Raw genomic sequence first — 55,668 nt, 5'->3', positions numbered from 1 at the left:
TGATGACTGAAGACGAATTTCAAGATTTGGCCAAAACTGAAAACTGGATTGCCCTCGGAGCGTGGCTGAATCGCGTTGTCCAAGACAGCCAAGCCTGCGGGTACGCGTTTCCGGACGATGCACTCCAAAGCGTTGCCGCTATTAGAGGCACAAAGCCTGCAAGCCTTCGCAATCCGATGTCCGCGGCGAAATGGTTAGAACAGAACCGACCCGATCTTTTTGAATCAAAGCCCGACTGGCTGGCCATGATGCAAGTTATTTTGCTTTCAAGGATAGATCGGTATGACCCTAGGAAATCCAAAGAGATAGCTGATGCCGTTCTTTCAGGGGAGTTATCTCAGGCGGAAACTAAGTCGATTCTTGATGAAGTTCGATTGGCGGAGAAGCCTGCGGTCGTGATTGCTAGAGGTGGTTTTGGCGGCCAGCGAAGAGCCCGAGACTTCGAAGTAAACGCAAAAATGCTTTTCAAACAGAACACTAGTGACATCTTCAATGTGGAAAATTTGACTGTTCGAGAAGGCAGAACGTTCGAGCCTCTTGCCACAGACTTAATCGTATACAAAGGCTCGGAGCCTTTTGCGGCGATTGAGATCAAAGGCCCGAGGAATAGAATTGATCCTGGCTACTTGATTGACCAACTGGCAAGAGCAGCACTTCTTTTGAGAAAGGTTCCTCAAGTACTATACGTTGTTCCTGAGCAATCTGAGTACAAACTGGGTGAACTTGTAGCGATACGAGACAAACTCGAAATCGAAGGAATTAAATTTGGGACATTGCCGGAGAAAAGTCGGCTCGCACCAAAAGATCTAAAAGTTCTGGGATGATGCACTCTCTAATGTTGGGTGTTATGCCGTGCGCGAAGGTCTGCAATGCGCAGAAAGCTGACTTTGCAAAGTATTGCGTACAGGTCGCAACAGAAGTCTAAGTTCTCAGTATTCTGGGCCTAAGCTTCGCTGGCTCGGAAGTAGAGCAAGGGTTAAGATCAAAAAACTGATTGGAATATGGCGCGCTGGAGAGCTTTGAGCACCTACAAGACTTCTTGGCCATTTGCCCGCATCCGCCATGCGGTCATTCTCCGAAGAAGATGTTGGGGGTATCAAAAAAGGGGGAAGATTTGCGGTTTTAGTTTTCGGAACGACTTTCGATCAGTTCCCAACACCAACTGATCAGGAATGATAGCCCTCCGACTACGAAGACTACCATTGCTGCCGCTTCTATTCGGAAGACCGCAAACTCAAGCGTTGGGGCCGTCACCAACAGTGTGGCAATAGTAAAGAACATCGCGGTCCATAACGTGTTACCACCTATTCTGTGCACGCCTATGACAGCGGAAGCAAACCCAAGGATCAATAGGCCTTGATGAGACAAGCCGCTGAACTCCAAACATAGGGCTGCCAAAGACCCAAGCGCCACGCCAACACCAAACCGCAATGCAGCATCAGGCACTTTTTGAAGTGGAGCCAAGACGCGGAATACGAACAACAACGAAAGCCAATAGGATTTTTGGTTTCCGATTACGTGAGCGAGAAACGACGTTAGACTCATGCCGACAATTAAGAATAGCCAAACAGAAATTGCTTCCTTGAAAGTCATGGGAGATCGTATTGCTGAACCCGCCAAGTTAAGCCAAGCGCTGAGCAAACTACCGACTGTTGCCGCGGCCAGAAAAACCAAAACATGAACGGCAATACGCTCGTCGGGTGGGATCAGTAAGTACAAGAGCAATCCGTTCAATGCAGGAACTGTCGCAAAACCACCGTTCTTGTACCCTTCAAAACCAGCCCAACTAATCAAGACAAAACCACACAGAAAGGCGATCCACTGAAGCGGGAAGAGTGTGCATAACAGTATGCTCACCAGCACCATCGCAAACGTTCTGGCGTTAGAAACAAGACTAGAAAAGACAGACCCTAAAAAACCAGCTGAATAACCCCCGACTGCCGCGATACCACCAAACGCAACGACCTGACCGCCGAGCAGTATGACGAGTACGGCTGTTGTACATATTGCCAACGCCGTACTCCAAGAGAGCAATCTTCCATCGAACTTAGTCGGCACCCTTGCTCCTCCAACTAGAGGCTCTTCGTCGTGAGTTCACTGTAGTCCATACGAAGCAGACCCTTTGAATATTCTGAGAATTTTCACTGGTCCCAAGTTTTTAACAGGTCAGTGTAATGCCATAACAGCTCGCATAGTATTGCGATGGGAGGCAGTCGGTCTGCACTATTTTTTGGCAACAGAAGCCCATTGGGTAATCCATTGATTGAATTCTCAGCCTTGTGCTATTGGGCGACGGGCGCCCAACCAGCTCTCTCTAAACCTTCAATAAATACCGCGCTTATCCGACGGCGAAGATTGAAATGATCTGATCAGGCTGCTCTGAAATTGAACCCAGACTTCTGAAAGGTCTACGCGGTCACCACGTCTTGTATCGGTTGGAGTGGCAAGATTGAGTATTTCGGTTGCCTCAACGCCGACAGATCACACAGATACCCCGCAGAGCTCAGTCGCAAAAGTCTTGCGGTATGCGCCACAGCTCACATCGCCAGCAATTCCTGATGAATTGCGACCATTGCCCAAGTGTCGCGCGTGCAATACGCCACAAGATCAGCATATACCTTAGGGCTGCAAGCGCAGTGGGAGAATTGAATTTGATGTGTCCTTGAAGTGAATTAGACTAAGAGCCAACTGTTCAGATAGCTCATTAAGAGGACATCATGGCAGCTCCTTTAGTCCAAAACTGGGAACTGACTGCCGCCATCCAGGACATAGCAGATTGGCTGGTTCAACAGGGCTTAGAGAATGCGCCTGTGGAGCTCTGGCTTGAAGCATTCTGCAACCGTCTTGTTTCGGCAGGAATTCCGCTTCAAAGAGCAAACATCACTGTTCGCGCTCATCATCCCGAGATTGGGACTGTCGCTTTTCGCTGGCACAGGGATGGCGGTCATGAGCGAGAGAACTTTGTCCGAAGAACGGATGCGCCTGAGGAATACGTTCTAAGCCCAATTTATTATCTTTTGGCAAACAACGTTGAAGAGATCAGACAAGATCTGACAGTCGAAGAACCCGCGCTCAACTTTCCGATCTTCGACGAACTTCGCGAGCGCGGTGCAACTGACTACTTCGCTGTTAAACGGTTTTTCCTTATTCAGGACAATACTACGCCAGTCGATCCAATGCAGGCCTATGAAGGTGCTATAATCTCATTGACAACCGACGCGAACGGGGGCTTCACGAGCGAGCAACTTGATGGTTTGCGTCAACTGATATCTCCACTTTGCCTGACGCTGAAATGTGGGGCGAACCGATTGATGGCTGAAGACATTACAGCCGCATATCTGGGCAAAGACGCCAGTAGGCGCGTTCTTTCCGGGGGTCTCAATCATAGAATTGCTAAACGACTACTTCGCGGAAGCTGTTGACGTAGTCGAACGCAATGGCGGTAACGTTCTGAAATTCATGGGAGATGGAATGCTTGCCATCTTCGATATCAATCAAGTTCCGGACGCTCGCCGCGTCGCAATTTACGCGGCAGCGGAGTTGCGAGATACTTTTGAGGAACTCAACCAACGACGGCAAGCGGATGGTTTGCCAACGACCGGCTTCACTCTTTCGTTGCACGCAGGCGATGTTCTTTACGGCAACATCGGCGGTAGATCTCGCTTAGATTTCACAGTGGTCGGCCCAGCGGTAAACACAACTTCGCGCATTTTAGGCATGTGCAGTGCGCTTGATCAGAACATTGTTGTTTCCGACAAGGTGGCGGGCGACTTGGTGGGCTCCATTCCAAGTCTTGTTTCCCTGGGGCAATACAGATTGCGCGGTGTTGCTGAAAAACAGGAGCTGTTCACGATAGACTAACTGCCGCTATTTGGAAGCTGCCGCAATGGGGTGTTGACCTGCGTCAAAGCAAAGGTAGCCGGACTGTTACTAGGTTGGTTTGCACATGGAACAGAACTGTTGGATCAAGCACCCGCGCAGAGCGGCATTCTTGGTCATAGTGATTGCATTGTCAGGGTGCATGGGCAGGCACCATCAAGGCAATTGGCATGGCCACGGCTTAGAAGGTTGCTATGGACCTCACCACGACGTTGATCGCGAGGTCCATTGCCGAGCGCTCGAGTGAACTTGAGCCATATTCTTGCTTGTTAGCTACAAGGATGGAGACGCCAACGTGCGATCAGTCTGGTTATGCTCGCGGAACGACGCCATCGGCAACGTAGCTGTTATGATTGCCGCGTTAGGCGTCTGGGGCACGGCAACAGGTTGGCCTGACCTAATAGTTGCTGCGATCATGGCAAGCCTCTTCTTGTCATCTTCGTACCAGATCATTCGTCAGGCTCTTGAGGAACGGCACGAGGAAGCAGCGCATGAGCATAGAACAGCTGGGACAAGCTGACATTCGCTGCGGAGGGCAAACTACACAGGTATGGGCTCCACGCGGTCATTTGCAATATCGCGATGTATGTCCACTTTGCGGACTTTTCTGCCGACGCTTAAAGCCTTGCGCATAACACTCAAGCGCGGCAAAGCAGTCTTTGGTTCAGCGCTATTGGTCTATTTGGTCATTGCCAAGCTTGGTTTGCCCGGACGAGACAGATGAAGATCGCATCTGTTGGCCCGCGGCGTCGAGGGCACCTCCGCTCGCCGGGCCGCGCAGCGGCTGAATCAGCATTCGGTCGAGCCAGAGGTCTCGGCGTGTGCGAAACTGCTTGATGCCGATTTCCATGCTTTTGTGCCCCTTCTTGGGTTGCGCAACGTAAGTGCCTAGAAGTCGGTCCCACCACGGTAGATTAAAGCCAAAGTTCGAGTTGGTCTCGCTTGGATCGACTGAATGGTGGACTCGGTGCATGTCTGGAGTGACGACGATCCATCTGAGAATTCGATCCACCGGACGCGGCAATTCAATGTTTGCGTGATTGAAGAGCGCGGTAGCGTTCAGGGTCACCTCGAAAAGGAGCACGGCGACAGCGGGCGGCCCCAAGGTTGCTACGACCGCTAGCTTGATCCCCATCGAGATGAGGATTTCTACCGGATGGAAACGCAAGCCAGTAGTCGCGTCAAAATCAAGGTCGGCGTGATGCATCCGGTGCAGACGCCAAAGCCCCGGTACGGCGTGGAACATCACATGCTGAAGATAAATTGCGAGATCTAGAAGCAGCATGGAGACCACGATGGCAACCCAAACCGGCGCCTCGATGTTATTGAAGAGCCCCCATCCGCGATCCTCGGCCATGGCTGCGAGACCAACTGCGAGGATTGGAAAGGTCAGCCGCAGGATGGCGGTGTCGAGCACCACGAGCGCAAGGTTGTTTGTCCATCGGATAACGCGCGGAATATCCCGACTTCGCCGGGGTGCGGCCACTTCCCAAAGTGCCATCGCCGCCAGGACGGATAGGAAGGCAATAATGCGGATAGTTGGTTCAGCAGCTAGGATTGTGTCGGACATGGACATCCACTATTCGGGTTTCCGTCGCGATAGAATTGCAAGCTGTTCTAGGCGACGACCGTTCCAATGTAACGCAGACATGCAAGCGATACCATCTGAGGGCGGCTTGGTCCGCTCCTCGATGGTCGGTATCGGTTGCGGCGAAAGAACGGTTTGAATTTCGCCCTTCAGATTGGCTTTCAATGACTGGTCTGACGACATCGGCTGCAACGCAGCGATGTGTGTGCCGCGCCTGCAAGCAGATGCTGCGTCAGCAAACACCCGGAAGGGCAACGGCGGCTGTGTCCGCATAGCAGTCATTTATGCCTTGTACAGCGATTGTCTACTTGAGCCCAAAGAGTCAAATGCTGCATCTTGCTTAAATGTCAGTTCCCAGGCGCAAAACCAAAGACGGGTTTGTCCTAGGTAGAAGCGACGCAAACAATCTGATCGAGGTTGATTTGACAGTAGAATTGCAGAACCTGATGCTAGGACAGCGAAATTAGGAGTGTTTGTATGTCCTTCAAACAACAGTGCCAGGAGGTGTTCGACCACTATGTCGCCTGCTACCGACAAGGGGACGCCAATGGATGCGCTTCCGTGTTTGCAGCGCAAGCAGAGATGTACTCTCCCTTCGGCCCACCTTCCATTGGAAGGCAAGCTATTGAAGACACACATGCAGAGTGGGTCGCGGAAGGTGGAGAAGACAAAAAAATCAATGTCTCTAGTGCAGGTCGAGACGGCGAAGTCGGCTGGTGTCTTGCAGAATTTAGCGAAGGCACGACAGGTGAAGGCGTTTCGCTGAATGTGCTTGAGCGACAACCAGATGGTCGATGGCTAATCACCCTATGCAGCCTTAATGAGACGCATCCCTAGAATTTAAACAGCTTGCTGCCGTCTGTTCCCATGCGTCGAATTGCCGATGTTAAATAGTTTTTATCTAAACCAACCGAGCCGAGCTAAATTGAAAGGAATCTACCATAGCCTCGCAATTGAGTTGTTTTGTTCGGTTTTGGGTTGAATTGTTCCAAGAATAACGCACTTTTGGCTGAGTTATGGTGCGTTCAAGTTGATCAAGCCACTGTACGACAATCGAAAATTGAGCGCGTATAGTGAACCGTGCAATCTTATGGGAAAATCGTGCAAACCTATGCGCAAATGCTGTGCAAAATTATGGGCGAAGACACCCAGATTTTCTGAATAAAATCAATGATAAGAATGCAGCGTTATGCGCGTCCCTACAATTTTTGTGTAGGATCGCCCAAATTCCTGTTTTGACCCAAAGCTCTGACTAAATTGCCCAAAGTTCTATTGGCGATGCAATCAAGAGTTGAAATTTTTAGTTTCTTGAGTGCGAACTCAACTTTTAGGCGATAGCGAATGCGTGGCGGCTGCGGCATCCTCTGATTTGAAATCTCCAATAGGCCCACTGATCGCGGCAACAAATCACCGCGGCCAGTTGGGCGCTGTACCTATCGAACCCTGAGGTGACCCTTTGGCAGTCAACGGTCGGCTTCGGATGACTGCACGACCTGGGTCTGATTTGGCAACTAGGTCCAATGCAATGGCTAAATTCTACCGTGCGCACCTGAAGCAGTTTGTGTCTGATCACAACGACGGATGGGCAGCACGCTTGGGCGTTGTACCCACGGAAACTAGGATTCTCAAAAGATGAAAACCCGGTGGGGGAGCTGTAAACCTGCCACAGGCCGCATCCTACTGAACCTCGAACTTGCCAAGAAGCTGTCTAGCCCCCATGTTGTGGGCCATTTCGGACTAGAGTTTCGGGGACTGGTGGGCTTTGTAAGGGTGGAGAGTTGCTTAAGTTTGACGCTGAAACAACGAAATTACTAGAAACCGCCTATCAGGGAGCCGAATTGACGCGGCGACGACAGGTGTCATTTGATGCGCTGTGCCCTTCTCCCGGTGAAACTATTTTGGACATCGGATGTGGCAACGGGCTGTTGACAGCAGAGTTGGCTCGCGCAGTTGGCTCGGATGGCTGTGTCATCGGGATCGACCCAAGCACTGACATAACAGCGGCCGCTAAAGAACGATGCAGCGACTACGCAAACGTGGAGTTTCGTGCTGGTGCCGCAAATAGCTTGCCCATTGAGGATGAGAGTGCTGACAAAGCGGTCTCGGTACAAGTCTTTGAGTACATCGAAGACGTAGACGGTGCGTTGGCTGACACGCTGCGGTGCGTCAAACCCGGCGGGCGGCTTGTCATCAGTGATCTGCACTTTGGTAGCTTGATTTGGTTCAGCGATGAGCCCGACAGAATGCAAAAGATGCTGACTTCCTGGAACCAGCACTTTGTGAGTGGTTCCCTCCCGGAAAGACTGCCCGCACTGATAAAGGCTCGCGGCGACCATGTGGAAGATGTCTTGTCGTTCACTATGACAGATCACCAGCTAAAGCCTGATGGCCTCGCAATCATGATGATGCACCTCATGAAGCAATACGCTGTCGCAAATGACTATGTTGATCCCGCAGTTGCGCAATCGTGGTTTGACGAACAGTTCAGCCTTGCAAAAGTTGGACGCTTCTTCTTTTCGATGACCCAATTTGTCGTCGTGGCGCGTAGAAAAGGGTGATCGAGCGAAGTAACTCGGCCTAGGTTCTTCCGCAGGCTTCCTGAAAGTCGCGGTTGAAGAGACCCCCATTGGTGTCACAGTCGCCCCAATTGGTGCTGCAAATCTTTTGTCCATACTTAATTGTCGTCGGTGATGCCCCAAGGAAGTGCCAGACGTGCAGGCATTGATCAGACGTTCGAACGACCGCAGTGATAGGTGTGATGACAGAAGGTCTCGTGTTGCTACTTACTCTATGGCGACAACACAGGTGCGTGGCTGTCACTTCCAGCTTGCAGCTGCATTTTGGTGCGATCTAATCGCCTTATTCGGCCGATTGTCACCAAGTGTTGTCAGAACTTTCCTGGATACAGGTTCATCATGTTCTGCACGTCAAGCTCACTCGAAAACGCATCGGGATTACTCCAGATCACGTCATTAATATAGTCGCGTTCCTCGTGAAGATCGTTGGCTGTAGGCCGCAGCTTCCGGGTTTCGGGGAAGGCTCTTTTGGTCCAACCGAACAGTCCACCAAATACGGCCCAGAGGCTGGGTGACATTGTATGGGAAGCCATCTCATGGTCCTTTCCGAGTTAATTGCGCTGTCGCAACAACAGTAACTGTTCTCCCGTTTTTCTGGTATCCGGCACAAAATTGTGCTGTTCTACAAAAATGAAGAACGGGTTCCGAAATTGGTCGGATATTCGTGTGTTCCTCTCTGTCTTCAGAGAAGGGTCGACGCTTGCGGCCTCTAGAAAGCTAAAGGTCTCCCAACCAACGGTTGCCCGACGCATTGATGTTCTCGAAAGAGAAACAGGCTTGACGCTTTTTGAGCGCGGTACGCACGGGTTCAAACCGACCCCAGAAGCCCTTCGCCTCGTTCCCCTCGCCGAAGCAATCGAGACTTCAGTCCTTGAATTTGCCGATTGCGCGAAAGAATTGACGTCGACACAACCCATCCGTATCACCGCTTACTCAGCAAACTTCTCTGCACGCATGATTGAAATCGTAAACGAGTTTTCCGCCGACAATCAGGATGTCGCATTCGAGTTTTTGTCCAGCGTTCGGGCGCTGGACCTGATGGCGGGCGAGGCCGACATTGCTTTGCGCCTTGCAAGAACTGAACCTGATCCTGACCTGATCTGTCGTAAGATCAGCACGGCCCGCTGGTCTTTGTTCGGCAGCAGAAATTACGCGGACAAATTTGGCTTACCGGGGTCAACGAATGATCTGGCCGGGCATCAGTTTGTTACCTTTCAGCGGGACGATGTACCAAATGTATTCCACGAATGGTTGACCAATCACGTGGAGCCGGACCAGATCGTCATGTCTTTCACTGAACTGGAGCTAATGCATGCGGCGATCAGGTCAGGGCAAGGCCTTGGGATCAGCAATGTCAAGCTGGTGGAAACAGACATGTCTTTTATCCGATGTTTCGACGAAATCCCCGAACTTGCGGTGCCGCACCTAATGCTCATTTCGCCGGAAGCCTATCGTCGGCCAGAGGTTAGAGCCTTCGTTAAGTTCTTCGCACCTCGCTATGCGGCAATCTACAAGTAGTTATTTAGGCAAAAAAGGATTGAGAACACGCGAACAAGCTAGTTTGCATGTACGCCACGACCGCAATTGCGAATAGAAGCCTTATGTGGCGAGCCCAAGGATACTTTTGAAGATGACAAAGGGAGGTCGAATTGATCGCCGCGCCCAAGTCGCTGCAAACCGCCTTAACTCCGACATGCCATCACGTGGTGCATGACCAGGTTAAGAACTTCAACATCGTTCTGGTTAAATGTCTGGTATCGGAATTTGACCGTTCCCCGGTCTGGCTTCGAACGTGATGGTGTAATTGCCTCAACCGTGACGCGCACGCTGATCGTGTCACCGGAATACACCGGAGCCAGCCACCGTACCTCGTCCATACCATGTCCACCCAGATTGGTGCCGGTAAGTACACCAGTGTCGCGGAACAACCTGAAAGTAAGCGCTATTGTTTGAAATCCACTGGCGATGAGACCGCCGAAAATCGACTCTGCGGCAGCCACTTTGTTAACGTGGAAGGGCTGCGGGTCATGAACCAGTGCGAAGTCAACAATCGCTCCCTCGGTCAGCGTAACGCCACCGGTTTCGAAAGTTTCGCCAACCGACAAATCGTCGATGTATTTTCCGCTGGCCATGGCAAAAGTATAGTTTGATGCACACTCAACCGTCAACGCGGAGCCACGCTCGGCAGCCACTAATGCCGCATTGTCATTCGACTATGGCAAAGATCGTAATTGAGAACTGAGCCAGTGGTCGTTGACCTATGCCGCGGCGACAAAAAGGTGCGCTTCTTGCGGTACGTGCAATACGCCTTCATTGTCATATCTAGACAAAACGTCTGCAACCTCTTCCACGACCTTGTTGGTGACGTCATCACCTGCATCCCTAAGATCAGTTTCGATTGGCAGCGCCATGATTTGCGCACGAAGGTCAATAAATCTTCGCTCTAGTACCAATGGCTCGTGACGAGCTATCTTAAAGCCTGCATCGACCAACAAGTTCGAAATGAGGTCCCCATCTCGAAACGAAAAAGGCGCTCTGGCCTTGATTGCGGCATCTGTTCCAACATGCTGTTCGAGAGCTTTTGCAAGTGCTCCATTGAAGGGCGACACAGCGCGCCAACATGTCAAAAACAGCTGACCGTCATTGCGCAAGATCCTATGAACTTCTTTCAACGCGGCGGATTTGTCGGGGAAGAACTGAAGCCCCTGTTGTATGAAGGCATAGTCAAACGTAGCGTCTCCGAAAGGTAACTCGGTTACATCTGCTGCATACCACTCGAGCACATGACGACAATCCAGCTGATTGGACTGCGCGACCTCAATCATGGTTTCGTTCAGATCTACGCCAACAACCCGGCCTTCGCCCGTCAGTTTCCTTGCAATCTCTCGCGTCAAAGCCCCGGTGCCGCATGCAATGTCGATAACACAAGTGCCGCTTCGAAGCTGAACCTTCTGCATTGTTGCTTCAGCCAATGGGCCGAACATCGCAGGCACACTATGGTTGTTGTACTTCTGCGCAGCTTCTTTGGTCAGCCGGAAATTGTCCGTCATCAAAAATATCCTCCTAGCAACGCGTCAATAATTGGATCACCCAAAGTGACCCAAAATCGTAGTCTCACGAGGTTTCAACCGGCAGGCTCTCATCGGCGCTCCATTCAGCCCAGGAACCATCATAGAGGCGCGACTTGTCGAACCCCATGTGGCGAAGCGCAAGGAGACCGCAAGAGGCGGCAATACCGCGACCGCAATACGCGATAACCTCGTCGTCGGTTTGAATTCCCTTGTCCTGATAGTGCTGAAGGAGGCGGAGGCGATCCGCCAACCTGAATGAGCCTCGTTCCTTTAGTTTCGCTGCCCGCTCAGCAATGGGTGTGTGTGCCAAATCCGGATCGATGTTCGATATCGCCGGTATGTTAACTGCACCGGGGATATGTCCCGAGCGACCTCCCCATGTGTGAACACCGTCGCCTCGGAAGAGGTCGTTTGGCAGAAAGTCCACAACTCTGACCTCAGGCATTCCTATCGCGTCCAGAACGTCAGTTTTGCTGGCAATCCAATTGCTCTGCACCTTGGGAGCGAAGTCGCCAGGCTCAACGGATGGATCGCCAGTTTCAGTGGGTCGACCTTCGAGTTTCCATTGCTGCAAGCCGCCGTCCAAGACCTGCGCGTTTTTATGGCCATAGTGCGAAAGTGCCCACCAAAGACGCGCTGAAGCCAACGGAAGCCCGGAATCATCGTAGACCAAGACATGACTGTCGTTGGAAACACCCAACTCGCGCATCTTTTTCCCAAAATCCTCTGGCCCGAGCATCATATCGGGAACGTTCTGATTGCTGTCTGCAAGCTCCGTCGACATGCCTACATACACGGCGCCGGGAATGTGCTCGGCTTGGAACTCGCTCCTATCGTCATAGGCCAAGCCTTTGCCGTTTTCCTCCCTAAACTTCCAGCGAACATCAATGATGCGTAGTTTCGGGTCAGTCAGGTTATCTGCCAACCAAGCCGTATCAATGAGCGGGCGAGTTTGGGTTGTCATACCTACGTTCTCCTCTAACCGGACGCGGGCCGGGCCGTATGGAATAATCCCCAAAATTGCTTTCTGAGTCCAATTTTAGGAAATTGGGATTTGATGAAGCAACTATGGTTTGAATGGCATTTCGATGATTTCATGAGACTTCTGAAAGAAACGGATGCTGAAATCAGGGCGCCTCGCAACGTCGATTTCCTTTGACTCGTTTATGGCTAGGCATGCTCATATAGCTCACTGACGGACAGGTTTGGTACAGATAGTGGAAGGTTTGGATGCTTGAAGATCGGTACGGAAGCCCGCTAACGACCACATCACAAGCTGCGCGAGACGCCTACGTTGAAGGCATCGACCGTTTTCTGGGTGCTTTTGATGATGTTGAAGAAGCTTACCGTTCTGCAATGCAGGCAGATGATAGTTTTGCCATGCCCCATGTTGGGCTTGCGCGATACCTTGTTACCGTCGGGCGTGGACAAGATGCAAAGCGTGAAATAGCCGTCGCAAAGGAACTGTCGCATGGCGTCAGCTCGCGCGAAGCCGCCCAGATCGACATTATCAGCGACCTCATTGAGGGGCGTGCACCGCAGGCTTACAGGCGCATCCGGGATCACGTCGCTGACCATCCACGAGATATTTTGCTTGCTCAGACCTGTACCAGCGTATTTGGCTTAATAGGGTTTTCAGGTCAGGCTGGACGCGAGGCGGAGCAGCTTGCGTACACGACCATGTTAAAGCCACACTATGGCGACGACTGGTGGTTTCTCTGTCAGCATGCATTTGCCCAGATGGAGGCCGGACAGATTGGCCCGGCCGCGGAAAACATCGAGTGCGCACTTGAGTTGAAGCCAGACAGCGCACACACTGCACATGTCAGGGCCCATCTCTACTATGAGAACGGTGAGACGGACGCTGGCTACGCTTATCTGCGCGAGTTTTGGCAAGACTATCCCTCCACAGCGTATCTGCACTGCCATCTCAGTTGGCACGTCGCTCTGTGGGCGCTTGAGAGCGGCGATGTGGCGGGTATGTGGAAGCTGTTCGATGATTATGTTTCCCCCGACCGACCTCCTGCGCCACCACTGAACGTTCTGACTGATAGTGTGGCAATTGTTCACCGCGCCTTTTTGGCTGGCGAGCAAATTCCCCAGGAGCGTTGGCAACAACTCAGCGACTATGCTGTTGAGTTCTTTCCTTCACCTGGCTTGGCTTTTGCGGATGTTCACGCTGCTCTTGCGCATGCGATGGCTGGAAACAGAGAGCGTCTGGAATCAACCATTGACGGCGCAAAGGGACCCGCAGGCCCCACCGTTGTTTCTGTCGCAGGCGCATTCCGTGCGTTGGCGGATGGAAATGCGGATGAAGCGATTGAGAAATTCGTAAGTGTCATGTCTGAGCACGAACGCCTTGGTGGTAGCCGGGCGCAACGCGACATTATTGAGTTTTCATTGGCGCATGCGCTGGCAATTTCGGGACAATCGAATGAAGCTCAACGCATTCTCAACATGCATCGACCGCATACCTCTCACGACCATGCAGTTGCCACGCTAGAAGAATAGGGTCCCCCGTATTTTTGACGCCCGCAATGAGCGCAAATTACAGGTTTTCAACGCCACTTTGAACGTAAGCTGTCGCACGACGCTACTAGGTCCCAAAAGTGTTAGTTGGCGGAAAAGAACAATCTGACTGCTGACATCAGCTTTCTCAAATGCCCGTCTTAGGTGTGCAAGCGGTGATTGTGGTCTTGTCGGCGGGCTACTGTGGAGGGATTGGACCGCCCGTCACTCACGCGGCCGACAAGTTGATCAGTTGCCAAGAAGAGTGCTTCGATCAAATGGGGCTCATATAAGTCGGGTCTATGCCTTAGGTCGGCTTTGATGTCGCCAGTATCGAGAAACAGCCCATTGTGGTAAACTCCTCCCTTTAATTAGGGGGTTATTGTGATGGAATACTATGATCTCGGTCGCTACAGCCGAAAGATCACAACCTCGTCGGACGAAGCCCAGCTTTGGTTTGATCGTGGTTTGGCTTGGACTTACGCGTACAACCACGAAGAAGCGATTGTATGCTTTCAGAATGCCGTGGCTGCGGATCCAAATTGCGCAATGGCGCACTGGGGCATCGCGTATTGTATTGGGCCGAACTACAACAAGCCCTGGGAAACATTCGAAGAAGACGAGAAGCCTGACTGTATCGCCTTGGCGAAAGCGTCAATCGAGGCTGCTGCCTCGTTAAAGGACCGGCTGACGCCTGTTGAACGCGCGCTAATCGATGCCATTCCAGCGCGTTATCCATCCTCGTCGGATATTGAGGATTTCAGCCCGTGGAATGACGCCTTCGCTGATGCGATGCGAAAGGTTCACACCGAATTCGATCAGGACCTGGACTTGTCTGCGATTCTGGCCGAGTCGCTCATGAACCGGACACCCTGGCAGCTTTGGGATTTGCCGACCGGAAAGCCCGCCGAAGGGGCCGATACGCTCGAGGCAATATCCGTGCTCGAAAATGCGTTCGATACACTTTCCGGAGCATGGGAGCACGCAGGACTATTGCACATGTACATTCACCTTATGGAAATGTCGCCCCACCCCGAACGGGCACTGCGTCAGGGCGATGTGCTCAGCACGCTGGTGCCCGAGGCCGGGCATTTGTTGCACATGCCGACCCATATCGACGTGTTGTGCGGAGACTATATGAACGTAGTACTGCGCAATCACAAAGCCATATTGGCAGATCGCAAGTTTCTGAAGCGCGAAGGCCCTGACAATTTCTATTCCGTCTATCGGTGCCACAACTATCACTTTAAAATATACGGTGCGATGTTCTTGGGGCAACCATCGGCAGCAATCGAAGCTGCCGATGAGCTGATCGACACCTTGCCGTCAGACACTCTTCAGCCGATGGCGGACTGGTTTGAAGGCTTCATTCCAATGAAGCAACATGTGCTGATCAGGTTTGGTCGCTGGCAGGATATTCTCGATCAGGATCTGCCAGAGGATGAAGAGCTTTACAGCGTGACTATTGCCATGATGCGGTATGCAAGGACGGTTGCCTTGGCCAACCTACACAGAGTCGCCGAAGCCGAGAGTGAAAAAGCCAAGTTCTATGATGCTCTGGCCAGAGTTCCTGAGACCCGAATGCTGTTCAACAACACATGCCGGGACATTCTGAAGGTCGCTGAACAAATGATGCTGGGTGAGTTGGCCTATCACACAGGAGAGCACGAAACGGCCTTTGACCACCTGCGAAAGTCAGTCGAGATCGACGACAACTTACCATACGACGAGCCCTGGGGCTGGATGCAACCCACCCGTCATGCGCTGGGTGCTCTTCTTCTTGAACAAGGCCAGATGGAGGAAGCCGAATCTGTTTACCGTGCAGACCTTGGCCTGGATGCAACGCTTAGCCGGGCCTGTCAGCATCCGGGCAACGTCTGGAGCCTGCATGGTTTGCACGAATGTCTCACCCGGCGCGGTGAAACGGTCGAAGCCGCCCATATTAAGCTACAACTGGACAAGGCCGCTGCCCGCGCCGAGGTGCCGATAAAGGCGTCGTGTTATTGCAGGCAGAAGGCTTTGGCGGCCGAGTAATCTCGGACCAACAGCAATGGCTGGGGCATTTGCGAGGCCCGCTTCTGCCGTTGATCGGGACTTGTTTAACTTCGTTGATGGCAACCGTCTGGGCGACCAGAAGACTGCCAAGCATCGCTTGGATGCCGTTTTGCGGTAAATCAGCCGCATGGTAGCATAGCGTAAGATTTGCAGTCGGGGGGCAACATGGTCTTAACATTCGCACAAATGGAAGCTCAGGAAATATCCAAAGCAAATCCGATTTCAGCAACTGACGCGCTGGCAGTACTGATCGAAGACCCCAACGCACTTGTGGTGGACGTGAGGGATAGCGCTGAAATGGCGGCCACAGGTATCAGCCCCAGAGCCATTCCGGCTCCAGGTCGAGCCGTCGCTTGGATGGCAGTCCTTGAAAGTGAATACAGATCTCAAGAGTTACAGGATCGTGGAAGGCGAATTTTCACCACTTGTGGCGGAACTCCAAGCTACCGAGGCGCGGCAGCGGCAAATGTATTGACAGCGATTGGTTTTCAAAACGTGCAGTTCATCGATGGAGGGATGGCGGCTCTGGTCGCAGCTGGCTCCTCCACAAAGCAGCCTTAAAAAACGGCTAAACCAACGGTCTTGAGCAAACAGAACAGGGGAGTAAATAGATACTTCTCAACTTCCAGAGTTGTGTCTCGATACGACTTGCGACTGAGATATAAGCCAGTTGACGAACACCTTAGCCTCGGGACGCTGAAATTCTGCTTGAGTCTGGATGTAATAGACGCCGAAGAGTGGCTCAGAGAACAACTCAATCATCCGACCAGATGACAGATCGTCCTCGAAAAAAGCTCGGGCAGAATACGTGATACCGTCACCCCGGCGAACCGCAGTCATGATCAGGTTCCCAGGCATGTGATTTATGGTCAATGGCTCGGGAGGTACGACCCCATGATAGGTGAGCCAGTCGGCCGCCTCGTTGGTGCCTAGTTCCTGCAACCAGGGCAGCTTCGTTAATGAGGCCGGGTCACGCAGATCTTGGTCTTCCACCAGTGAAGGTGCTCCGATCACGACCATGTCGGATACAAGGACAGTATCCTCTTCTTTTCTTGGCATGCGTCTATCGTGATACCGAATGGCGACATCGATACCACCTGGCTTTATCTGAACCAGTTCAGAAGTTGGGTTCAGCATCAAAGTGATCTCTGGATGTTGTTGTTGAAACTCTGCCATTCTCGGCAATAGCCACTCCACCGCGAATGCTGGTGACATGGTCACTTGAACGGGACGGTGTGCTGCATGTTCCGCCAGTCGTTCGACACCCCTTCCGATAATTTCAAAGCCGATACCCAGTTCACGTGAAAGAATGATGCCTGGCTCTGTCAATTCAATGCTGCGCCCACGTCTGGCAACGAGAGCTACACCCAAATGTCTTTCCAACGATTTCACCTGCTGGCTGACAGCCGCTTGGGTCACGTTCAAGCGTTCAGCCGCCACCGTGTAACTCCCTGCTTCCGCAACTGCTGAGAAAGCGCGCAAAGCGTTCATCGGGGGAAGGTGCAACCAATCCATACTGTAGATTTTCTATTGTTTAGTCAGACTATTTGAGTCGCATGATATCGGCATTCTTGACATTATTCACAGTGTAATCTGCGCTTCTATTATAAAATATTGGAGCGGATACTTTAGTGCCCATGTCAACCTAGCCGCATGCCAGGAGATTTTGATACGATGGAAAAACTTCAAGGTGGATGTTACTGTGGTGCTGTTCGATACCAGATCGCGACACCACCTGTCTGGTCGGGACATTGCCATTGTCGTTCATGCCAAATGGCCCTTGGTGGCGCCTTTGCAACTTGGGCTAAGGTAGCCGCCGAAGACTTCGCCGTTATCAAAGGCGAAATCCAACACATGGAGAAAACTCCGGGTATTCGTCGCGGGTTTTGTCGGGACTGTGGAACGACGTTGACCTATGCCGCCCTAAATGAAGTTGAGGGCCAAGACTGGAGCGCTGACGCTTGGTTTTCTGCTGTAACGTTGGACGACCCATCGATTGCGAAACCCAAGGCCCACGTCTTCGTGTCACATCAGCAGCCATGGATAAAACTCGACGACGGTCTGCCGACGTTTCTTGAGTTCTAACCAACTTTCCGAGCGCACGGAGGAGAAAGCGATGAACACTGCATACTCATATGCCTGCAAGGATTGCGAGGGCATGGAGGCCTGCCCAGGCAAAGTGGTTGCAGCGACTAAGGACGAAGTATGGAAACTCATGGAACTGCACGCGGTAGTCGCCCATGGAGAAGATCCTAGTTCGTGGGACGCCGATACTCGAGAATATCTGGAAACACTGATAAAGCCCGCGTGATCAAATAAATTAGGCTTCAAATTCCTGCGGATACGCGCCACAGCTCACATCGCCAGCAATTCCTGATGAATTGCGACCATTGCCCAGGTGTCGCGCGTGCAATACGCCACAAGATCAGCATATACCTTAGGGCTGCAGCCGGACGCACCTGCGGACTGCCGTTGAAGACAAGTATTCGGAGCGCCTTTAATGCCGAAAATAGGCAGTTATTTTGGGTGATTAACGACCGGATACGAGAAGATCAGAGGCTGTTGAGCCGATGCTTTTCGAGTATCCCGCAAAGCATAGCCTGTGCTTGCAGCCTGTGTTCTCGATGACGTTCACGGGCGGCATCTGGACGACCTTCACTGATCGCTTGAAAAACAACCCGGTGATCTTCATTAGATTTAACGGGCAGGGGCCTGATGAACAACGTCGTTGCGCGCGCGCGACGTACCTGGTCGCTCATCATGGCGACAATCGCTTCGACTCGTTTGTTGCCGCCTAACCGAACGAGCTCCTGGTGAAACAACTCGTCGGCCTCGGCCCAGGCTTCAAGGTCTTCGGCTTCGATGGCTTGGTCCATCTTTGCAATTGATCCGGCAAGTACCGCCAGTTCATCTTCGCAGTAGCCCGCTTCGGCAGCGCGCTGTGCTGCGAGACTCTCGAGTTCCGTTAGGATGTCGTAGATTTCGCGCATATCATCTGATGAAACAGGCAGTATCCGAACGCCCTTTCGGGGCCGCATTTCAAGCAACCCTTTACTTTCCAACATCAGCGCAGCTTCCCGTATCGGGGTGCGGGACATGCCAAGGGTTTCGGCGAGTTCCGATTCCAGATGATCAGTTCCGGCCGCAAGTTCGCCGGACAGGATCATCTGTCGCAAATCCCTGACAGCGCGTTGCGTATTAGAAAGAGTTTTTGCGTCCTGATCCTTCACGGGGTCTCCAGGTTGATTTTTCGTCCTTCCGCAGCTGAGAGATAGATATTCTCTTCAATGCGGATCACATCCAAATATTCTCGGGCCGTGTTTTCCAGTGGCGTGCCCCGTAGAAGGCCCGAAATGACGTGACTTTGCAAGGCGTGGACGCAGTCTCCTCCAAATCCATCATGATCGCTTGGAGGTAGAATCTGCTGTCGCTCCTGTTTTCCAAAACCGCGGAGTTCTACTGAACCATCGCCATTAAGAACCAGTGATCCTTCCGTTCCTTCGATGAGCGCTTCGCCCATGGTCTGACGCAGGTTTTTGGCGCTGTGGTCAAGGCATCTGTTGCCATCGAACAGAGCATTCAAACCGTTGGGGTGGTCAAACAGGATGAAACCTGCATCCTCGCCCGCGATAACGGGGTTAATTTGGCGCAAGTCCGCATAAACGGCGCTTGGCGCATCGAATAGAAACCGGAACGTGTCTACCCAGTGAACCGCTGTTTCATGAACCAGGAAACGCGGCATTTCCTGAAAGTACGGCTGCCGGTCTAGGTAGGCTCGTGGTCCCTGTCCGTCGCCGGGCCGAAGCCGGAAAGTAGCTTGGAGAGGTGTACCAATTCGACCCTCGGTCATCGCCACCTTGATCGCACGATACCAGGGCTGAAAGCGAAAATTCTCATGCACGACAATAGTTGCACCTACCGCCTCAGCCTCTGAAACAATCTTCTCAGCTTCATCCAGAGATAAGCAAAATGGCTTTTGGCAGATCAGCCACTTGATACCAAACCGCAATGCCGAGCGGATTGCCTCGGCCTGCGCCACAGGCGGAAGGATGATGTCCACGAGATCTGGTTTTTCCGCCTCCAACATTCTTGACAGATCATCGTAAGCGGCCAGCCCTGTTTCTTTCGCCTTGTTGATATCACGGTTGCAGGATGCAATCGGAACCGCACCGGGCATTCGGGACCAGCTTTCGTAGTGGAACCTGCTGAAATACCCCGCACCCACACACGCGACACTGATGGCTTGTTGAGTATTCATGCCCGCATTGCTTCCAATACCGATGCGGCGGCACCCTTCGTTCCGGCCGTTCCACCTAGGTCACGGGTCAGGTTCTGTCCGTTCGCTGTCACCTTTTCCACGGCTTCACGCAATCGTTCGCCGTCGCTGGACAGGTCTGGATGATCATGGGTGAACCCCAACCATTCAAGCATCATTGCTGCGGACAGGATCATCGCAAAAGGGTTTGCAATACCCTGTCCCGCAATGTCCGGGGCGGAACCATGGCAGGGTTGGAATACAGCGTGATTCAACCCGATATCCGCTGATGGCGCCAGTCCTAGACCACCCATGAGACCCGCACCAAGGTCTGAGAGGATGTCTCCGAACATGTTCTCAGTGACCAAAACGTCAAATTCCCAAGGCTTTTGAACCATCCATAGAGCGGTGGCATCAACATAGGCATGGTCAGCTTTCAAATCGGGATGGCGTGCGGCCTCCATGTCAAAGATAGATCTGAAGAATGCAAAGGCCCTGAAAACATTGGCTTTGTCGACACATGTAACCCGTCCTTGGCCGCGACCGGATGCCTTGCGGTTCTTGGCGAGTTCAAACGCGAAACGGAACAGTTTTTCGGACACCTCACGAGTGATCAGCAGAGTTTCACGTGCTTCGTGTTCCGTTACTTCGCCAGCGCCTTGGGTGAAGAACAGTCCTTCTGTGCTTTCGCGTATCAAGACAAAGTCGATCTCTTTTCCGGGGGGCAGCGTCAAGGGGGTCATTTGTCCGCTGCTTACCTTTACTGGTCGTACACCAGCGAAAAGTCCCAGTTGCTTTCGCAGATCAATCTGAGGTGAAATCTCGGTTCCGTCAGGATATCGAACATCCGGCAAGCCCATTGCAGACAGCAGAATTGCGTCAGCATTACGTGCAGTTTCGAGTGATCCAGCCGGAAACGATTCTCCAGTTTTGGTGTAGTGGCCTGCGCCTGCTGGTGCGTCTGTAAACGCCAGCTCGTAGCTGGGATTGTTGCCCGAAAGCTGGCGCAGGATTTCAAGCGTAGGGGCCATAATTTCCGGGCCGATCCCGTCCCCGTGGAACACTGCAACATCGTACATCTTTTTCATCTTTGCCCATTTCCTTCCCGTTTCGCATTCATAGCGCGATAGCAGCTTCCACTACAGTACGTTGACAATGCATTCTTTAATGTATACGCAAATAAATGCAATAATAAACGCGAAGTAGTTTTGGGAGGACTTGGAAATGAAACTAAAGCTAGGGCGGTTGGCGGCCGCAGCCGTGGTGGCGACCGGGATTACAGGGGCAGCTATTGCGCAGGATTATCCCTATCGTGATATCACCACAGCTGTGGTCTGGGGGGCCGGTGGTGGCACGGACACGATCAACCGAATGATCATGGCCGAGATGGAAAAACATCTTCCGGTCTCGATCAATGTGATCAATCAAACAGGTGGTGTCGCAGGCTCCAACGGTATGGTTTACGTGATGAACCAACCAGACGATGGCTATACATTGGTCGGTTTGTCAGAGTCGAACGTCACCGCTGCTGTGCAGGGTGGTTGGGATAAGAAATTTGATTTTTGGTATCCGTTCATTGTTGGTGGATCACCTGATCTGATCTCGGTCCCGGCGGACAGCCCTTACAATACTCTGGAAGAACTAGTCGACGCTGCGAAAGCAGCTCCTGGCACTATTCCTGCGGCGGCTTCCGGCGCAGGTTCGATCCACCACTTGAATCTTCTGGCAATCGAAAAAGGGGCCGGTGCAGAATTCAAGTTTGTTCCATACAAAGGCTCAGCGCCCGGTCAGGAAGCTGCGATAGCGGGCGAAGTCGCGTTGGTTGTGACGTCACTGGCTGAACAGGCTCCGTTGATTGAAGGCGGTCAACTTAAACCGCTCGCGATGTTGACGCCCGAAGATGCGCAGATTGCAGGGGCAACAGTGCCTTCTGCCTTCGGCATCTATGACGGTCTCGATCAGTATTTGCCGCTCAAACAGGCCATCGGGTTTGCAGTTCACAGCTCAGCCGGGGACGATGTAAAGGCCGCGCTTGGTGATGCCTTCGAGCAAGCTATTGCCTCCGACACCGTCGCCGAATGGGCCTCTGCAAACAATTATGATGTCGGTGGTCAACACGGTGAAGAAGCTCAAGAACTGTTTGCGAACCTCGAGGCTACTTTTGCCTATACCTTGCAAGACCTTGGCGCTGCCACAGTGGATCCGGCCTCGCTGGGTATCGAGCAGCCCTAATCCGATCAATTTTGAAGGGGCGCGCATGATCGCGCCCTTTCCCTCAGGAGGCAGGCAATGGACAAACCTGACGAAACACTGGTCATGCGGTCGCGCGACTTTTGGGCAGCAATTGTTCTTGTAACAGTGTCCGTCTTTTTTCTTTGGAAGACATCGGACATTCCACTTTGGGGCGAAAACCGCGCAGGTGTAAGTGGATCGGATTGGTACAACTCGGCTGCAATTGTACCGCTGTTCATCTTCGGTGGATTGCTTGGCTTGTCCTTCGTTTTGCTTGCTATTTCAATCCGCTCAGGTGGTGCCCAAAACGCGCTTAGTGCTTTGGGCATCGGATGGGATAAGTCGGAAGCCTATCGAGCTTCAACAATAGGCCTGATCCTTCTTGCATATGTCGTCGGACTGGTTCCCAGAGTGGACTTCATTCTGTGTTCTGGGTTGCTGATTACAGCTTTGACTTACGGCTACTACGGGGGTCATGCGCGGCGTGCTTTGGTGGCCTGTAGCGCGGTTGTCTCTGCCGGGCTATTTGCGTTTGCTGTTTTCCCCGCGCAGGCGGACTGGAACGCACTCAGTGATGATTGGTTTACACTGGCTCTATGGGTCTCGCTTACACTTTTGGTGTTGAGCAAGGCGACTTCCGAACACGTTTTGCGGTTCGTTCCGTTGGTGGCAATACTTGCCCCGCTCATCCTCGTTTGTGCGATGGCCTTTGTTTTCCGACAGAACGTGCCCGCGCGCGGCGGGCTGATCTTCAAGCAAATCGAGTACCACTACTACGTGACGCTTCGTCCGCTATGGAAAGATTGACCGGATGGACTTTATCCTTTCGCAACTGGCTGGATTTGGGACCACATTCGTGGGCCTGGCAGTAGACCCGCTGACCTATCTGTATTTGATTGCATCCGTGTTCCTGGGTATAACGTTTGGCGCATTGCCCGGCCTGACCGCAACGCTGGCAGTGACGATCCTGACGGGTTTCTTCGGCAACAAGATCCCATTGGACTATTCGCTGATCGCTTTGCTCGGGGCCTATGTCGGCGCGATTTACGGTGGCTCTTATCCGTCAATCCTGCTGAACATTCCGGGCACGGCGGCCAGTGCGGCGACGGCCATGGATGGATACCCTCTGGCTAAAGCGGGTCGAGGGGGCGAAGCACTAGGGCTGACCACAACGGCCAGTTTCATTGGTACAGTTATCGGGACCATCACGCTTTTGATCTTTGTCTGGGCGTTGCTTTTGGTTTCAAAAAACATCGCAAGCCCGGAGAAAGCACTGCTGGCCCTGTTCGGCATTCTGCTTTCTGGCACTTTGATGAGCGAAGACCTGGTGATCAAGGGATGGATCGCCGGTCTGATCGGCCTTGCGATGTCCATGGTGGGGCTTGACCCTCTGTTGTCTGAACCGCGCTATACCTTCGGCTGGTCTTACTTGATGAGCGGGTTTCAGGTCGTGCCGGTTTTGATGGGGGCATTTGCCATTCCCCAAATCATCGACGGTTTAAGGCACGTTGAGGCCGGGAAAGCTCTGGCCCTGAAAGGTCGCATCCTTCCGAATCTACGCTCCATCCGACGCTACCTGCCCACCATTGGCCGGTCAGGGGTGATCGGGACAGGGGTAGGAGCACTTCCCGGCGTCGGCGAAGATGTCGCCGGTTGGGTCAGCTACGGTGTCGGTAAGACCTTATCTGCTGAGGGCGATAAGTTTGGAAAAGGGTCATTGGAAGGTCTGCTGTGTTCTGAAACGGCAAACAACGCCTGCATTGGGGGCGCACTAATCCCGCTTTTGGTGTTGGGCATTCCCGGTTCACCACCCGCCGCGGCTTTGATGGGGGCTTTCAAGATCAACAACGTGATCCCAGGTCCGACGATAGACCCCGAGATCATTCTGCGCGTGGTTGCAATACTTGTGTTGGCCTCCCTGACAATGTTCCTGATGGGCCTGTTCACTGCTCGGGTTTTCATCAGAATACTCGCCATCCCGCAGACTATCTTCTTGCCGGTTGTGATGGTTCTAACAACAATTGGGTCTTTCAGCGTCGGTGGTGGCATCAATGATCTTTACCTGATGCTTGGCGTCGGCGCCGTTGCCTATTTCATGAACCTGATGAAATACCCAATCGCGCCATTGGTTATCGGGGTTATTCTGGGCAGCCTGTTTGACGAAACCTTCCGCCGGTCGCTGTTCTTGTCGGACGGGGATCTTTCGGTCTTCTTTTCACGCCCGGGTGCGGCCATTCTGCTGGTGCTCAACATTGGCCTGATCCTCAGCCAACTGCCCGTTGCGAAGCGCGCTTTCTCACGTCTGAAAGGACTTTCCGTCTGATGTTTGTGGTTACTGTCACCTTCACTCTCAAGCCCGGTACGAGAGACACCTTTTTGCCGCTGATGGTCGAAAACGCTTCGACCTCTTTGTGTGAAGAAGCCGGATGCCAGCAGTTTGACGTTTGCCTCGGCGGCAATCCCGATACAGTTTTTCTCTATGAGGTTTATGATGACAGCGCGGCGTTCTCCGCCCACCTGGAAAGCGCGCATTTTCAGGCCTTCGATACGGCAGTGGCTGATATGATCGCCACCAAGGTAGTTCACCAGTACTCCGAGGTCATCCGATGAACGATTGGGAAATCCACGCCGTGAAATACGCGGATCGAAATGCGCGGACGCGAGCAGATAGTTTCATCATCGATGATAATCACAGCGCGCCTCATGCGATGGATTACTTCGTTTGGGTGCTCAAACGCGGCAACAAAGTCATTCTGGTCGATACTGGCTACGACTCCGATGAGGCCGCCGCCCGTGGTCGTCCCATTGCGATGGATCCTCGCGAGGCTCTGCGGCCCCTAGGCATTTCACCGGAAGCGGTAACCGAGGTTATCGTGACCCATCTTCATTATGATCACGCGGGGGGGCTGCATATGTTCCCGAACGCGAAGTTGCATATGCAATCGGCGGAGATGGCCTTCGCCACAGGCCCCTGCATGTGCCACGACCATCTGCGCGCACCTTTCACGGCTAGCCATATTTGCGAGGTCGTAAAGCGTCTCTATTCAGGGAACGTCGTGTTCTACGATGGAGAAGCCGAGATTATAGATGGGGTCACGGTGCATTGCATTGGTGGGCATTCGCGAGGGTTGCAATGCGTTCGCGTAAGGACGGAAGCCGGGTGGATGGTGCTTGCCTCTGATGCCTCGCATTACTATGAGAATTTCATGGCGCGCAAAGCCTTTCCCATTGTCGTCGACCTACAGGACATGATGGATGGTTTCGAGACACTCGAGAGGTTGGCCTCGCATCCTCGACTTATCGTGCCCGGCCATGATCCACTTGTGCGTGAGGTTTTTCCAGTCGGTGCAGCGCCGCATATCTATAGGCTAGACCCAGGGCCGACGAGGGACATCGAACTATGAAAATTGGTGTCATAGCGGATGATTTTACTGGTGCGAGTGATATTGCGAACACCTTGGCGAAGGGCATGGAGCCAGAAGGTGGGATACGAACCGCGCAGTTTCCGGGTGTTCCTAATATCCCGGTCGACGAAGAGATCGAAGCGGGTGTGATCTCACTCAAAAGCCGCACTGCACCGGTTGAAGAAGCCATTGCAGACAGTCTGAGTGCTTTGCGGTGGCTCGCGGATCAAGGATGCCAGCAGTTCATCTTCAAGTATTGTTCGACCTTCGATTCCACGACGGAAGGAAATATCGGCCCAGTTGCGAAAGCGCTTGCCGACGAGCTGGACGCGCAAAAGGTGGTTTTCTGCCCGGCCTTTCCGACAACCGGGCGCACCGTCTATCACGGTCACCTATTTGTGCAAGGTAAGCTGTTGCACGAGTCGGGGATGGAAAATCACCCTCTTACTCCGATGACGGATGCTAACATCAGGCGATGGTTGCAGTATCAGACCCAAGAAGCGGTCGGGTTGGTGTCAATTGACGCCGTGGAGCAAGGATCAGAGGCGATTGCTGATGCTTTGCAGAAGGCCGGCGAACGATTTGTAATTGGCGATGCGATTTCGGATGAAGATTTGTTGGCCTGGGGAGAAGCTCTAAAGGATGCCAAGCTCATTACTGGGGGATCGGGTATAGCACTGGGACTACCAAGAAACTTCCTGAGAGAGACTTCATCCAAAAGTGCTGGCACTGTGTTCACTGGTATCGCAGGGCCTGCCGCGATCCTTGCGGGTTCTTGTTCAGGTGCGACCCGCAGGCAGATTGAAATTCACGCGAAGTCCCATCCGACTTTCGCAATTGATGTTTCGGGTATTATGTTCGGGGATGTGACCACGCAAACGCTTCTGGATTTCTTTGAAGAGCATTCGGGTCAGGCGCCGCTCGCGTATTCATCGGGGAGCCCGGATGATGTGCGTGCGATCCAAGGTCAGTTTGGTCAGGAAGCCGTAGCGGAAAAGCTGGACAATCTCTTTGAAGATACCGCGCGAGAACTTGTCCAAAAGGGCTACAAGCGGTTGGTTGTAGCTGGAGGTGAGACGTCGGGAGCTGTCGCCCAGGCTGTCTCTGAGGCACTGGGGTCACCGGCTATGTCAATCGGGCCAGAGATTGACCCGGGCGTACCTGTCCTGAGCGTTGGAAAAACTGAACCCATTGCAATGGCTTTGAAATCCGGCAACTTTGGCGCTCCAGATTTCTTCTCGAAGGCACTGAGAATGATGGAGGCAGGCAAATGAGTTCTGAAGAACAGGCACTGCGACGGCAGATGTCCGAGCTGTGCGCCTCGCTGTTTGTGCGTGGCTTTTCCGTTGGCACCGCGGGCAATGTCTCTGCGCGTTTACCGGACGGGATTCTCATGACGCCAACGAATTCGACTTTGGGCAATGTTGACCCCGAGCGAATTGCCAAGATTGATTTGGATGGCAACCACCTGTCCGGTGACAAGCCGACCAAGGAGATCTTTCTGCACCAAGCCTTCTATGAGACGCGACCTGAAGTGGGCGCCGTGGTTCATCTGCACTCGACCTGGGCGACCGCGCTGTCGTGTCTGGAAGACACCGATCCCAATGACTGTATTCCGCCGCTTACACCATACGTGGTCATGCGCGTAGGCACGGTTAAACTGGTTCCATACATTAAGCCGGGTGATCCAAAATCCGGTGATTTGATCCGCGAACTGGGCGGCAAGTATAGTGCTGTTCTGCTGGCCAACCACGGTCCCGTCGTATCAGGAAAGGATCTCTTTTCAGCAGTCTGTGCAGCGGAAGAGTTGGAAGAAACAGCCAAGCTGCTCGTGGCACTGCAGGGTATGTCAACCCGGATGTTGGATGTAGAACAAGTCGCAGAACTCAAAGAGGCTTTCGGAAGGATGTAGTTGGACACAGATAGGGAGAGTGTGCAAACTTTTGGGTAAATCGTGCAAAATTATGCGTAAATACCACGCAAAGTTATGGGCAAGAACATCTGAATTTAATGATTGAAATCAATAGCAGAAGCGCAGCGTTATGCGCGTTCCTACAATTTTTGTTGGTGCGCCCATAGCTTTGCAACTCGCCCAAAACATTGGGCGCATTAACCTACAACTTTTTTGGTTTGAGGTTCGATATCTTCGGGTCTCATTCTTGGCTGGTTTCGCAGCATAATCGTAGTGCCGGGGAAGATTTTCGGATAGCCGCTACTAGCCCGAAGCGGACATCCAAAACTAGTCTTTGCAGTTTCCGAGATGCGGACTTTTCTGCGGTTCGTGGCAATCTGCCGAACTGGTGTTTCGGCCCTTACCGGACATTCACCCTTCTATCGGAATGGTGCAGCGCGGCCCGTCGAAGCGAACAGCCAACTCACGCGGGGAAAGCTCACTTTCCTTCAGGGCCAGATCCCTGATCTTCTCGCGCACTGGCGTGGGAATGCGGTTCCAGACCCGTGACGGCCGGGGGCAGCGGTCTTCAAGCGCCTCAGGACCACCGGAAAGATATTGGTCGTACCAGCGTTAGAATGTAGTCTTCGGGATACCCAGCTTTTCCAAAGTGCGTTTGGTCGGCAGATGGGATTGTTCGACCAGCTGGATGATCTCCAGCTTCTCAGATGCGGGGTATCTCATTCGTCGTCGTCCCCATCCGCGATCATGCTTTTTTTGAGAAGCCGCAGCTCAAGGGCCTGTTCAACAACAACCTCCTTCAGATCGCGCGCCTCACGGCGCAGATCCTTGACCTCGGTTGATGTCGCAGCACGTGCCGTGTCGCCAGCCAAACGTTTCTTTCCGGCTTCCGGGAACTCCTTGGACCAGCTGAAATACAGGCTCTGAGCAATGCCTTCGCGACGACATAGCTCTGCAATGCTGTCCTCGCCCTTCAGGCCATCCAGAACGACCCTGATCTTCTCTTCGGCAGAATACTGTTTTTGCGTCGCGCGGCGGATGTCTTTAACAATCTTCTCGCCGTGGCTCTGCTTGGTTCCGGGTTTCTTTCCCATCTCCACTCCTTGGCGGTTACGATGAGCCAGAAACCCTCTCTTATCAAATCAACCTAAACTGTCCCATTGGCGCTGACGTCAGACACTAAGTTAAGTACGCTAAAGAGTGCTGCGTTGAGTGCCCTGATCTTGCTTTTCTTGCCGGTGGCAGAAAAAGCAGGGGAGTCACGAATTTGCCAGATGTTGTACGACGTATGAGTGACCAAAAGCTAAAACTAAGCTGCCATCAGACAACCAGCTTCGCCTGCGATATCGACTATGCAGTCATCGCCGGTCTGAATGCGAATTGCCGGGCTTTCCCCTCCGAGTTCCAATTTGGGTGAGGTTAACCAGAACGCGCATTGCCACGGCGTCATTTCACGTGGCAGGGCTTTCAACACTTTTTCCATCAAAGGAAGCGGGGTTCCATCCTCAGCAAACTGGAAACATGGATAGGCGTTGGCCCCTTTGTAAGGCAAAGAAAGTACCTTCCCGGTTCTTGTCCAGATATCGGCTATCCGCGTGATTTGCCAGGAGCCATTTTGCCATTGTGCGTGCACTCCGGCATCGTCCAACAACGGATACTCAAGCGCAAAATCATCCATCCGGATGTCATTGACTGCGCTACAATGTCCCTCGAAACTATGCAAATACATCTACTTACTCACCGAACTCACTAACAACTCATGAAACGATACTGACAAGAAGTCGTTCTAGCCAAAGTTAAGAAGCTCACATTGGGCGAATTAAACTTCAGCTAACCTCGCTATTTTAACCTAGCGCGCTGAAATTATTGTTGGTTTGCTTACAACGGCCCGCCGTACTGATGCTCATAAAACCAGTTCTGAATTCGTGGCTTTGTTACTCATTGGGGTAGTAATCCTCACAATTTGAGGGCATTGGCCATGGATCTACCGAACCAATCTCTGGTTTGTGAGTGATCAACATCTACGTATTGGACAAAGCCGCCAGTCACTCTGTCAAGTGTTGGAAACGAGTACCGAGCGTGGCCTCTCTTTTCTACGAACACGATCCTCTTCATCTGACACTCCCGCAAGAAGACTAACAGTCCTGATCCTAAGATTAGCGTGACACAAAGCGCGCCGGGGAGGTTTTGCATTTCCACGGACCTAAATTGCTTTCTCTGGTCACAATACGGACTGACCATTCCAAAAATTCCCTACCGCCACCTTGAATTTCTGGGCCAACCATTCCACATCTTGCTCATGAGCAAAGAAACTCTCGCAGTTGGCGACATCAAATCACCCGCAGGCCCGGGTAGGCCTCGCGCCTTTGACGAAGCTGAGGCTTTGGAAAAAGCCTTGTGCGTTTTTTGGCACAAGGGCTACGAGACCGCATCTGTGGATGATCTGACCAAGGCCATGGGTTTGAGCCGGTCCAGCTTCTATGGAACGTTCGTCAACAAGCAGACTTTGTTTCACAAAGCCCTCAGGCACTATTCAAGGCGTGGTTTGAAAAATCTGCGTGACGTTGCAGATGCGGGCGGAAATGACCCCGTTGGTGCGATTATGGAAGCTTTGGCGAACCCGCAAGGCGGTCGTGACGGCTGCATGCTGATCAATTGCCTTACGGAACTTGCCCCGCATGACAATGAAGTGGCGGCTCTCGGGCGACAGCATTTGGAGAGTATTGACGAGATTATTGCAAGAGCGCTTGAGCCTTCGGATCCGGGACAGGTACTCAACAAGGCACGCGCCTTTGCCTCCCTTGCAATCGGCACACTAGCCTTGCGCAAAGCGGGTGTTCCCGCGGATCAGATATCACAAACCCTGAAACAAGCCCGGTTGGTGATTTCGCCATAAGGCCTCCGCTAAAAATAAGGGTATGAAACGTAACACAAACTCAAACAAGAGACAGTGACCCTAATATTGGACTAATTGGTCCAATAATATCTGAACGAAGTTTACCAAAGAAGGAAGCAGCAATGGCTGATGAAAAACTGTTCTCCGGCATCAAAGCTGGTGCAATCGAGCTGAAAAACCGCGTTGTCATGGCGCCACTGACCCGCAACCGGGCAAGAGCCGAAGATGACAGCGTCCATGAATTGCAGACCAAGTACTACGTGCAACGGGCGGGTGCTGGATTGATCATCACGGAAGCTTCGCAAATCTCGCCCCAAGCCAAAGGCTATGCCTGGACACCTGGCATTTATTCCGAAACGCAGATCGACGGCTGGAGAAAAGTGACTGAGGCCGTCCATGCTGAGGGTGGCAAGATTGTGATCCAGCTTTGGCATGTGGGCCGGATTTCGCATACAAGCTTACAGCTGGATGGCGGTGCCCCTGTTGCGCCATCTGCGATCGGCGCTAAGGCCAAGACCTTTGATGGTGAGCAGTTCGTCGAAACATCTGAGCCGCGGGCTCTGGCCGTCGAAGAAATTGCTGGCATTGTTGCCGACTACCGGAGGGCCGCGGAAAACGCCAAGGAGGCCGGTTTCGACGGTGTCGAGGTCCATGCAGCCAACGGATACCTCATCGATCAGTTCCTGAGGGACGAGTCCAACAAGCGTGAAGACGAATACGGCGGTCCTGTCGAGAACAGAGCACGGTTTCTGAAAGAGGTCATGGACGCAGTTGTTGACGTGTGGGGTGCCGACCGTGTTGGTGTCCGCCTAAGCCCGTTCTCGGACGCCAACAACATCTCCGACAGCGACCCGCAGGCGACATTCACTCATGCGGTCAAATTGCTGAATGGGTATGGGCTGGCCTATCTCCATCTCGTGGAAGGACAGACCGGCGGCCCGCGCGATATTCCGGAAGGTGGCGATCTGAAGATGCTCTATGATCTGTTTGATGGCGCGAAAATGGGCAACAACGCTTATGACCGAGACATGGCGATTGAAGCGGTTGAAACCGGAGCCGTCGATCTGGTGGCCTTTGGCCGGCCGTTTATTTCCAACCCTGATCTTGTCAACCGGTTGGAGAAAGGCGCCGCTCTGAATGAGCTCGATCCAACCACGCTCTACGGCGGCAATGAAAAAGGGTACACCGACTACCCGGTACTGGAAGAGAAAGCTGTTGCCGCAGAGTGATACATCGCTCTTAACTCCGTAGTGACAAGCAATACCAAGCAAAGTGAGCGCGTCGGTTTGGACGCGCTCACTTGGCAATTACGGGAATATCCATTCTTGAAGCGAGGATCTATCACAAGCCCTCGAAAGAACTGCTTCCCTATGATCAGGGTCGAATATTTCCAATAAGAATTTACTCTTGATTGAGAAACGCCCGGTTCTAGTTGAAGAAGATGTGTGGTGACTACGATCAATTGAGCGCGTTTCTCGAACCGCGCAATGTTATGGGCAAATCGTGCAAACTTGTGCGCAAAAGTCTTCAATTTTTGTGAGTAAAATCGATGGCGGCGATGCAGCGTTATGAGAACACCTACAATTTTTATGGGTGCGCGCCAATTTGCAGTGTCAGAACCCCTGCGCCGCGTTTGCACGTGATACGTCACGGAACTGCGCGGTCTTGGCCCGCGACTGATCTCCATGTGTTTTGACCGGTTACTCTGACGTGGACGTCTGAGCGACGTAGTCTGCTATCGCAGCGCGGCTGCCATGTCTCCAGATCTTGGTCAGCCAAAAAGAAAAGTCCTGACCAAAGCGGGTATCACGGCCAATCTCGCCGTAATATTGATCCTGCTCGATCCACAGTTTCGGATCATCTCTGGACGCCAGCGCGATGTGCTGAAGAGTGTCCCAATGGGGGTCGTTTGGCGCAATTTCAGACCCATCCTCGCGCCTGCCTGCACACATCCGGCACCAGAATGCCTCGGCTAGGGCCAGCCCGCTGGGGGCAGGGTCCGAGGCAACTGCGTCACGCAGCGAAGGCAGCAAGAACCCGGGATGCCGTGAGGATCCGTCAAACGCGACGCGGCGCGTGGTGTCATGGATGGCGGTGTTTGCAAATCGCTTTTCGACCAGATCAAGATATTCACTTGGTTTAGCGCCGGGGACAGCAGCGACATGCGGGAGGATTTCTTCTGCCTGAATTTTAGCGAAAAACGCCAGGATATCAGAGTCCTGCATGCATCGTGAAATCGTCGGGACGTTCAGGATTTCTCCGACATTCGCAAGCAGCTGATGACCGCCGTTCAAAATACGCAGTTTCATCGTCTCATAGCTATGAACATCGTGGGTCAGTGTGACACCGACTTGTTCGAGCGGCGGACGCCCTGCGCAAAAATTGTCCTCGATCACCCATTGGCGAAAGTTTTCATGTGAGACAGGGACGCGGTCATCGATTCCAAGTCCGTGGCATTGCGAAACAACCTGCTCTGTCGTAGCGGGTACAATGCAATCCACCATCGAATTGGGAAATGCCCCATATTGGTCGATCCATGTGGCTAGATTCGGGTCAGACATACGCGCCAAACCAACAATGCAGTTTCGCAGGATCACCCCGTTGCCCTGAAGGTTGTCGCAGCTGAGTGTGGTAAAGGGTTTCAAACCCTCCTTCTTGCGCTGTCGAAGAGCTGCAACAATGGCGCCAAATGCGGTTCGCGGCTGGTCTGGATGGGCGGCATCGTATCGAATGTCTTCGTGATCGGCGTTGAACGCGCCGGTATTGGCGTCCAGAAAATAGCCGCCCTCGGTCACTGTAAGCGACACAATCCGGATGGACGGATCGGCCATCTGCCGGATCAGCGTCGCATTCCCCTCTTCGATTGGCAGGTAGTCGATCATGGCTCCGACAATTTCGGCGGATATTCCCTTTGGGTCCAGCTCGATCAGTGTTGTCAGACAGCCCTGCGCCAGCAACCTCTCTCGCATTTCGGCATCATAGCTGCGGACACCGGCCCCGATGATCGCCCAGTCCAGTGCTTGGCCCTGTTGCATCAACTGGTGGATATACCAGGCCTGATGCGCGCGGTGAAAATTGCCCAGCCCGATATGGACGATGCCGGGTTTCAGGTCTGTGGGCAGGTAATTCGGTGTCCTGACAGTCGCAGGCATATCTGCAAGGCTGTCGCGCCGCAGCCGCACCGGGGGATTTGCGTTTGCCAGAGGATCCATCAGCTCATCCAGTTCCCGCCGTCGACATTGTAGGTTTGCGCGACGATATACTGCGCCTCGTCCGAGGCCAGAAACACGGCCATTCCGGTCAGGTCTTCGGCACGGCCCATCCGTCCGTGCGGCACCGCTGCGGCTACTTCGCGTTTCTTCTGCCCGGGCTCTTTGCCCTCATGCTTTGCAAAAAAGGCGTCCACAGCATCCCAGTGTTCGCCATCGACAACCCCCGGAGCAATGGCATTTACGTTGATGCCGTGTTGGATCAGGTTCAGCCCTGCAGATTGGGTAAGCGAAATGATAGCGGCTTTGCTTGCGCAATAGACGGCGACCAGAGGCTCGCCCCGTCGTCCGGCTTGCGATGCCATGTTGATGATCCGGCCTTTGGTCCCGTGTTTGACCATATGGCGCGCGACGGCCTGCATCGTGAACAAGGCGCCTGAGACGTTGATGTCGAAAACTCGGTTGTAGTCGGCACGCTCGATTTCGATGATGGGTGCTGCGGTAAAGATGGCAGCGTTATTGATCAGAATGTCGATGGGACCGAAATGTGAAGCCGTCTTTGCCACCGCGGCATCAATGCTCTGCTGGTTGGTCACATCCATCTCGATAGCCAAAGCGGCCTCACCGATTTCGGCGACCGCTGCTTGCACGCGCGCGCCGTCAATGTCGGCCAGCGCGACACGGGCCCCTTCGGCAACATAGGCTTTGGCAAAGGCCAGTCCGATGCCACGCGCGGCCCCGGTAATCAGGGCGGTTTTACCGACCAGACGTGTCATTCGATCCGCAGGCCCTTTGCGTCAAACCGATGGATCACATCCGCGCGTGGCGTCAGATAGATACGGTCGCCATGGTTGAAGCCAACTTCACCCCCCGCTCGTACGGTGATCGTGTCCGCAAGGCCGGTTTCGTGAATGTGGAAGAACGTGTCCGAGCCCAGATGTTCGGAAACCCCAACCACCCCGGACCAGGTGCCGGAACTGTCGGATACCTCCAGATGCTCGGGGCGGACCCCGATCGTATGGGCGTCATGTTTCGCGGCCTCTTCGCCCGCAATGAAGTTCATTTTGGGTGAGCCGATAAAGCCCGCGACAAACAGGTTTCGCGGAGTCTTATACAGCTCGAGCGGGCTGCCCACTTGTTCGATCACACCGGCCTGCAGCACGACGATCTTGTCGGCCATCGTCATCGCCTCGACCTGATCATGGGTCACATAGATCATCGTGGTTGCAAGACGCTTGTGTAGCTCGCTGATTTCAAGCCGCATTCCAACGCGCAAGGCGGCGTCGAGGTTCGAGAGTGGTTCGTCAAACAGAAACGCCGCAGGCTCACGTACGATGGCGCGGCCAATGGCAACGCGCTGGCGTTGACCGCCGGACAGTTGGCCCGGTCGGCGATCCAGGTAATCGGTCAGGTTTAGAACATCAGCAGCGCCTTCTACGCGGCGGTCAATCTCGGCCTGGTCCAGCTTGGCCATGCGTAGCGGGAACGCGATGTTCTTGCGCACCGTCATATGCGGGTACAGCGCGTAGGACTGGAACACCATCGCCAGACCGCGCTTTGCGGGTGGGACATCGGTGGCGTCCGCCCCGTCAATGTCGATACTGCCCGAAGTGATGTCCTCGAGCCCGGCAATCAGCCGCAACAAGGTGGACTTGCCGCAGCCAGAGGGGCCGACGAAGACAGTGAACTCGCCATCTTGAATGGTCAGGTCCAGCGGCGGAATGACTTCAACGTCGCCAAATTTCTTGGTCACGGATTTGAGTTGAATGCGTCCCATGCGGAGTTTTCCTTATTTCACGGCGCCGAAGGTCAGGCCGCGGACAAGTTGTTTCTGGCTGAACCAGCCAAGGATCAGGATTGGTGCGATTGCCATGGTCGATGCCGCGCTGAGTTTGGCAAAGAACAGGCCCTCGGGGCTGGAGTAGCTGGCGATGAAGGCCGTCAGCGGTGCCGCGTCAACTGCGGTCAGGTTGAGGGTCCAGAACGCCTCGTTCCAGGCGAGGATAAAGTTCAACAGGATGGTCGAGGCGATACCGGGCACCGCCATCGGCGTCAGCACATAGAGGATTTCCTCTTTCAGCGTTGCCCCGTCCATGCGGGCGGCTTCCAGGATCTCGCCGGGGATTTCGCGGAAATAGGTGTAGAGCATCCAGACAATGATCGGCAGGTTGATCAGCATCAGAACCACAACCAGACCTGCGCGACTGTCCAAAAGCCCAAGCCGGATGAACAGCAGGTAGATCGGGTATAGAACACCGACCGCAGGCAGCATCTTGGTGGACAGCATCCACAGCAGGATGTCCTTGGTGCGTTTTGATGGCACAAAGGCCATCGCCCAGGCGGCGGGCACCGCGATGATCACGCCCAATATGGTCGAACCACCCGCGATGATCACCGAATTCCACAGGAACCGCATATAGTCCGAGCGTTCCTGAACGATGGCATAGTTTTCCAGCGTCCAGTCAAAGTTCAGAAACAGCGGCGGGCTGGCGATGGCCTGTGCTTCGGTCTTGAAGCTGGTCAGGATGGTCCAGAGGATCGGGAAAAAGATTAGCAGACCAACGGCCCATGCCAGGGCGGTGTTAAGCGACTTGCGACGGGGTGTAACTGAGCGGCTCATATCGTTACCTCCTCACGCGTCCAGGTTCTTGCCGACGATGCGCATCAGGAAGATCGCAACGATATTGGCAAGGATGATTGCATAGACACCTCCGGCTGATCCAAGGCCGACGTTCTGGCCCTCTAGCACGCGCTGGAAGATCAGGTAGGTGAGTGTACGGGTGCCGAAGGCGCCGCCGGTGGTCACGAAGATTTCGGCGAAGATCGACAACAGGAAAATCGTCTGGATCAGGATCACAATGGTGATCGCGCGGCTTAGATGCGGCAGGATGATATGGTAAAAGCGCTTGAGCGGCGGCGCGCCGTCCATTTCCGCGGCCTCCAACTGTTCACTGTCCAGCGACTGGATCGCAGTCAGCAGGATCAGCGTCGCAAACGGCAGCCATTGCCACGATACGATCATGATGATTGACGTCATCGACGCCTCGGATAGCCAGGAAACTGGCTCAGCCCCGAAAAAGCGCCACAGATGAGCCAGCAACCCGTTGACCGGGTCCATGAACATGTTTTTCCAGACCAATGCGGAAACGGTCGGCATCACAAAGAACGGTGCGATCACTAGGATGCGGACAACGCCTTGGCCCCACATCGGCTGATCCAGCAGCATTGCCAGAAGGATGCCCAGAACAACCGTGATGGCAAGCACGCCGCCGACGATCATCAGCGTGGCCTGAACCGCGGGCCAGAAGGAACTGGAGGAGACGAACCGGACGTAGTTGTCCAAGCCGACCCATCCCAGATCACCGCCGCGCAGGGGCAGGTATTTCTTGAAGGAAAAATACAGCGTCATCGTCAGAGGCACGAGCATCCAGCCAAGAAGCAGGATCACTGCAGGTGCCATCATCAGGCGTGCAACTGATCGGGAATGTTGAGTAGCCATGACGCAAAACCTCTCTGTTCAGGCATAGCTCAGCCTGCGAGAAAAACGCGAGTTGTGGAAGGGTGAAGCGGGGGACAGACCTCTGTCCACCCGCTGGGAAGGAGGCCTTAGTAGCCTGCGGCTTCCATTTCTTCGGCAGTGAAGGCTTGCGCTTTGGCAAGAGCTTCTTCTACCGTTTGCTGCCCGGCATAAACTGCTGAGAACTCCTGGCTCACCTGCGTGGCGATACCTGCGAATTCCGGGATCGCTGCAAACTGAATACCAACGTAAGGCACTGGCTTTACAGTTGGATTGTTCGGATCAGCCGACAGGATCGAGTCCAATGTCATCTTGGCGAACGGAACCGCCTGATAGTCCGGATTTTCGTACAGCGACGTACGTGCACCCGGAGGCACGTTGGCCCAGCCTTCGTTTTCGGCTACGAGTTCGATGTAGTCTTTGGATGTTGCCCACTCGATGAACTGTTTGGCCGAGTCTGCCTGTTCCGTACCAGCCGGAATTGCCAGAGCCCACGCCCACAACCAATTCGAGCGCTTGCCAAGCCCCGTGTCGGGTGCAAGTGCAAAGCTGACGCTATCCGCGACTGTCGAGTCTGTCGGGTTGGTCACGAAAGAAGCCGCAACCGTTGCGTCGATCCACATGCCGCATTTGCCCTGCTGGAACAACGACAGGTTTTCGTTAAATCCGTTAGTGGCGTAACCTGCGGGGCCGGACTCGTTCATCATACCTACGTAGAAGTTCAACGTGTCAGCCCATTCAGGCTGATCGAACTGCGGTTTCCAATCTTCATCAAACCAGCGCGCACCAAAGGAATTGGACATCGCTGTGATGAAAGCACCGCCTTCGCCCCAACCGGCCTTGCCGCGCAGGCAGATACCGTTGATATCAGCGTCGCGATCGGTCATCGCAGCAGCCGCTTCGCGGATGAACTCCCAAGTCGGAGCATCCGGCATTTCCATACCCGCTTTTTCCATCAGGTCAGAGCGATACATGATCATCGAGCTTTCGCCGTAGAACGGAGCCGCGTAGAGCGTTCCATCATGGCTAAGGCCGCCTGACATGGCGGGCAGGATGTCACCTACGTCGTATTCATCCGACAGCCCGTCTAGGGGAACCAACCAGCCGTTCGCGCCCCAGATCGGCGTCTCGTACATACCGATGGTCATGATGTCGAATTGGCCACCTTTGGTGGTGATATCCGTTGTCACGCGCTGGCGCAGCACGTTTTCTTCCAACGTAACCCACTCGACATCGATGCCGGTCGCTTCGGTGAATTTATCGGTATAGCCCTGCATCCGGATCATGTCGCCGTTGTTCACGGTCGCTATTGTTAAGGTATCCGCTTGGGCTGCTGCCGTGGCGACGAAAGTCATTGCTGTCGCCGCACGAAGTGCGTTCTTGAGATACATCCCTGTCCTCCCTGAGCTTGGATGTCGTGCAGAGAGGGTAGTTTTAAAATTGTCGCGCCGTCAATAAAAACTTTACGCGCGTTAAAAATATGAGGTCACGCGGAATCCCTTAAAACCAACCTCGCGGGGAAAAGAGTCTCGGTTCGAGTGTCAAATTTCCCCCCGTTTTCAATGAGTTCAAACAAAGTCTCCACACTGCGCCCGGCTACGTTGTCATAATCATGTGCTGCTGTAGTCAGGGATGGGCATGTGAATTTTGCAAAGGGATGGTCATCATTTGAGGCCAAGCGCAGCGTAGAATCGTCTTTGCGACCGACCCGAATCCCTTGTTCATAGCAAGCAGCAAGAAAGCCGATGGCCAAACGGTCGTTGCTGCACAAGACCGAGTCCGTCCTCAGCTCGCGATCTGACAGAACTTTCAGCGCCCCCCTGTGACCGATTTCCTCGAATGCCCAACCCTTGCCGTCGACTTTGATGATATGAGGATCGAACCCAAGGCGCTCCATCACTTCGATATAGGCCTTCCGTCGCTTGTTGGCGTTTGGGTTGGCGGGGGTGCGCATTTCGAAGAATGAAGGCGGTTCGCCGGTGCGGGTCATGTATTCGACGGTTTGTGAGACGAAACTGAAATTGTCCGACCCGATAAAGGCCGCGCCCAAACCTTCAAGATTACTGTCAAACAGGACTGTCGGCACATTGGCGCAAAACTTTTCGATCGCCGCCCGATCCGACGTGCGCCCCAAAGGTGCCAGCAGGACCCCGGCAGGCTTCATGGATTTAAGGCCGTCAAGAATTTCGATTTCCAGCTTGGGATCACCATGCGAGCTGAACAGCGACGGGCGATACCCCGCAGCAATACAGCTTTGTTCCAGATAGCGCGCGATTTCGGCAAAGAACGGATCGGCAAGATAGGGAACCACGATGCCGATATTCTTGGTCAGTTTCCGGTTTTGGTTCACCGCATAGATGTTGGGGCGATAGTCGAACCGCTCAAGCGCCTCTTCGATACGGAGCCGTGTTGTGGGCCGAACACTGTCTGGGTCCTGGAAATATTTCGATACTGTGGGCCGAGAGATGCCGCTGAGGGCCGCAAACTCTTCCATGTTCCTGATCTTCGTCATGCCAGTCTGTTCGTCCGCCTTGATCTTATCATAGTTTTACATATTCTTTGCGCGCGCAAAAAAAATCAATAGCCTGGCCGGTGATATCGGAATTATGCAAGGCAAGGGGTGTGAATGTATCTTGGGATCGACATCGGAACGTCAGCGGTCAAACTTGTCTGCGCGGATGCGGGGCGAATTCTTGCGACCTCTTCCGTGGGGATTGGGACATCGTCGCCACAGCCCGGCTGGTCCGAGCAGAACCCGGAGATTTGGTGGCAGGCGACGCGCGATGCGTTGGGTCTGCTTGCTGGCGAAATCTCCCTGTCGGATGTGAAAGCAGTCGGATTGTCGGGGCAGATGCACGGGGCCGTGCTGTTGGACCGCGACCAATGCCCCATCCGTCCGGCGATTCTGTGGAATGACAGTCGCGCGGTCCGCGAATGCGACGACATTCGCGCGGCACAGCCGCAGGTTGGTCACATCGCAGGCGTCCTGCCCTTGCCCGGCTTTACGGCGCCCAAGATTGCCTGGCTGAAACGGCATGAACCGCACAATTATGCCCGACTCTCCCATATCCTGCTGCCCAAGGATTATGTCGGCCTGCGTCTGCATGGAGAGCTGGCAACCGATACTTCCGATGCCGCAGGAACAATGTGGCTCGATCAGGCTTCACGCCGCTGGCATACCGGAATGGCGGAAGCCACGGATGTCGCCGTTGACTGGCTGCCGCAGATGTTCGACGGCCACAATGTCGTTGGCACGGTAACAGTTCGGGCTGCAGCTGAGACCGGATTGAACTCCGGCGTGCCTGTCGTGGCCGGGGGAGGGGATGCGGCAACCGGTGCGGTGTCATTGGGCGCAACCGAACCTGGACGTGGGTTTATCTCGTTGGGGACATCCGGTCAGATGTTTGTTGCGGATCGTAAATACAAGCCCAACCCCGAACGCTATGTCCATGCGTTTGCGCATACATTGCCCGACCGCTGGTATCAAATGGCGGCGATGCTGAACGGGGCAAGGCCCATTTCGTGGATTGGTGATCAGCTGGGGCTTTCGGCTGCCGAGGTTGTCGGGCTTGCTGAAACCGTCAGTGGTGATCGTGTGCCCATATTCCTGCCCTATCTGACAGGTGAGCGCAGCCCCCTGGGGGACCCGCATATTCGAGCCTGTTTCTTTGGCCTTGAGGACGCCACAACGCGTGCCGAGATCTGCCGCTCGGTGGTAGAGGCAATCGCCTTTTGTTTTGCTGATGCGGCACAGAGTTTTGGCGACACCATTGACAGTTTGCCAGAGCTTGCAGCGATTGGCGGGGGCAGTCGATCTGATCTGTTGCTGGGTCTGATTTCAGCCGTAACCGAGAAGCCCATAGTGCGTTCGGTGGGGGCGGAATCCGGCCCGGCCTATGGCGCCGCCCGGCTGGCGGCCTGTGCTGACGATGCGCTGACCATAGCTGATCTGGCCGAGCAACCTGCGACGACGGACAGGTTCGAACCTGTAGAAATGCATGCGCTATTTGAACGCCTGGGGCGGTTCCGGCGGCTTTATACTGCCGTTAGCACCGTGGACTGATCGCCCTCTCAGCTAAGGTCTTTGAACATGAAGGTTGTTGGTTCCAGCCGATCATTTTCCGGGCTGCGGCAGTAGTTCGGAATCTCTCCGGCAATTTCAAACCCAAGGCTTTGATAGAGGAGGAGCGACGGGTCCGTGCTGCGCGTGTCCAGCACCAAAAGGGACCGCCCCAGTTCGCGTGCCCGCGCCTCAACCGCCGCCATAAGCGCCCGCCCAATGCCCCGCCGTCGCGCGCGGGGATGAACAAGCAGCTTGGACACGTCGGCGCGATGCGCTTGGTTGGGCATCGCGGCAGGCACCAGCTGTGCGGTGCCGACAATCCGTTCGCCATCACGATAGACGAATATCTCGGCCGCGCCGGTCTGGATGTTTGGCCAGACATGGGACTGCCAATAGCGCTGCGCGTCGTCCGACGGAAATGGCTGAATGAACCCGATACTCGCCCCGTCATGCACGCAGGCGTGCAGTATCTCTGTCAGATCGTTCAGGGCTTGGTTCAGATCATTGGCCGCCAGTCGTAAGATCATATCAGCACCATCAGGTACCGAGCACCTCGGTCGTCTTGGGTTTCGAACCGTGTCGGGCCAGACAGGTGATAGCGCAGGCAATCCCCGCTCGTTAGATGATGCGCGGTTCCATCCACGGTCAGGGTCAGGCCACCGTCCAGCATGATCAGGTGATGCTCCTGCCCGTGTTTTGGCGGCGTGTCATAGGTGATCACAACGCCAGGGGGCAGATGGCCTTCCATGACCTCTCCGCTCAGGCCCGCGGCCGGAGGGGAGACGGACCGGCGGGTAAAGCCGGTTTCGGGGTCGCGCCATTCGGGTTGATTTTCGAAGGGAACGCGCGGGGCGAAACTGTCCTCGACCATCATCAATAGACGCGACATCGGCAGCCCATAGGCGGCACATAACCGGCCCAGAGTTTCCGCGGTGGGGCTGACATCCCCCTTTTCCATACGCGACAGGGTGGCTCGGCTGACACCGCTGTGTTCCGCCAACTGATCCAGCGACCATCTCCGCGTTTGGCGAAGATGATTCAGGTGGTTTGCAAGGCGGTCGGATAGGGTATCAGGCATAGCTCGTATATGGGAAACATTTCCGTATATGAGATTATTGACCAGAAAACATAACTTCACAATAGAAAAAGGGCGCAGAAAACTGCGCCCTTCTGCTCGATAGAATGAAAGATTACTTCCAGCCGGCCTCGTTAAAGATCTTCTGTGCCTCGGGGATGTTCTTGGCAACCTCGGACAGGTTGATCTCGTCGGCTTTGTACTCACCCAGGGCGGCAACGTTATCCGCAAGGGCGACGCCTTCGACCGCCGGGAATTCGTCATTTCCGTTCGAGAAATAGACCTGCGCCTGATCGCTGGCGAGGTATTCCAGGAACTTGATCGCGTTGTCCTTGTTCGGGGCATTTGCGGCCACGCCGGCACCGGACAGGTTCATGTGCGCGCCTTCGGCTTCTTGCGCCGGGAACTGGACGCCGATCATGTCAATCTCAGCGCTCAGGCCTTTGACGTCTTTACGCATTGCACGGGCAAAGTAGTAGGAGTTCGAAACGGCGATCTCGCATTCACCTGAAACAATGCCGCGCAGCTGGTCAGTGTCACCGCCCTGTGGTTCACGCGCCATGTTCGCGACCATGCCTTCGGCCCAGGTCTTGGCGGTTTCCGCACCGTGGTTTGTGATGATCGAGGCCAGCAGGGTCTGGTTATAGGTGTTACTGGACGACCGGATGCAGACCAAACCTTTGTATTCGGGCTTGGCCAGATCCAGATAAGACGCGGGCGGGTTGGTCACATCGGCCTTGTCAAAGAAGATGATCCGCGCGCGCTGCGAAAAGCCATACCACTGGTTGTCTTCGTCCTGCAGGTTGGCGGGAATACGTTCTTCCAGAACCGCGCTTTCGACCGGCTGCAGGATACCCGCGTTCTTGGCACGCGCCAGACGCGAGGTATCAACGGTCAGCAAGATATCTGCGGGTGAGTTCGCGCCCTCGGCTTCCATCCGGGCAATCAGCTCGTCCGCTTTGCCTTCGATGCGGTTGATGGTTATACCGGTGGCCTCTTCGAAATCGGAATAGAGGCGTTCGTCGGTGTCGTAGTGGCGCGAAGAATAAAGGTTCAGTTCGCCCTCGGCAGCGGCAGAGGTCGCGATCAGGGCCGTCAGGGCGGCGGCAACGCAGGTAGAGGATTTCAGCATCATGTGTCCCAACATTGAAAATCGGCGCGGGTAATAACCCGACTGAAATGGTCAATTAAACGATTCTCAGGGGGATGCAAGAAATTCCGACAAAATTAGTTGGTCAAATCACCGCCAACATGTCGCTGGCCCCGACCAAGTGGTACTGCACAGCGGGGCCTGAGGGTCGGCAAAGCCGATCCTGGCTACGCCGTCATGGCTGACCTAGTCGTGTTGATTTAAGAACTGAAAGATCGAGAGATGCTGCTTAGCGCTTTCTCTGTCTTTTTTCAGGTTCAGGTGGAGACGGGTCCGGGACAGGTGCGGGGGCCGGCTCAGGGTCTGGGTCGTCGGTCAACACCGGTTCTTTTTTCAGCATGACCTGTGTGACAGCTTCCATATATTTCTGCAGCAAGACCGGAGGATCGGCCGGGGCCAGTTTGATGGTCAGCCTGCTTGCGCCTTCTTGGCTGTAAGCATAGCGCGAGGAATAGCTGGCATTGACCTGCGCTGCGACAGGGCCCCAACCACCTTTGACCGAAGCGCTGCCCGCTTTTTCGGTTTGCTTAGTCATTGAGATCGCCATTTTGACCTCAATTTCGGCTTCTTGCACCGCGTAGAATGCGGGTAGAAAGCCCATGGAAACCAAACTGAATTCTTTGGGGGGGCCATTGGGATTGGACAAGTCCGGAAGCTGGATCTTCTGATCGGCCATATATTTGGCGACATCTGTAGAATGTCGATCCAACTCGGTCTGCGACTCGGCAACGGAAAGCGCAAGCTTTTGAACCATTTCCGCAAACGGGACGTTTAGCAGTTCCTGCCCGATACTCATTTCCAATCTCCTCTGTTAATTTAGTCTTTCTCAATAATTTGCGTGGCGGTCCGCCTCCTGACGGAAAAAGTGACCTTGGATGCGTTCTGGCTGATCGCCTGTTTTCGGGCATTCGTCGCGATTTGGGCTTTGGTGCCGTCCTGACCCAACCCAACAACCGCTTCGACTTTGACGTTGTCGATGGTGAAATCACTGCTGCCATCAGACCCGGCGAGGATCTGTTCACCCAGGGCTTGCGAGAATTCCTGCGCGTTGACGACCTGTGTGTCAGGATCGTCCGCTCCCATTGCCGCGCGGCCCTCGGCCATCGGGTTCATCACCGGGTTACCCGCGCCCATCAACATGCCGCCGCTGCCTTCTTCCAGATCGTCGATCCGTTCTTGGAGGTCGTTGATCGTCTCGAGCAGCGCGACTTCGCGCGCCTCCATTGCCGTCATGCGGTTTTCAAGTGACTGAAGCAGAGTGGTGAATGCCTCGGGCATCTCGGTGACGCGGACATCTATGGGCGCTCTTTTGGGGGCTTTGACTTTCTTAGTTGCCATCATTGCCATCCAAAGATCTGCTCTCATCTACGGGACCGGGCGCGAAACGCATTCGCATCGTGGACGCGCTTTTGGAATCGAGCGTGTCTGTCTGAGTCAATTTCGGGCCAAAAATAAAGGTGCCAATCCTGCTGCGTTGGCCTTCTTCGGTGGAACTGCTCATCTCCATGACGACCTTCAGTTCCACATCGACATCCTGCATGTGATAAAAGACCGGCGGGATGCCAAGATCGCGCAGTTCCTGGGGGTAGTTCTTCAGCGCTTTCAGCTGATCAATGCTAAGCTGTTCGGCCGCCTGGGCCACACTGCGGCCTATATCGGCTACCATGTCGGTCAGAGTTGTTCCGAATATCTTGTCCAGATCATCGTTGGCCAATCCGACCTCCCGTCATAAAATCACGGAAAGCGTAGCACGAGATCGCCCTATCACAACGTTGAATCTCAGAACCGAACTTTCTGAGCGAATTCCTGCAGTTCCGTCCGCATTACATCTGGTTGAAATGCCGGACAAAAAAAAACCGCACCCGAAGGCGCGGTTCTTTGAATTCAGTATGTACAGTTCTTAGCCCTGACGAGCTTTGAACCGACGCTGCGTCTTGTTGATCACGTAGACGCGGCCTTTGCGACGCACAACCCGGCAATCACGGTGCCGGTTCTTGAGCGAGCGGAGCGAGTTCTTGACCTTCATGGGTCTGTCTCCAATCTGCGGCGCCTTCATCAAGGACGTGGCCAGCGCCTGGGTTTGCGGGTGCCCCGGAAATCCGAAGCAGTGAGTTCATGGTGGGCGGTACAAGGATCGAACTTGTGACCCCTTCGATGTCAACGAAGTGCTCTACCGCTGAGCTAACCGCCCATGAAACCGTCGCGTGGCCAACCCCATAACGAAATGGGGCGCGGAACCCCGCGCCGGTAGCGGGGTCTATAAAAGGAGTCGCAAAAGGGTTCAAGGGGTTTGGTAGAACTATTTTCCGGTCTATGTTTGGTGCGAACAAGGAGTCGCCATGCAAAACGCTGCTTACCTACTGGATATGCCTGCCAAGCGCACGTCCTGTGTGGTTTTTTCCTCTCCGCATAGCGGTCGAAACTATCCAAATGGGTTGATGAAGCGGTCGGTTCTCAGCCAAGATGTGATTCGTTCTTCCGAGGATGCTTTTGTGGATCAGTTATTTTCATCAGCGGCGCACCATGGTGCGCCACTGATTTCGGCGATGATGCCACGCGCCTATGTCGATCTGAACCGCAGCGCAGAAGAGCTGGATCCAGCCCTTATTCAGGGCGCGCGCCGCCAAGGCCATAACCCGCGGGTAGCGTCCGGGCTGGGGGTGATTCCGCGTGTGGTCGCCAATGGCCGAGAAATCTATCGCGGTAAGCTGACCATGGATGAGGCGCGTTTGCGAATCGATACCTGTTGGCGTCCCTATCATGCCCGGATCAAATCGTTGCTGGCAGAATCGCATCAGGAATTCGGGCAGGCGATTCTGATCGACTGTCATTCGATGCCGCACGAAGCCGTGGCCCTTGCGTCCACAGTCAATTCCAGACGTCCCGAGATCGTTCTGGGGGATCGGTTCGGTGCCTCTGCAGCGCCAGAGGTCGTCGAACAGGTAGAGGCCGCTTTCGTCTCGGCGGGTCTGAGCGTGGCCCGAAATACGCCGTTTGCCGGGGCCTATGTGACCCAGACCTATGGACGCCCCAGCCGCCACCAGCATGCTGTACAGATCGAGATCGACAGATCCCTGTATATGGATGAAAGCAGGATCGAGCCGAATGACAATTTCGCTGCCTTCAAAGAGACCCTGGGCGAAATCATCATGGATATTGCGCGGATCGGGCCTGAGCCGCTGCAGCTTGCAGCCGAATAACCTCAGCGAAGGGCACGTCCTTTGACGATGGCATCCGTCCCAAAGCGGCGGCGAATCTCATCCGTTGCGCGTTCGGCCTGCGATCTGCGCGAGGCATCCGGGTCCAGCAGATCCCCTGAAATATCCGCCTGATCCTCGGGGCACAGATCCGACAGGCCACACCCCAACAGCCGATAGGGGCCCTGATCACCAACCTGATCGAACAGCGCCCGTGCTGTGCGATAGATCCGATCGGCAATCTGTGTGGCATCGCGAAGAGAAACGCGTCGCGTAATGAGTTTGTGATTGGCTCTTTTCAGTTTGAGCGTCACAACCCGCCCGGCCAGCCCCTTGGCCTTGGCCCGATCCGAGACTTTTTCCGCCATCCGCCAAAGGTGCCCATCGAGAATGTCGGCATTGGCCGTATCCTCAAAAAAGGTCGTTTCGTTGCTGATGGACTTCATCGGTTCATGTGCCGAAACCCGGCGCTTGTCCTGACCGCGGGCCAGATGCCACAGCCGGTAGCCCATGGAGCCAAACCGCGCGGTCAGATCCTCTTGGTCCCAGCGCAGTAGGTCCGAGAACAAGCGTATGCCTGCGCGGTCCAGCGATTCCTGCGCCGCAGGGCCTATGCCCCAGATCAGGCGCACTGGCTTGTCGTTCAGAAACGCGGATGTCTCTTCCTTGCCGATCACCGAAAATCCGCGCGGCTTGTCCAGATCGGATGCGACCTTGGCCAGAAACTTGTTATGTGACAGCCCGATTGACCCGGTCAGCCCCAACTCGGCCTTCATCCGCTTGACCAATCGTGCAAGCATGACGGCGGGTGGAGCGCCGTGCAGACGTTGCGTGCCGGATAGGTCCATGAACGCTTCGTCCAGGGACAGCGGTTCAACAATCGGCGTCAGCTCGTCCATCATCGACCTGATTTGGCGCGAAGCCTCGGCATAGACCGACATGCGCGGTTTGATCACGACAGCGTCGGGGCATAGTTGCAACGCTTTGAACATCGGCATTGCCGAACGGACGCCGCGAATCCGGGCTACATAACAAGCCGTAGAAACAACACCGCGCTTGCCGCCCCCGATAATGACGGGTTTGTCGGCCAGCTCCGGATTGTCCCGTTTTTCGACAGAGGCGTAGAAGGCATCGCAATCCATATGTGCGATGGACAGGTCAAACAATTCAGGATGCGTTTTGACGCGCGGGCTGCCGCAGACCGGGCAGCGGCGTTCCTTCGTCAGTTCTGTCAGGCAATCTCGGCAGAGGCCGGGCATTTTCTTTTCCCGTCTTCCATGCGGTCCGTAAGGTTCGGTGACTATATCATTCGCATGCCACGGGCAAAACCCGCACAGTGAGGGTAGGAACCAGATCTACCAAAAGAAGGCCCCCCGCAAAGTGGCGGGGGGAGGTGACGGACCTCAGGAAGAGATGGTCCGCGGGGAGTATCACCTACTTAGATTCTCTCAAAATCGAATTTTTCGATAGAACCCAGTTCACACAGTGGAAACTCGTGTTTTGCATGTGTGTTTTGGGGCACAGGGACGATTTGGCGCGGATCGGGTGAAAAGTGACCTAAGGTCAACTGTTTGTGGGTTGTTCTTGCGAAAATTTAGCCTGATTTAGCCGGATTGCCCTAGTGTCGGGATAAGGAATTTAACTCTGCAAGCACCGCCTCTGCGGCGGCTTTAGGGTCTTGCGCCTGATAGATTGGGCGCCCGACGACGATGTGATCGGCACCATCACCGATGGCATTTGCCGGGGTTGCGACCCGTTTCTGATCTCCCAGAGCGGCACCGGCGGGCCGAACACCGGGTGTCACGATCAAGCGGTTTTCGGCTTGGGGCAGGGCACGGATCAGCGCGGCCTCTTGCGGGCTGGCGATGACGCCATCGGCACCCGCCTCCAACGCTTTGGCCGCGCGTTCGACAACCAGGTCCTGGACATCGCCCGACTTCAGCAGGCTGGCATCCAGATCATCCCGGTTCAACGAGGTCAGGATGGTTACGGCCAGGATCTTGAGGTCTTTGCCAGACGCGCCCTCTTTGGCGGCCCGCACCACGTGCGGGTCACCATGAACGGTCAGGAAATCCAAATCGAACTGTGCCAGACCACGCACCGCATTTTCCACCGTATTACCGATGTCGAACAGTTTCATGTCCAGAAAGATGCGCTTGCCCTGATCCTGCTTTAACTCGTTCGCCAGGGCTAGCCCGCCCCCTGTCAGCATTCCCAGGCCGATCTTGTAGAATGAGACACTGTCCCCCAGCCGCTCGGCCAAGGCCAGACCGTCGAGGGCGTTGGGGACATCAAGGGCTACAATCAGGCGGTCATCGGACATTGGGGGCTCCTTTTTGGCAAACGTCTGCGTCCTAACGGTTTCGTGCGCTTCTGTCCATGCGCGCCTTGCGTGATTCAGATCACGGCAGAGGTTTCCGACTGTGCTATTATCGCGTTGTGCAACTGGGACGGAATTCGGAATGAGACAGTTTACGAAACCCACTATCGCAATCTGCGCGGGGCTGATGCTGGCCGGGTGTCAGGACATGGCGCTGGAAAAAGAGGCTGCTGATACAGTCCTGAGGTCTCCGACAAACGACAACCTCCGGCTGATTGGCGGTTATCGTTCGATGGATGATGACTGTCAGGTTACAGGGGAATCCGCCTTTACCGTGGATTTTCTGGATGACGCCGCCGATCTGGTTTCCTGCCCGACGGGCAGCGATGCAGCGCAATCGCTTGTCGATATGTACGGTGCGCGTTCTGTGGCGAAAACTGGGGGGTATACAGTTTATTCTGTGCCGCGTCGGTAGGTTGGATTCTGTTGGCAGACCCCTTGAACCGCGCAAGATATTTCCCAGATTGAATGTGAGGCCCAGACCGACGCGCGCTGCCAGGCGGGCGCGTCAAAACAGGGCGCTTAGAGAAGGAGCAAAATATGGACTTGAACAAGTTCACCGAGCGGGCACGAGGTTTCGTGCAGGCAGCGCAAACGATTGCGATGCGCGAGGGGCACCAGAGGTTGACCCCTGAACATATACTCAAAGCCTTGATGGACGATGATCAGGGGCTGGCCAGCAATCTGATCACCCGCGCAGGCGGAGCGCCCAGCCGTGTCGTTAACGCACTGGATGCGTCCATGGCCAAAATTCCCAAGGTCAGTGGCGATGCGGGCCAGGTTTATCTGGATGGTCAGACCGCCAAAGTTCTGGATGAAGCTGAAAAGATCGCCACCAAGGCAGGCGATAGTTTCGTGCCGGTTGAACGTATTCTGATGGCGCTGTGCATGGTGAAATCCAAAGCCAAGGATGCTTTGGAAGATGGCGCGGTGACGGCGCAGAAACTGAACGAAGCCATCAATGACATCCGCAAGGGCCGCACTGCTGACACCGCATCGGCGGAAGAGGGCTATGATGCGCTCAAGAAATACGCGCGTGACCTGACCGAAGCGGCGGCTGAGGGCAAGATCGACCCGATTATCGGGCGGGATGAGGAAATCCGCCGCTCGATGCAGGTTCTGTCGCGCCGCACCAAGAACAACCCCGTTCTGATCGGCGAGCCCGGCGTGGGTAAAACCGCGATTGCCGAAGGTATGGCCCTGCGCATCATCAATGGGGATGTGCCGGAATCGCTAAAGGATAAAAAGCTGCTCGCGCTCGACATGGGTGCGCTGATCGCAGGTGCGAAATACCGTGGTGAGTTCGAAGAACGCCTCAAGGCGGTTTTGACCGAAGTGACCGAAGCCGCCGGTGAAATCATCTTGTTCATTGATGAGATGCACACGCTAGTGGGTGCGGGCAAATCCGACGGCGCGATGGATGCTGCCAACCTGATCAAGCCTGCGCTTGCCCGGGGTGAGCTGCATTGTATCGGTGCCACCACGCTGGATGAGTATCGCAAATACGTGGAAAAAGACGCAGCCCTTGCGCGCCGGTTCCAGCCGGTTGTGGTGCAGGAACCGACTGTCGAGGACACGATCAGCATCCTGCGCGGTATCAAGGAAAAGTACGAGTTGCACCATGGTGTGCGTATCTCGGACTCGGCTTTGGTGTCGGCAGCGACCCTGTCGCATCGCTACATCACTGATCGCTTCCTGCCCGATAAAGCTATCGACCTTGTCGATGAAGCGTCGGCTCGCTTGCGGATGGAAGTGGATAGCAAGCCCGAAGAACTCGATCAGCTGGATCGCCAGATCCTGCAGATGCAGATCGAGGAGCAGGCGCTGAAGCTCGAAGATGATGCGGCATCGAAGGATCGTCTGGAAACCTTGCAAAAGGATCTGGCCGATCTGCAGGAGCAATCTGCCGAGATGACTGCCCAGTGGCAAGCCGAACGTGACAAGCTGGCTGGTGCGCGCGATCTGAAGGAACAGCTCGACAAGGCACGGGCCGATCTGGAAATCGCCAAGCGCGAAGGCAACCTCGCCAAGGCGGGTGAGCTGTCCTATGGCGTCATCCCCGAGCTTGAGAAGAAGCTGACCGAGGCCGAAAACGCCGAAAGCAGCCAGATGATGGCCGAGGAGACGGTGCGCCCCGAACAGATCGCAAGCGTTGTCGAACGCTGGACGGGAATCCCGACCTCGAAGATGCTGGAAGGCGAGCGCGAAAAGCTGCTGCGGATGGAAGACGATCTGCATTCACGCGTGATCGGTCAGGATGCAGCGGTGACCGCCGTGTCCAACGCTGTGCGCCGTGCTCGTGCAGGTTTGAACGACGAAGGCCGTCCGCTGGGTTCGTTCCTGTTCCTCGGACCAACCGGCGTGGGGAAAACCGAGCTGACCAAGGCGGTGGCGAACTTCCTGTTCGACGACGACAACGCGATGGTGCGCATCGACATGTCCGAGTTCATGGAGAAACACGCGGTTGCCCGTCTGATCGGGGCGCCTCCGGGCTATGTCGGCTATGACGAAGGCGGTGTGCTGACCGAAGCCGTGCGGCGCAGGCCCTATCAGGTTGTGCTGTTCGATGAGGTCGAAAAGGCGCATCCGGATGTGTTCAACGTGCTGTTGCAGGTACTGGATGATGGTGTGCTGACCGATGGTCAGGGCCGTACGGTGGACTTCAAGCAGACGCTGATCATCCTGACCTCGAACCTCGGCTCTCAGGCGCTCAGCCAGTTGCCCGACGGTGCCGACAGTGCACAGGCACGGCGGGATGTGATGGATGCGGTCCGGGCGCATTTCCGGCCCGAATTCCTGAACCGTCTGGACGAAACGATCATCTTCGACCGCCTGAAACGGGGTGATATGGATGGCATTGTCGATATCCAAATGGCACGCCTGCAAAAACGCCTGGCCGCGCGGAAGATCGAGCTGGTTCTGGACGACGGGGCTAAGGAATGGCTGGCCAACGAGGGCTATGACCCGGTCTTCGGTGCTCGCCCACTGAAACGCGTGATCCAACGCGCCTTGCAGAACCCGCTGGCCGAGGCGCTGCTGGCGGGTGAGATCAAGGATGGCGAGTCTATTCCGGTCACCGCCGGGGCCGAGGGCCTGATCATAGGCGATCGGCTGGGCACGTCTGAGCGACCACGACCGGATGATGCCGTGGTGCATTGAACCTAAACTGATTGTTGAATGGACCCGCTTGACTGGTGGGTCCATTCTTGAATTTACCCGCGTTTTTTTGCGACTAACCCCCGGCTTGTCCGAGAGGGTGGGCCAGATGGGAAAGAATAGACCGTTTCGCAATCAAAACCTGCTTCATCTAGCAGCTCTAAGATCTCCGCGCGCTGAAACGTTCTATGTCGCCATTGCAACCAGATGATGGCGTTACACCAATGTGGCTTTGATACCACCAAAAACAGGCGACCCCCCGGGCGCAGCAGTCTGTGAATGTCTTGCAAGGCTTGGGACGGATCTGCGCAATGTTCAATCACATGGGCCGCAAGAGCTACGCTCACGGGGTCTAGATTGACATTACCTAGCACCCCTTGGGCTAGTTCTGGTTCGACCCCCCGCGCCCGCAGAGCCTTTTGGCCTTGCCTGATCATCCCCGCGCTGGGTTCAAGTAAGGTTATCCTGGCCGGTTTTCCGTGGACCGCTACCCAGGCCTCGGCGAAGGACGCAGTGCCAGCCCCAATATCGACCACATGTGTCACGTCGTCAGCGACAGGCAATCTCGAGGTCAGGAATTCTAGGTAGCCATCATAGTACCCAAGCGCGCGCATCTTGTCCCGCCACCGGGGCGCGGCTGTATCGTAACGATGCGTGATTTCGGCAATGGGTTTGGGCATTGGTCCGTGCTTTGAAGGTATGCTGTATCACTAGTGCATCGTGGCTTTAGACCAACGCGAATATCCGTGCCGGACCTCCGGTGCCGCCAGCATGTTTCGGTGCGCCGATGACCAGCGTGGCCCCCGCGGTCGGAACCCGATCCAGGCCCGCAAGGCATTCGATGCCAAACCGGCCCGAGGGCAGCCAGGCATAGTGGGTGGCGAAATCAGCGGACATGCCGTGATCCAGCGACAGGGTATCCACCGCAATCGACCGCGCGCCGGTGTCTTCCATTAACATCTGCGCCGCTTCGACGTGAAACCCTGGATAGTGCTGCGCCTCACCGTCGAAATTGCGGAACCCGTCCGTGGCGGTCTTGCCGGACCAACCGGAATGCATCGCTACGCAAGCGCCGTCGGGGATGTCTCCGTTGGCCGCAATCCACGCCTTCAGATCGTCCGGGGTAACGCGGGTGTCGGCGTCTTCGGCCGCGCGGGCGGCGATATTGACGACACAAAGCGGCGCGACCAGATCGGTCACCGGGATCTCATCAACCGACATGCCATCTGCGGAGAAATGCAGGGGCGCATCTATATGCGTGCCGGTATGTTCGTTGATCGACAGATTGAACAGGTTAAAGCCGTGATCCGCGAAGTTGAACGCCTGTTCGGCCGAAATGCCGGGTTCGCCTCCCCAGGTCGGAAAGTCGGGGCTGAGCGTATGGGTCATGTCCTCGACCCCGCCATGACCTGCGGCCAGCGCTGCTGGTGCAATCGCTCCGGTGGTCGCAGCCGCAACGCTCGTGGCGGCAGCAGCTTTGAAGAAACTCCGCCGCGACAGCATTCTGTCTTTGACGGCATTCATAACGCAGATGTCACACATTCTTCTTCTCCCACTGGTGGATTTCAATCGTTGGATGGGTCGTCCATCTTTTCCCTTGTTGGTAATACCTGCGGCCCAGCCTGCATTTTTGAGGCCTGCGTTGTAAAGGTGGTGACCACAGGTGGTGCCGCGACAACAGCCTCACCCCCTTGATACGTTACAAACTGGTCGCTCAATCGTGAGGCCTGTTTCCTTGGCTCTATGCTATCAGCAGACTACCTCACCTCAGAGGATGTATGAAGACGGAGACTTAGATGGCGCATCGCTGGACCAACACATTGACACATGCCGACGTCACCCCCCGGGCGGCGTTTCTGAACCGGCGCCAGATGATGGTCGGGATGGCGGGTGTCGGATTGGCAGGGCTGGCGCAGGGGGCAACCGCGCAAGAGGCGCTGGAGCCGAATACCTGGGAAGAGATCACCGGTTATAACAATTATTACGAGTTTGGTACGCGGAAAGAAGATCCTGCAAAATACGCCTATACTCTTGTTACTGAGCCGTGGAGCATCAAAATTGACGGTCTGGTGGACAAGCCCGGCGATTACAATTTCAAGGACATCCTGTCCGAAATGACCGTCGAAGAACGGATATACCGGTTTCGCTGTGTCGAGGCATGGTCGATGGTGATCCCTTGGAACGGGTTTGAACTGGCCGACCTGCTGAACATGGCCGGTGTTCAGGAAGGCGCCAAATACGTGGCCTTTGAAACCGCTTATCGTCCAGATGAAATGCCGGGTGTTCAGTATCCGGTTCTGGACTGGCCGTACCGTGAAGGTCTGCGGCTGGACGAAGCAATGCACCCGCTGACCCTGATGGCCACTGGTATTTATGGCCGGCCGATCCCGAACCAGAACGGCGCACCATTGCGTCTGGTGGTTCCGTGGAAATACGGGTTCAAATCCATCAAGTCGATCGTTCGCATTACGGTGTCAGATGTTGAGCCACCGACAAGCTGGAACATGGCCGGTCCGCGCGAATATGGTTTCTATAGTAACGTGAACCCCAATGTGGATCACCCGCGCTGGTCGCAGGCCTCGGAGCGTCAAATCGGCGGTGGGCTGTTTGCCAAGCGCATCCCGACGCTCATGTTCAATGGCTACGAGGACGAGGTCGCCGGGCTTTACGAAGGCATGGATCTGTCCAAGCATTATTGAGAGTATGAGCGCGCTGAACCAGATATTCCGTCGGATCCCTGATTGGGCCGTCTATTTGCTGGGGGTCCTGCCGGCACCCTGGCTGTTCTATCAAGGGCTGACCGGAGGTTTGGGTGCCGACCCGATTGAGGCTCTTGAGCATAAGTACGGCAAACTGGCATTGCAGTTTTTGATTGTTGTTCTGGCTATATCGCCCCTGCGCAGGTTTGTCGGCGTGAACCTGATCAAGTTCAGGCGGGCGCTGGGCGTTTTGACATTTATATATATCAGTCTGCATCTTTTGGTTTGGCTGGTATTGGATGTGCAGGCCCCCGGGCAGATCTGGGCGGACATCCTGAAGCGCCCCTATATAACTGTGGGTATGGCGGCATTTGTTCTGACGCTGCCACTGGCCGTGACGTCGAACAACTTTTCAGTACGGCAGCTTGGCCCGGGCTGGCGCGCGCTTCAGCGTTTGGTCTATCCGGCAGCAGTTCTGGGGGGCGTGCATTATGTAATGCAGGCCAAAGGATTTCAGATCGAACCCTTGATCTATTTGTCCGTGATTTTGGCTTTGCTTGCTTTGCGCCTACCGATCTCGACCCTGATGAGCCGATTCCGAGGTGCGATTCCGCCCGACTCGGCCTGAGTCTGCCAGCAAGCCTGTGCGAAACACAATTTTCCGTACGCATCTTGGCGGTTGGCCGCCGTATTTGGGCGCGGTTATAATTGTAAGTATTTGTTTTATTTCAGTAAATAATTGTTTTGAAGATTTTCGAGAGTTTCGGGAATTTTCTGCTTGCGGTGTATGTTTGTAATGCTTAGAACCCCCTTCACCGGCGCTGCTGAGGCGCTTGTGACACACTG

56 protein-coding genes, 1 tRNA gene and 2 pseudogenes (1 of these 59 only partly in view) are annotated in these 55,668 nt (G+C 54.7%); 28 read left to right on the top strand and 31 right to left on the bottom strand.

The features are described 5' to 3' along the window. A protein-coding gene (locus tag AC2FH2_RS10755) for a hypothetical protein (protein WP_170408651.1) crosses the window boundary here: on the top strand, positions 1–824 show its 3' portion. Its footprint begins 1 nt before the window's first position; 824 of the gene's 825 nt are visible here — the last part of the coding sequence; its start codon straddles the left edge of the window (only 2 of its three bases are visible, at positions 1–2); the stop codon is at positions 822–824. Between the two features lie 298 nt (positions 825–1,122). Here AC2FH2_RS10755 and AC2FH2_RS10750 read toward each other — a convergent pair whose 3' ends face one another. Next, positions 1,123–2,058: a hypothetical protein gene (locus AC2FH2_RS10750; RefSeq protein WP_496823525.1), complete on the bottom strand. Its 936-nt coding sequence runs from the start codon at positions 2,056–2,058 to the stop codon at positions 1,123–1,125. 659 nt (positions 2,059–2,717) lie between these two features. On the opposite strand from AC2FH2_RS10750, the gene AC2FH2_RS10745 reads away from it, so the two are divergent. The 3 genes and pseudogenes from AC2FH2_RS10745 to AC2FH2_RS10735 all read left to right on the top strand — a co-directional run. Beyond that, entirely contained in the window at positions 2,718–3,422 is a 705-nt protein-coding gene (locus tag AC2FH2_RS10745) for a hypothetical protein (protein ID WP_496823523.1), read from the top strand. After that, positions 3,391–3,861 carry an adenylate/guanylate cyclase domain-containing protein gene (locus tag AC2FH2_RS10740; protein ID WP_496823521.1) on the top strand — a complete coding sequence of 157 codons (471 nt, stop codon included), beginning with the start codon at positions 3,391–3,393 and terminating at the stop codon, positions 3,859–3,861. Before AC2FH2_RS10745 ends, AC2FH2_RS10740 begins: the two co-directional genes overlap by 32 nt. Before the next feature lie 280 nt (positions 3,862–4,141). Continuing rightward, positions 4,142–4,399, top strand: a pseudogene (locus tag AC2FH2_RS10735) (cation efflux transmembrane domain-containing protein); the annotation flags it as partial. 150 nt (positions 4,400–4,549) lie between these two features. Here AC2FH2_RS10735 and AC2FH2_RS10730 read toward each other — a convergent pair. Continuing rightward, positions 4,550–5,449, bottom strand: a complete 900-nt coding sequence (locus AC2FH2_RS10730; protein ID WP_496689894.1) for a sterol desaturase family protein — start codon at positions 5,447–5,449, stop codon at positions 4,550–4,552. Positions 5,450–5,944: 495 nt separating this feature from the next. Here AC2FH2_RS10730 and AC2FH2_RS10725 point away from each other — a divergent pair, with 495 nt between their 5' ends. From AC2FH2_RS10725 to AC2FH2_RS10715, 3 genes are all read left to right on the top strand, one after another. After that, positions 5,945–6,304 (top strand): YybH family protein, encoded by a 360-nt coding sequence (locus AC2FH2_RS10725; protein ID WP_496823519.1) that lies wholly within the window; start codon positions 5,945–5,947, stop codon positions 6,302–6,304. 795 nt (positions 6,305–7,099) lie between these two features. Then, positions 7,100–7,282 (top strand): hypothetical protein, encoded by a 183-nt coding sequence (locus tag AC2FH2_RS10720; protein ID WP_496694109.1) that lies wholly within the window; start codon positions 7,100–7,102, stop codon positions 7,280–7,282. Further along, the gene (locus tag AC2FH2_RS10715; RefSeq protein WP_496823516.1) at positions 7,246–8,025 is read left to right on the top strand and encodes a methyltransferase domain-containing protein; all 780 of its coding nucleotides are present in this window, start codon (positions 7,246–7,248) and stop codon (positions 8,023–8,025) included. Before AC2FH2_RS10720 ends, AC2FH2_RS10715 begins: the two co-directional genes overlap by 37 nt. Positions 8,026–8,354: 329 nt before the next feature. Here the strand turns inward: AC2FH2_RS10715 and AC2FH2_RS10710 are convergent, their stop codons facing one another. Then, positions 8,355–8,576 (bottom strand): hypothetical protein, encoded by a 222-nt coding sequence (locus tag AC2FH2_RS10710; RefSeq protein WP_496823514.1) that lies wholly within the window; start codon positions 8,574–8,576, stop codon positions 8,355–8,357. Between the two features lie 22 nt (positions 8,577–8,598). Here AC2FH2_RS10710 and AC2FH2_RS10705 point away from each other — a divergent pair, with 22 nt between their 5' ends. Next, positions 8,599–9,561, top strand: a complete 963-nt coding sequence (locus AC2FH2_RS10705; protein ID WP_142639591.1) for a LysR family transcriptional regulator — start codon at positions 8,599–8,601, stop codon at positions 9,559–9,561. A 164-nt stretch (positions 9,562–9,725) separates the two neighbouring features. On the opposite strand, the gene AC2FH2_RS10700 is transcribed toward AC2FH2_RS10705, so the two are convergent. From AC2FH2_RS10700 to AC2FH2_RS10690, 3 genes are all read right to left on the bottom strand, one after another. After that, positions 9,726–10,235: a MaoC family dehydratase gene (locus AC2FH2_RS10700; protein WP_221929497.1), complete on the bottom strand. Its 510-nt coding sequence runs from the start codon at positions 10,233–10,235 to the stop codon at positions 9,726–9,728. A 66-nt stretch (positions 10,236–10,301) separates the two neighbouring features. Then, positions 10,302–11,093: a class I SAM-dependent methyltransferase gene (locus tag AC2FH2_RS10695; protein WP_142639589.1), complete on the bottom strand. Its 792-nt coding sequence runs from the start codon at positions 11,091–11,093 to the stop codon at positions 10,302–10,304. Positions 11,094–11,157: 64 nt separating this feature from the next. Next, on the bottom strand, positions 11,158–12,078 hold the full coding sequence (locus AC2FH2_RS10690; RefSeq protein ID WP_142639587.1) for a sulfurtransferase: 921 nt from the start codon (positions 12,076–12,078) through the stop codon (positions 11,158–11,160). A gap of 266 nt (positions 12,079–12,344) precedes the next feature. On the opposite strand from AC2FH2_RS10690, the gene AC2FH2_RS10685 reads away from it, so the two are divergent. The 3 genes from AC2FH2_RS10685 (at position 12,345) to AC2FH2_RS10675 (ending at position 16,238) form a co-directional block, all read left to right on the top strand. Further along, positions 12,345–13,625, top strand: coding sequence for a tetratricopeptide repeat protein (locus tag AC2FH2_RS10685; RefSeq protein WP_142639585.1), 1,281 nt, complete (start codon positions 12,345–12,347; stop codon positions 13,623–13,625). Positions 13,626–14,009: 384 nt separating this feature from the next. Then, on the top strand, positions 14,010–15,656 hold the full coding sequence (locus AC2FH2_RS10680; protein ID WP_496823512.1) for a hypothetical protein: 1,647 nt from the start codon (positions 14,010–14,012) through the stop codon (positions 15,654–15,656). 186 nt (positions 15,657–15,842) lie between these two features. After that, positions 15,843–16,238, top strand: coding sequence for a rhodanese-like domain-containing protein (locus tag AC2FH2_RS10675; protein WP_496823510.1), 396 nt, complete (start codon positions 15,843–15,845; stop codon positions 16,236–16,238). A 57-nt stretch (positions 16,239–16,295) separates the two neighbouring features. On the opposite strand, the gene AC2FH2_RS10670 is transcribed toward AC2FH2_RS10675, so the two are convergent. Then, positions 16,296–17,168 (bottom strand): LysR family transcriptional regulator, encoded by an 873-nt coding sequence (locus AC2FH2_RS10670; RefSeq protein WP_496823508.1) that lies wholly within the window; start codon positions 17,166–17,168, stop codon positions 16,296–16,298. Between the two features lie 183 nt (positions 17,169–17,351). Here AC2FH2_RS10670 and AC2FH2_RS10665 point away from each other — a divergent pair, with 183 nt between their 5' ends. Together AC2FH2_RS10665 and AC2FH2_RS10660 are read left to right on the top strand one after the other, a co-directional pair. Beyond that, positions 17,352–17,762: a GFA family protein gene (locus tag AC2FH2_RS10665; RefSeq protein WP_281286294.1), complete on the top strand. Its 411-nt coding sequence runs from the start codon at positions 17,352–17,354 to the stop codon at positions 17,760–17,762. 31 nt (positions 17,763–17,793) lie between these two features. Continuing rightward, positions 17,794–17,988, top strand: a complete 195-nt coding sequence (locus AC2FH2_RS10660) for a DUF1059 domain-containing protein (RefSeq protein ID WP_282170805.1) — start codon at positions 17,794–17,796, stop codon at positions 17,986–17,988. Between the two features lie 241 nt (positions 17,989–18,229). Here AC2FH2_RS10660 and AC2FH2_RS10655 read toward each other — a convergent pair whose 3' ends face one another. Genes AC2FH2_RS10655 through AC2FH2_RS10645 form a run of 3 tightly spaced genes read right to left on the bottom strand, consistent with a single transcriptional unit; the run spans position 18,230 to position 21,020 of the window. Beyond that, the gene (locus AC2FH2_RS10655; RefSeq protein WP_142639574.1) at positions 18,230–18,907 is read right to left on the bottom strand and encodes a GntR family transcriptional regulator; all 678 of its coding nucleotides are present in this window, start codon (positions 18,905–18,907) and stop codon (positions 18,230–18,232) included. Then, positions 18,904–19,935, bottom strand: a complete 1,032-nt coding sequence (locus AC2FH2_RS10650) for a Gfo/Idh/MocA family protein (protein WP_142639572.1) — start codon at positions 19,933–19,935, stop codon at positions 18,904–18,906. The genes AC2FH2_RS10655 and AC2FH2_RS10650 overlap by 4 nt, the downstream gene beginning before the upstream one ends. Further along, complete coding sequence (locus AC2FH2_RS10645; RefSeq protein ID WP_496679667.1) at positions 19,932–21,020, bottom strand: isocitrate/isopropylmalate dehydrogenase family protein; 1,089 nt, start codon at positions 21,018–21,020, stop codon at positions 19,932–19,934. The genes AC2FH2_RS10650 and AC2FH2_RS10645 overlap by 4 nt, the downstream gene beginning before the upstream one ends. Positions 21,021–21,156: 136 nt before the next feature. On the opposite strand from AC2FH2_RS10645, the gene AC2FH2_RS10640 reads away from it, so the two are divergent. The 7 genes from AC2FH2_RS10640 to otnC are packed head-to-tail and all read left to right on the top strand — an operon-like array spanning position 21,157 to position 27,480. After that, positions 21,157–22,164, top strand: coding sequence for a Bug family tripartite tricarboxylate transporter substrate binding protein (locus tag AC2FH2_RS10640; RefSeq protein WP_271951906.1), 1,008 nt, complete (start codon positions 21,157–21,159; stop codon positions 22,162–22,164). A 57-nt stretch (positions 22,165–22,221) separates the two neighbouring features. Beyond that, positions 22,222–22,971 (top strand): hypothetical protein, encoded by a 750-nt coding sequence (locus AC2FH2_RS10635; protein ID WP_496823506.1) that lies wholly within the window; start codon positions 22,222–22,224, stop codon positions 22,969–22,971. A gap of 4 nt (positions 22,972–22,975) precedes the next feature. Next, positions 22,976–24,487 (top strand): tripartite tricarboxylate transporter permease, encoded by a 1,512-nt coding sequence (locus tag AC2FH2_RS10630; protein WP_496714172.1) that lies wholly within the window; start codon positions 22,976–22,978, stop codon positions 24,485–24,487. Further along, positions 24,487–24,774 carry a putative quinol monooxygenase gene (locus AC2FH2_RS10625; RefSeq protein ID WP_142639562.1) on the top strand — a complete coding sequence of 96 codons (288 nt, stop codon included), beginning with the start codon at positions 24,487–24,489 and terminating at the stop codon, positions 24,772–24,774. The genes AC2FH2_RS10630 and AC2FH2_RS10625 overlap by 1 nt, the downstream gene beginning before the upstream one ends. Then, positions 24,771–25,568 (top strand): N-acyl homoserine lactonase family protein, encoded by a 798-nt coding sequence (locus tag AC2FH2_RS10620; protein ID WP_142639560.1) that lies wholly within the window; start codon positions 24,771–24,773, stop codon positions 25,566–25,568. Before AC2FH2_RS10625 ends, AC2FH2_RS10620 begins: the two co-directional genes overlap by 4 nt. After that, entirely contained in the window at positions 25,565–26,842 is a 1,278-nt protein-coding gene (gene otnK / locus AC2FH2_RS10615; protein ID WP_496823504.1) for a 3-oxo-tetronate kinase, read from the top strand. The genes AC2FH2_RS10620 and otnK overlap by 4 nt, the downstream gene beginning before the upstream one ends. Beyond that, complete coding sequence (gene otnC / locus AC2FH2_RS10610; RefSeq protein WP_271951897.1) at positions 26,839–27,480, top strand: 3-oxo-tetronate 4-phosphate decarboxylase; 642 nt, start codon at positions 26,839–26,841, stop codon at positions 27,478–27,480. Before otnK ends, otnC begins: the two co-directional genes overlap by 4 nt. A gap of 435 nt (positions 27,481–27,915) precedes the next feature. Here the strand turns inward: otnC and AC2FH2_RS10605 are convergent. Beyond that, a pseudogene (locus AC2FH2_RS10605) lies at positions 27,916–28,574 on the bottom strand (transposase); the annotation flags it as partial. A 215-nt stretch (positions 28,575–28,789) separates the two neighbouring features. Further along, the gene (locus AC2FH2_RS10600) at positions 28,790–29,158 is read right to left on the bottom strand and encodes a hypothetical protein (protein ID WP_496689820.1); all 369 of its coding nucleotides are present in this window, start codon (positions 29,156–29,158) and stop codon (positions 28,790–28,792) included. A gap of 621 nt (positions 29,159–29,779) precedes the next feature. Between AC2FH2_RS10600 and AC2FH2_RS10595 the strand changes: the two genes are divergently transcribed. Together AC2FH2_RS10595 and AC2FH2_RS10590 are read left to right on the top strand one after the other, a co-directional pair. Next, positions 29,780–30,376: a TetR/AcrR family transcriptional regulator gene (locus tag AC2FH2_RS10595; RefSeq protein WP_496689819.1), complete on the top strand. Its 597-nt coding sequence runs from the start codon at positions 29,780–29,782 to the stop codon at positions 30,374–30,376. A 122-nt stretch (positions 30,377–30,498) separates the two neighbouring features. Then, a complete protein-coding gene (locus tag AC2FH2_RS10590; RefSeq protein ID WP_496823501.1) occupies positions 30,499–31,605 on the top strand; it encodes an alkene reductase in 1,107 nt (368 codons plus the stop codon). Between the two features lie 471 nt (positions 31,606–32,076). Here the strand turns inward: AC2FH2_RS10590 and AC2FH2_RS10585 are convergent, their stop codons facing one another. The 7 genes from AC2FH2_RS10585 to AC2FH2_RS10555 form a co-directional block, all read right to left on the bottom strand. Then, on the bottom strand, positions 32,077–33,588 hold the full coding sequence (locus AC2FH2_RS10585; protein ID WP_496714175.1) for a mannitol dehydrogenase family protein: 1,512 nt from the start codon (positions 33,586–33,588) through the stop codon (positions 32,077–32,079). Next, positions 33,588–34,361, bottom strand: coding sequence for an L-iditol 2-dehydrogenase (locus AC2FH2_RS10580; protein WP_496823499.1), 774 nt, complete (start codon positions 34,359–34,361; stop codon positions 33,588–33,590). Before AC2FH2_RS10580 ends, AC2FH2_RS10585 begins: the two co-directional genes overlap by 1 nt. Further along, positions 34,358–35,362 carry an ABC transporter ATP-binding protein gene (locus tag AC2FH2_RS10575; RefSeq protein ID WP_281973690.1) on the bottom strand — a complete coding sequence of 335 codons (1,005 nt, stop codon included), beginning with the start codon at positions 35,360–35,362 and terminating at the stop codon, positions 34,358–34,360. The genes AC2FH2_RS10580 and AC2FH2_RS10575 overlap by 4 nt, the downstream gene beginning before the upstream one ends. 12 nt (positions 35,363–35,374) lie before the next feature. After that, positions 35,375–36,205, bottom strand: a complete 831-nt coding sequence (locus AC2FH2_RS10570; protein WP_142639541.1) for a carbohydrate ABC transporter permease — start codon at positions 36,203–36,205, stop codon at positions 35,375–35,377. Positions 36,206–36,217: 12 nt separating this feature from the next. Further along, a complete protein-coding gene (locus AC2FH2_RS10565) occupies positions 36,218–37,084 on the bottom strand; it encodes a carbohydrate ABC transporter permease (RefSeq protein ID WP_142639539.1) in 867 nt (288 codons plus the stop codon). A gap of 107 nt (positions 37,085–37,191) precedes the next feature. Beyond that, on the bottom strand, positions 37,192–38,493 hold the full coding sequence (locus tag AC2FH2_RS10560) for an ABC transporter substrate-binding protein (protein WP_496823497.1): 1,302 nt from the start codon (positions 38,491–38,493) through the stop codon (positions 37,192–37,194). 95 nt (positions 38,494–38,588) lie between these two features. Then, a complete protein-coding gene (locus AC2FH2_RS10555) occupies positions 38,589–39,614 on the bottom strand; it encodes a LacI family DNA-binding transcriptional regulator (RefSeq protein ID WP_496823494.1) in 1,026 nt (341 codons plus the stop codon). A gap of 114 nt (positions 39,615–39,728) precedes the next feature. Here AC2FH2_RS10555 and xylB point away from each other — a divergent pair, with 114 nt between their 5' ends. Continuing rightward, positions 39,729–41,165 (top strand): xylulokinase, encoded by a 1,437-nt coding sequence (gene xylB / locus AC2FH2_RS10550; protein ID WP_496823492.1) that lies wholly within the window; start codon positions 39,729–39,731, stop codon positions 41,163–41,165. Positions 41,166–41,173: 8 nt separating this feature from the next. On the opposite strand, the gene AC2FH2_RS10545 is transcribed toward xylB, so the two are convergent. From AC2FH2_RS10545 to AC2FH2_RS10510, 8 genes are all read right to left on the bottom strand, one after another. Next, positions 41,174–41,692, bottom strand: a complete 519-nt coding sequence (locus AC2FH2_RS10545; RefSeq protein WP_496823490.1) for a GNAT family N-acetyltransferase — start codon at positions 41,690–41,692, stop codon at positions 41,174–41,176. Next, entirely contained in the window at positions 41,689–42,243 is a 555-nt protein-coding gene (locus AC2FH2_RS10540; RefSeq protein ID WP_496823488.1) for a helix-turn-helix domain-containing protein, read from the bottom strand. Before AC2FH2_RS10540 ends, AC2FH2_RS10545 begins: the two co-directional genes overlap by 4 nt. A 112-nt stretch (positions 42,244–42,355) precedes the next feature. After that, positions 42,356–43,372, bottom strand: coding sequence for an extracellular solute-binding protein (locus tag AC2FH2_RS10535; protein WP_496787042.1), 1,017 nt, complete (start codon positions 43,370–43,372; stop codon positions 42,356–42,358). Positions 43,373–43,619: 247 nt separating this feature from the next. After that, the gene (locus AC2FH2_RS10530) at positions 43,620–44,186 is read right to left on the bottom strand and encodes a hypothetical protein (RefSeq protein WP_271951874.1); all 567 of its coding nucleotides are present in this window, start codon (positions 44,184–44,186) and stop codon (positions 43,620–43,622) included. A 20-nt stretch (positions 44,187–44,206) separates the two neighbouring features. Continuing rightward, positions 44,207–44,728 (bottom strand): hypothetical protein, encoded by a 522-nt coding sequence (locus tag AC2FH2_RS10525; RefSeq protein ID WP_142639525.1) that lies wholly within the window; start codon positions 44,726–44,728, stop codon positions 44,207–44,209. Then, a complete protein-coding gene (locus AC2FH2_RS10520) occupies positions 44,718–45,104 on the bottom strand; it encodes a hypothetical protein (protein WP_271951870.1) in 387 nt (128 codons plus the stop codon). The genes AC2FH2_RS10525 and AC2FH2_RS10520 overlap by 11 nt, the downstream gene beginning before the upstream one ends. Positions 45,105–45,290: 186 nt before the next feature. Next, positions 45,291–45,416: a type B 50S ribosomal protein L36 gene (gene ykgO / locus AC2FH2_RS10515; RefSeq protein WP_008562923.1), complete on the bottom strand. Its 126-nt coding sequence runs from the start codon at positions 45,414–45,416 to the stop codon at positions 45,291–45,293. Between the two features lie 90 nt (positions 45,417–45,506). Beyond that, a tRNA-Val gene (locus AC2FH2_RS10510) sits at positions 45,507–45,581 on the bottom strand. Between the two features lie 148 nt (positions 45,582–45,729). On the opposite strand from AC2FH2_RS10510, the gene AC2FH2_RS10505 reads away from it, so the two are divergent. Beyond that, on the top strand, positions 45,730–46,590 hold the full coding sequence (locus AC2FH2_RS10505; RefSeq protein ID WP_496823486.1) for an N-formylglutamate amidohydrolase: 861 nt from the start codon (positions 45,730–45,732) through the stop codon (positions 46,588–46,590). A 2-nt stretch (positions 46,591–46,592) separates the two neighbouring features. Here AC2FH2_RS10505 and AC2FH2_RS10500 read toward each other — a convergent pair whose 3' ends face one another. Further along, a complete protein-coding gene (locus AC2FH2_RS10500) occupies positions 46,593–47,846 on the bottom strand; it encodes a DNA polymerase IV (protein ID WP_496694126.1) in 1,254 nt (417 codons plus the stop codon). A 359-nt stretch (positions 47,847–48,205) separates the two neighbouring features. Continuing rightward, positions 48,206–48,910 (bottom strand): orotidine-5'-phosphate decarboxylase, encoded by a 705-nt coding sequence (pyrF, locus tag AC2FH2_RS10495; protein WP_281973698.1) that lies wholly within the window; start codon positions 48,908–48,910, stop codon positions 48,206–48,208. A gap of 139 nt (positions 48,911–49,049) precedes the next feature. Here pyrF and AC2FH2_RS10490 point away from each other — a divergent pair, with 139 nt between their 5' ends. Both AC2FH2_RS10490 and clpB read left to right on the top strand, forming a co-directional pair. Further along, positions 49,050–49,382 (top strand): hypothetical protein, encoded by a 333-nt coding sequence (locus AC2FH2_RS10490; RefSeq protein WP_142639515.1) that lies wholly within the window; start codon positions 49,050–49,052, stop codon positions 49,380–49,382. A gap of 125 nt (positions 49,383–49,507) precedes the next feature. Next, a complete protein-coding gene (clpB, locus tag AC2FH2_RS10485) occupies positions 49,508–52,126 on the top strand; it encodes an ATP-dependent chaperone ClpB (RefSeq protein ID WP_142639513.1) in 2,619 nt (872 codons plus the stop codon). Between the two features lie 53 nt (positions 52,127–52,179). Here the strand turns inward: clpB and AC2FH2_RS10480 are convergent, their stop codons facing one another. Next, on the bottom strand, positions 52,180–52,803 hold the full coding sequence (locus tag AC2FH2_RS10480; RefSeq protein ID WP_496823484.1) for a class I SAM-dependent methyltransferase: 624 nt from the start codon (positions 52,801–52,803) through the stop codon (positions 52,180–52,182). A gap of 46 nt (positions 52,804–52,849) precedes the next feature. Further along, on the bottom strand, positions 52,850–53,665 hold the full coding sequence (locus AC2FH2_RS10475; protein ID WP_496823482.1) for a cyclase family protein: 816 nt from the start codon (positions 53,663–53,665) through the stop codon (positions 52,850–52,852). 254 nt (positions 53,666–53,919) lie between these two features. Between AC2FH2_RS10475 and msrP the strand changes: the two genes are divergently transcribed. Together msrP and msrQ are read left to right on the top strand one after the other, a co-directional pair. Then, positions 53,920–54,822, top strand: coding sequence for a protein-methionine-sulfoxide reductase catalytic subunit MsrP (msrP, locus tag AC2FH2_RS10470; protein WP_496689812.1), 903 nt, complete (start codon positions 53,920–53,922; stop codon positions 54,820–54,822). 4 nt (positions 54,823–54,826) lie between these two features. Beyond that, positions 54,827–55,450 carry a protein-methionine-sulfoxide reductase heme-binding subunit MsrQ gene (gene msrQ, locus AC2FH2_RS10465; RefSeq protein ID WP_142639507.1) on the top strand — a complete coding sequence of 208 codons (624 nt, stop codon included), beginning with the start codon at positions 54,827–54,829 and terminating at the stop codon, positions 55,448–55,450. The last annotated feature ends 218 nt before the right edge of the window (positions 55,451–55,668 follow it).

Source organism: Ruegeria sp. YTSA105 (assembly GCF_059610225.1).
The sequence above is the reverse complement of the archived record's forward strand: the minus strand, read 5'-3'. Positions and strand labels throughout refer to the sequence as shown.

Excerpts from the sequence above, each read along its gene's own strand:
- AC2FH2_RS10630 (WP_496714172.1), top strand. The coding sequence starts at position 22,976 with ATGGACTTTATCCTTTCGCAACTGGCTGGATTTGGGACCACATTCGTG.
- AC2FH2_RS10640 (WP_271951906.1), top strand. The coding sequence starts at position 21,157 with ATGAAACTAAAGCTAGGGCGGTTGGCGGCCGCAGCCGTGGTGGCGACC.
- msrP (WP_496689812.1), top strand. The coding sequence starts at position 53,920 with ATGGCGCATCGCTGGACCAACACATTGACACATGCCGACGTCACCCCC.
- AC2FH2_RS10675 (WP_496823510.1), top strand. The coding sequence starts at position 15,843 with ATGGTCTTAACATTCGCACAAATGGAAGCTCAGGAAATATCCAAAGCA.
- AC2FH2_RS10695 (WP_142639589.1), bottom strand. The coding sequence starts at position 11,093 with ATGACGGACAATTTCCGGCTGACCAAAGAAGCTGCGCAGAAGTACAAC.
- ykgO (WP_008562923.1), bottom strand. The coding sequence starts at position 45,416 with ATGAAGGTCAAGAACTCGCTCCGCTCGCTCAAGAACCGGCACCGTGAT.
- AC2FH2_RS10540 (WP_496823488.1), bottom strand. The coding sequence starts at position 42,243 with ATGCCTGATACCCTATCCGACCGCCTTGCAAACCACCTGAATCATCTT.
- AC2FH2_RS10555 (WP_496823494.1), bottom strand. The coding sequence starts at position 39,614 with ATGACGAAGATCAGGAACATGGAAGAGTTTGCGGCCCTCAGCGGCATC.
- AC2FH2_RS10745 (WP_496823523.1), top strand. The coding sequence starts at position 2,718 with ATGGCAGCTCCTTTAGTCCAAAACTGGGAACTGACTGCCGCCATCCAG.
- AC2FH2_RS10720 (WP_496694109.1), top strand. The coding sequence starts at position 7,100 with ATGAAAACCCGGTGGGGGAGCTGTAAACCTGCCACAGGCCGCATCCTA.
- AC2FH2_RS10570 (WP_142639541.1), bottom strand. The coding sequence starts at position 36,205 with ATGAGCCGCTCAGTTACACCCCGTCGCAAGTCGCTTAACACCGCCCTG.
- AC2FH2_RS10685 (WP_142639585.1), top strand. The coding sequence starts at position 12,345 with ATGCTTGAAGATCGGTACGGAAGCCCGCTAACGACCACATCACAAGCT.
- AC2FH2_RS10500 (WP_496694126.1), bottom strand. The coding sequence starts at position 47,846 with ATGCCCGGCCTCTGCCGAGATTGCCTGACAGAACTGACGAAGGAACGC.
- AC2FH2_RS10710 (WP_496823514.1), bottom strand. The coding sequence starts at position 8,576 with ATGGCTTCCCATACAATGTCACCCAGCCTCTGGGCCGTATTTGGTGGA.
- AC2FH2_RS10560 (WP_496823497.1), bottom strand. The coding sequence starts at position 38,493 with ATGTATCTCAAGAACGCACTTCGTGCGGCGACAGCAATGACTTTCGTC.
- AC2FH2_RS10635 (WP_496823506.1), top strand. The coding sequence starts at position 22,222 with ATGGACAAACCTGACGAAACACTGGTCATGCGGTCGCGCGACTTTTGG.
- msrQ (WP_142639507.1), top strand. The coding sequence starts at position 54,827 with ATGAGCGCGCTGAACCAGATATTCCGTCGGATCCCTGATTGGGCCGTC.
- AC2FH2_RS10625 (WP_142639562.1), top strand. The coding sequence starts at position 24,487 with ATGTTTGTGGTTACTGTCACCTTCACTCTCAAGCCCGGTACGAGAGAC.
- AC2FH2_RS10590 (WP_496823501.1), top strand. The coding sequence starts at position 30,499 with ATGGCTGATGAAAAACTGTTCTCCGGCATCAAAGCTGGTGCAATCGAG.
- AC2FH2_RS10475 (WP_496823482.1), bottom strand. The coding sequence starts at position 53,665 with ATGTGTGACATCTGCGTTATGAATGCCGTCAAAGACAGAATGCTGTCG.
- AC2FH2_RS10565 (WP_142639539.1), bottom strand. The coding sequence starts at position 37,084 with ATGGCTACTCAACATTCCCGATCAGTTGCACGCCTGATGATGGCACCT.
- AC2FH2_RS10480 (WP_496823484.1), bottom strand. The coding sequence starts at position 52,803 with ATGCCCAAACCCATTGCCGAAATCACGCATCGTTACGATACAGCCGCG.
- AC2FH2_RS10575 (WP_281973690.1), bottom strand. The coding sequence starts at position 35,362 with ATGGGACGCATTCAACTCAAATCCGTGACCAAGAAATTTGGCGACGTT.
- AC2FH2_RS10545 (WP_496823490.1), bottom strand. The coding sequence starts at position 41,692 with ATGATCTTACGACTGGCGGCCAATGATCTGAACCAAGCCCTGAACGAT.
- AC2FH2_RS10585 (WP_496714175.1), bottom strand. The coding sequence starts at position 33,588 with ATGGATCCTCTGGCAAACGCAAATCCCCCGGTGCGGCTGCGGCGCGAC.
- AC2FH2_RS10645 (WP_496679667.1), bottom strand. The coding sequence starts at position 21,020 with ATGAAAAAGATGTACGATGTTGCAGTGTTCCACGGGGACGGGATCGGC.
- AC2FH2_RS10690 (WP_142639587.1), bottom strand. The coding sequence starts at position 12,078 with ATGACAACCCAAACTCGCCCGCTCATTGATACGGCTTGGTTGGCAGAT.
- otnK (WP_496823504.1), top strand. The coding sequence starts at position 25,565 with ATGAAAATTGGTGTCATAGCGGATGATTTTACTGGTGCGAGTGATATT.
- AC2FH2_RS10730 (WP_496689894.1), bottom strand. The coding sequence starts at position 5,449 with ATGTCCGACACAATCCTAGCTGCTGAACCAACTATCCGCATTATTGCC.
- AC2FH2_RS10650 (WP_142639572.1), bottom strand. The coding sequence starts at position 19,935 with ATGAATACTCAACAAGCCATCAGTGTCGCGTGTGTGGGTGCGGGGTAT.
- AC2FH2_RS10505 (WP_496823486.1), top strand. The coding sequence starts at position 45,730 with ATGCAAAACGCTGCTTACCTACTGGATATGCCTGCCAAGCGCACGTCC.
- AC2FH2_RS10530 (WP_271951874.1), bottom strand. The coding sequence starts at position 44,186 with ATGAGTATCGGGCAGGAACTGCTAAACGTCCCGTTTGCGGAAATGGTT.
- AC2FH2_RS10670 (WP_496823508.1), bottom strand. The coding sequence starts at position 17,168 with ATGAACGCTTTGCGCGCTTTCTCAGCAGTTGCGGAAGCAGGGAGTTAC.
- AC2FH2_RS10595 (WP_496689819.1), top strand. The coding sequence starts at position 29,780 with ATGAGCAAAGAAACTCTCGCAGTTGGCGACATCAAATCACCCGCAGGC.
- AC2FH2_RS10680 (WP_496823512.1), top strand. The coding sequence starts at position 14,010 with ATGGAATACTATGATCTCGGTCGCTACAGCCGAAAGATCACAACCTCG.
- AC2FH2_RS10490 (WP_142639515.1), top strand. The coding sequence starts at position 49,050 with ATGAGACAGTTTACGAAACCCACTATCGCAATCTGCGCGGGGCTGATG.
- xylB (WP_496823492.1), top strand. The coding sequence starts at position 39,729 with ATGTATCTTGGGATCGACATCGGAACGTCAGCGGTCAAACTTGTCTGC.
- AC2FH2_RS10725 (WP_496823519.1), top strand. The coding sequence starts at position 5,945 with ATGTCCTTCAAACAACAGTGCCAGGAGGTGTTCGACCACTATGTCGCC.
- AC2FH2_RS10665 (WP_281286294.1), top strand. The coding sequence starts at position 17,352 with ATGGAAAAACTTCAAGGTGGATGTTACTGTGGTGCTGTTCGATACCAG.
- AC2FH2_RS10600 (WP_496689820.1), bottom strand. The coding sequence starts at position 29,158 with ATGGATGATTTTGCGCTTGAGTATCCGTTGTTGGACGATGCCGGAGTG.
- clpB (WP_142639513.1), top strand. The coding sequence starts at position 49,508 with ATGGACTTGAACAAGTTCACCGAGCGGGCACGAGGTTTCGTGCAGGCA.
- AC2FH2_RS10580 (WP_496823499.1), bottom strand. The coding sequence starts at position 34,361 with ATGACACGTCTGGTCGGTAAAACCGCCCTGATTACCGGGGCCGCGCGT.
- pyrF (WP_281973698.1), bottom strand. The coding sequence starts at position 48,910 with ATGTCCGATGACCGCCTGATTGTAGCCCTTGATGTCCCCAACGCCCTC.
- otnC (WP_271951897.1), top strand. The coding sequence starts at position 26,839 with ATGAGTTCTGAAGAACAGGCACTGCGACGGCAGATGTCCGAGCTGTGC.
- AC2FH2_RS10620 (WP_142639560.1), top strand. The coding sequence starts at position 24,771 with ATGAACGATTGGGAAATCCACGCCGTGAAATACGCGGATCGAAATGCG.
- AC2FH2_RS10660 (WP_282170805.1), top strand. The coding sequence starts at position 17,794 with ATGAACACTGCATACTCATATGCCTGCAAGGATTGCGAGGGCATGGAG.
- AC2FH2_RS10525 (WP_142639525.1), bottom strand. The coding sequence starts at position 44,728 with ATGGCAACTAAGAAAGTCAAAGCCCCCAAAAGAGCGCCCATAGATGTC.
- AC2FH2_RS10535 (WP_496787042.1), bottom strand. The coding sequence starts at position 43,372 with ATGCTGAAATCCTCTACCTGCGTTGCCGCCGCCCTGACGGCCCTGATC.